General features: G+C 40.2%; 48 protein-coding genes (2 of these 48 running past the window's edge). 30 read left to right on the top strand and 18 right to left on the bottom strand.

All coding sequences use genetic code 11. The features are described 5' to 3' along the window. The 4 genes from OLM34_RS02555 to OLM34_RS02540 form a co-directional block, all read left to right on the top strand. Nucleotides 1–510: the 3' portion of a TrlF family AAA-like ATPase gene (locus OLM34_RS02555; protein WP_006801669.1), read on the top strand. 2,139 nt of this gene lie to the left of the window's left edge; only the last 510 of its 2,649 coding nucleotides appear in the window; the start codon falls outside the window, past its left edge; its stop codon occupies nt 508–510. Between the two features lie 374 nt (nt 511–884). Beyond that, nucleotides 885–1,901 (top strand): IS110 family RNA-guided transposase, encoded by a 1,017-nt coding sequence (locus tag OLM34_RS02550; protein WP_006844350.1) that lies wholly within the window; start codon nt 885–887, stop codon nt 1,899–1,901. A 504-nt stretch (nt 1,902–2,405) separates the two neighbouring features. Continuing rightward, nucleotides 2,406–4,583: a TonB-dependent receptor gene (locus OLM34_RS02545; protein ID WP_006844349.1), complete on the top strand. Its 2,178-nt coding sequence runs from the start codon at nt 2,406–2,408 to the stop codon at nt 4,581–4,583. 1 nt (nt 4,584) lies between these two features. Beyond that, nucleotides 4,585–5,382, top strand: coding sequence for a cation diffusion facilitator family transporter (locus tag OLM34_RS02540; RefSeq protein ID WP_080904110.1), 798 nt, complete (start codon nt 4,585–4,587; stop codon nt 5,380–5,382). An 84-nt stretch (nt 5,383–5,466) separates the two neighbouring features. Here OLM34_RS02540 and OLM34_RS02535 read toward each other — a convergent pair whose 3' ends face one another. The 5 genes from OLM34_RS02535 to OLM34_RS02515 are packed head-to-tail and all read right to left on the bottom strand — an operon-like array spanning nt 5,467 to nt 8,908. Further along, a complete protein-coding gene (locus OLM34_RS02535) occupies nt 5,467–5,634 on the bottom strand; it encodes a hypothetical protein (RefSeq protein ID WP_006801670.1) in 168 nt (55 codons plus the stop codon). A gap of 3 nt (nt 5,635–5,637) precedes the next feature. Continuing rightward, complete coding sequence (locus OLM34_RS02530; RefSeq protein ID WP_006801671.1) at nt 5,638–6,117, bottom strand: DUF7258 domain-containing protein; 480 nt, start codon at nt 6,115–6,117, stop codon at nt 5,638–5,640. A gap of 28 nt (nt 6,118–6,145) precedes the next feature. After that, nucleotides 6,146–7,438 carry a PcfJ domain-containing protein gene (locus OLM34_RS02525; RefSeq protein WP_006801672.1) on the bottom strand — a complete coding sequence of 431 codons (1,293 nt, stop codon included), beginning with the start codon at nt 7,436–7,438 and terminating at the stop codon, nt 6,146–6,148. Nucleotides 7,439–7,441: 3 nt separating this feature from the next. After that, on the bottom strand, nt 7,442–7,870 hold the full coding sequence (locus tag OLM34_RS02520) for a PcfK-like family protein (RefSeq protein WP_006801673.1): 429 nt from the start codon (nt 7,868–7,870) through the stop codon (nt 7,442–7,444). 45 nt (nt 7,871–7,915) lie between these two features. Then, nucleotides 7,916–8,908 carry a hypothetical protein gene (locus OLM34_RS02515; protein WP_044216960.1) on the bottom strand — a complete coding sequence of 331 codons (993 nt, stop codon included), beginning with the start codon at nt 8,906–8,908 and terminating at the stop codon, nt 7,916–7,918. Between the two features lie 721 nt (nt 8,909–9,629). Between OLM34_RS02515 and OLM34_RS02510 the strand changes: the two genes are divergently transcribed. Both OLM34_RS02510 and OLM34_RS02505 read left to right on the top strand, forming a co-directional pair. After that, complete coding sequence (locus OLM34_RS02510) at nt 9,630–9,920, top strand: helix-turn-helix domain-containing protein (RefSeq protein WP_006801675.1); 291 nt, start codon at nt 9,630–9,632, stop codon at nt 9,918–9,920. A 3-nt stretch (nt 9,921–9,923) separates the two neighbouring features. Beyond that, nucleotides 9,924–10,232 (top strand): helix-turn-helix domain-containing protein, encoded by a 309-nt coding sequence (locus OLM34_RS02505; RefSeq protein ID WP_006801676.1) that lies wholly within the window; start codon nt 9,924–9,926, stop codon nt 10,230–10,232. A 50-nt stretch (nt 10,233–10,282) separates the two neighbouring features. On the opposite strand, the gene OLM34_RS02500 is transcribed toward OLM34_RS02505, so the two are convergent. Genes OLM34_RS02500 through OLM34_RS02490 form a run of 3 tightly spaced genes read right to left on the bottom strand, consistent with a single transcriptional unit; the run spans nt 10,283 to nt 13,226 of the window. Further along, the gene (locus tag OLM34_RS02500; RefSeq protein ID WP_264405002.1) at nt 10,283–10,639 is read right to left on the bottom strand and encodes a protein-tyrosine kinase; all 357 of its coding nucleotides are present in this window, start codon (nt 10,637–10,639) and stop codon (nt 10,283–10,285) included. Nucleotide 10,640: 1 nt separating this feature from the next. Further along, entirely contained in the window at nt 10,641–11,984 is a 1,344-nt protein-coding gene (locus OLM34_RS02495; protein ID WP_006801678.1) for a site-specific integrase, read from the bottom strand. 21 nt (nt 11,985–12,005) lie between these two features. Then, on the bottom strand, nt 12,006–13,226 hold the full coding sequence (locus tag OLM34_RS02490; protein ID WP_006801679.1) for a site-specific integrase: 1,221 nt from the start codon (nt 13,224–13,226) through the stop codon (nt 12,006–12,008). Nucleotides 13,227–13,650: 424 nt separating this feature from the next. Here OLM34_RS02490 and OLM34_RS02485 point away from each other — a divergent pair, with 424 nt between their 5' ends. Together OLM34_RS02485 and OLM34_RS02480 are read left to right on the top strand one after the other, a co-directional pair. Next, nucleotides 13,651–15,600: an LptF/LptG family permease gene (locus OLM34_RS02485; protein ID WP_264404998.1), complete on the top strand. Its 1,950-nt coding sequence runs from the start codon at nt 13,651–13,653 to the stop codon at nt 15,598–15,600. 19 nt (nt 15,601–15,619) lie between these two features. Further along, nucleotides 15,620–16,834 carry a bifunctional 3,4-dihydroxy-2-butanone-4-phosphate synthase/GTP cyclohydrolase II gene (locus OLM34_RS02480; protein ID WP_264404997.1) on the top strand — a complete coding sequence of 405 codons (1,215 nt, stop codon included), beginning with the start codon at nt 15,620–15,622 and terminating at the stop codon, nt 16,832–16,834. 237 nt (nt 16,835–17,071) lie between these two features. Here OLM34_RS02480 and OLM34_RS02475 read toward each other — a convergent pair whose 3' ends face one another. After that, complete coding sequence (locus tag OLM34_RS02475) at nt 17,072–18,004, bottom strand: mechanosensitive ion channel family protein (RefSeq protein WP_264404995.1); 933 nt, start codon at nt 18,002–18,004, stop codon at nt 17,072–17,074. Between the two features lie 84 nt (nt 18,005–18,088). Between OLM34_RS02475 and OLM34_RS02470 the strand changes: the two genes are divergently transcribed. After that, complete coding sequence (locus tag OLM34_RS02470) at nt 18,089–18,925, top strand: tetratricopeptide repeat protein (RefSeq protein ID WP_264404994.1); 837 nt, start codon at nt 18,089–18,091, stop codon at nt 18,923–18,925. A 542-nt stretch (nt 18,926–19,467) separates the two neighbouring features. Next, entirely contained in the window at nt 19,468–20,598 is a 1,131-nt protein-coding gene (locus OLM34_RS02465; RefSeq protein ID WP_264404993.1) for a CARDB domain-containing protein, read from the top strand. Nucleotides 20,599–20,622: 24 nt separating this feature from the next. Here the strand turns inward: OLM34_RS02465 and OLM34_RS02460 are convergent, their stop codons facing one another. Genes OLM34_RS02460 through OLM34_RS02450 form a run of 3 tightly spaced genes read right to left on the bottom strand, consistent with a single transcriptional unit; the run spans nt 20,623 to nt 23,730 of the window. Further along, nucleotides 20,623–22,278: an AMP-binding protein gene (locus tag OLM34_RS02460; RefSeq protein WP_264404992.1), complete on the bottom strand. Its 1,656-nt coding sequence runs from the start codon at nt 22,276–22,278 to the stop codon at nt 20,623–20,625. Between the two features lie 54 nt (nt 22,279–22,332). After that, nucleotides 22,333–22,893 (bottom strand): helix-turn-helix domain-containing protein, encoded by a 561-nt coding sequence (locus OLM34_RS02455; RefSeq protein WP_264404990.1) that lies wholly within the window; start codon nt 22,891–22,893, stop codon nt 22,333–22,335. A gap of 48 nt (nt 22,894–22,941) precedes the next feature. Continuing rightward, a complete protein-coding gene (locus OLM34_RS02450) occupies nt 22,942–23,730 on the bottom strand; it encodes an inositol monophosphatase family protein (protein ID WP_264404989.1) in 789 nt (262 codons plus the stop codon). Between the two features lie 270 nt (nt 23,731–24,000). On the opposite strand from OLM34_RS02450, the gene OLM34_RS02445 reads away from it, so the two are divergent. From OLM34_RS02445 to OLM34_RS02425, 5 genes are read left to right on the top strand one after another with little or no spacing between them, the layout of a single operon-like run. Then, nucleotides 24,001–24,588 (top strand): TetR/AcrR family transcriptional regulator, encoded by a 588-nt coding sequence (locus tag OLM34_RS02445; RefSeq protein ID WP_264404988.1) that lies wholly within the window; start codon nt 24,001–24,003, stop codon nt 24,586–24,588. Between the two features lie 13 nt (nt 24,589–24,601). Continuing rightward, entirely contained in the window at nt 24,602–26,131 is a 1,530-nt protein-coding gene (locus tag OLM34_RS02440) for a TolC family protein (protein WP_264404987.1), read from the top strand. Between the two features lie 12 nt (nt 26,132–26,143). Beyond that, complete coding sequence (locus tag OLM34_RS02435) at nt 26,144–27,184, top strand: efflux RND transporter periplasmic adaptor subunit (protein WP_264404986.1); 1,041 nt, start codon at nt 26,144–26,146, stop codon at nt 27,182–27,184. Between the two features lie 18 nt (nt 27,185–27,202). Further along, nucleotides 27,203–30,313 (top strand): efflux RND transporter permease subunit, encoded by a 3,111-nt coding sequence (locus OLM34_RS02430; RefSeq protein WP_264404985.1) that lies wholly within the window; start codon nt 27,203–27,205, stop codon nt 30,311–30,313. A 29-nt stretch (nt 30,314–30,342) separates the two neighbouring features. Beyond that, nucleotides 30,343–30,648, top strand: a complete 306-nt coding sequence (locus tag OLM34_RS02425; RefSeq protein ID WP_264404984.1) for a PG0541 family transporter-associated protein — start codon at nt 30,343–30,345, stop codon at nt 30,646–30,648. On the opposite strand, the gene OLM34_RS02420 is transcribed toward OLM34_RS02425, so the two are convergent. From OLM34_RS02420 to OLM34_RS02400, 5 genes are all read right to left on the bottom strand, one after another. Continuing rightward, the gene (locus tag OLM34_RS02420; RefSeq protein WP_264404983.1) at nt 30,605–31,231 is read right to left on the bottom strand and encodes an aminotransferase class IV; all 627 of its coding nucleotides are present in this window, start codon (nt 31,229–31,231) and stop codon (nt 30,605–30,607) included. The two genes, OLM34_RS02425 and OLM34_RS02420, sit on opposite strands and share 44 nt — an antisense overlap. Beyond that, nucleotides 31,215–32,219 carry an aminodeoxychorismate synthase component I gene (locus tag OLM34_RS02415; protein WP_264404982.1) on the bottom strand — a complete coding sequence of 335 codons (1,005 nt, stop codon included), beginning with the start codon at nt 32,217–32,219 and terminating at the stop codon, nt 31,215–31,217. The genes OLM34_RS02420 and OLM34_RS02415 overlap by 17 nt, the downstream gene beginning before the upstream one ends. A gap of 24 nt (nt 32,220–32,243) precedes the next feature. After that, nucleotides 32,244–34,784: a S9 family peptidase gene (locus OLM34_RS02410; protein ID WP_264404981.1), complete on the bottom strand. Its 2,541-nt coding sequence runs from the start codon at nt 34,782–34,784 to the stop codon at nt 32,244–32,246. 19 nt (nt 34,785–34,803) lie between these two features. Then, on the bottom strand, nt 34,804–35,712 hold the full coding sequence (locus OLM34_RS02405; RefSeq protein ID WP_264404980.1) for a 4-(cytidine 5'-diphospho)-2-C-methyl-D-erythritol kinase: 909 nt from the start codon (nt 35,710–35,712) through the stop codon (nt 34,804–34,806). Nucleotides 35,713–36,001: 289 nt separating this feature from the next. Next, nucleotides 36,002–36,694: a DUF2461 domain-containing protein gene (locus OLM34_RS02400; RefSeq protein ID WP_264404979.1), complete on the bottom strand. Its 693-nt coding sequence runs from the start codon at nt 36,692–36,694 to the stop codon at nt 36,002–36,004. Between the two features lie 273 nt (nt 36,695–36,967). On the opposite strand from OLM34_RS02400, the gene OLM34_RS02395 reads away from it, so the two are divergent. The 11 genes from OLM34_RS02395 (at nt 36,968) to rprY (ending at nt 49,397) form a co-directional block, all read left to right on the top strand. Beyond that, entirely contained in the window at nt 36,968–37,579 is a 612-nt protein-coding gene (locus OLM34_RS02395) for a TetR/AcrR family transcriptional regulator (protein WP_264404978.1), read from the top strand. A gap of 11 nt (nt 37,580–37,590) precedes the next feature. Then, nucleotides 37,591–39,039, top strand: coding sequence for a TolC family protein (locus OLM34_RS02390; protein WP_264404977.1), 1,449 nt, complete (start codon nt 37,591–37,593; stop codon nt 39,037–39,039). A 27-nt stretch (nt 39,040–39,066) separates the two neighbouring features. Next, on the top strand, nt 39,067–40,092 hold the full coding sequence (locus OLM34_RS02385) for an efflux RND transporter periplasmic adaptor subunit (protein WP_264404976.1): 1,026 nt from the start codon (nt 39,067–39,069) through the stop codon (nt 40,090–40,092). 36 nt (nt 40,093–40,128) lie between these two features. After that, the gene (locus OLM34_RS02380; RefSeq protein ID WP_264404975.1) at nt 40,129–43,299 is read left to right on the top strand and encodes an efflux RND transporter permease subunit; all 3,171 of its coding nucleotides are present in this window, start codon (nt 40,129–40,131) and stop codon (nt 43,297–43,299) included. A 14-nt stretch (nt 43,300–43,313) separates the two neighbouring features. Further along, on the top strand, nt 43,314–43,607 hold the full coding sequence (locus tag OLM34_RS02375) for a PG0541 family transporter-associated protein (protein ID WP_264404974.1): 294 nt from the start codon (nt 43,314–43,316) through the stop codon (nt 43,605–43,607). Nucleotides 43,608–43,836: 229 nt separating this feature from the next. Next, entirely contained in the window at nt 43,837–44,427 is a 591-nt protein-coding gene (gene ruvA / locus OLM34_RS02370; protein ID WP_264404973.1) for a Holliday junction branch migration protein RuvA, read from the top strand. Nucleotides 44,428–44,542: 115 nt separating this feature from the next. Continuing rightward, on the top strand, nt 44,543–45,445 hold the full coding sequence (locus tag OLM34_RS02365) for a hypothetical protein (protein ID WP_264404972.1): 903 nt from the start codon (nt 44,543–44,545) through the stop codon (nt 45,443–45,445). Nucleotides 45,446–45,711: 266 nt separating this feature from the next. Continuing rightward, a complete protein-coding gene (locus OLM34_RS02360) occupies nt 45,712–46,437 on the top strand; it encodes a CDP-alcohol phosphatidyltransferase family protein (protein ID WP_264404971.1) in 726 nt (241 codons plus the stop codon). Next, nucleotides 46,430–46,912 carry a GtrA family protein gene (locus OLM34_RS02355; protein WP_264404970.1) on the top strand — a complete coding sequence of 161 codons (483 nt, stop codon included), beginning with the start codon at nt 46,430–46,432 and terminating at the stop codon, nt 46,910–46,912. Before OLM34_RS02360 ends, OLM34_RS02355 begins: the two co-directional genes overlap by 8 nt. 195 nt (nt 46,913–47,107) lie before the next feature. Beyond that, nucleotides 47,108–48,667, top strand: a complete 1,560-nt coding sequence (locus tag OLM34_RS02350) for a sensor histidine kinase (RefSeq protein ID WP_264404968.1) — start codon at nt 47,108–47,110, stop codon at nt 48,665–48,667. A 1-nt stretch (nt 48,668) separates the two neighbouring features. Further along, a complete protein-coding gene (rprY, locus tag OLM34_RS02345) occupies nt 48,669–49,397 on the top strand; it encodes a response regulator transcription factor RprY (protein ID WP_264404966.1) in 729 nt (242 codons plus the stop codon). Nucleotides 49,398–49,448: 51 nt separating this feature from the next. On the opposite strand, the gene OLM34_RS02340 is transcribed toward rprY, so the two are convergent. Beyond that, nucleotides 49,449–50,147 (bottom strand): SIR2 family NAD-dependent protein deacylase, encoded by a 699-nt coding sequence (locus tag OLM34_RS02340; protein ID WP_264404965.1) that lies wholly within the window; start codon nt 50,145–50,147, stop codon nt 49,449–49,451. A gap of 162 nt (nt 50,148–50,309) precedes the next feature. On the opposite strand from OLM34_RS02340, the gene OLM34_RS02335 reads away from it, so the two are divergent. The 4 genes from OLM34_RS02335 to OLM34_RS02320 form a co-directional block, all read left to right on the top strand. Beyond that, the gene (locus tag OLM34_RS02335; RefSeq protein ID WP_264404964.1) at nt 50,310–51,332 is read left to right on the top strand and encodes an FKBP-type peptidyl-prolyl cis-trans isomerase; all 1,023 of its coding nucleotides are present in this window, start codon (nt 50,310–50,312) and stop codon (nt 51,330–51,332) included. Between the two features lie 536 nt (nt 51,333–51,868). Beyond that, nucleotides 51,869–55,051, top strand: a complete 3,183-nt coding sequence (locus tag OLM34_RS02330) for a SusC/RagA family TonB-linked outer membrane protein (protein ID WP_264404963.1) — start codon at nt 51,869–51,871, stop codon at nt 55,049–55,051. Nucleotides 55,052–55,080: 29 nt separating this feature from the next. Then, entirely contained in the window at nt 55,081–56,682 is a 1,602-nt protein-coding gene (locus OLM34_RS02325; protein WP_264404961.1) for a RagB/SusD family nutrient uptake outer membrane protein, read from the top strand. A 47-nt stretch (nt 56,683–56,729) separates the two neighbouring features. Continuing rightward, nucleotides 56,730–57,671 carry the 5' portion of a hypothetical protein gene (locus tag OLM34_RS02320; protein ID WP_264404960.1) on the top strand. Its footprint extends 39 nt past the window's final position, so the window shows 942 of its 981 coding nt (coding positions 1–942); the start codon lies at nt 56,730–56,732; its stop codon lies beyond the right edge, outside the window.

Here is a 57,671-nt window from a genome sequence, read left to right as displayed (position 1 = left end):
ATATGCAGCATAATTGAAAAAGTGATGAAAGATTATGTCTATGAAGAATTTGAAGCTCTTGAGTTTGAAGATAGACCGAGTATAACTGTGACTAAAATGTATGCAGATGAACATGGGACTCAACAAAGGCAAACAAAATCAATCTCACAATTATCATTGGGACAACAGCAGTCTATATTGCTGGGTATTTTGCTGTTATCAAAAAGTGATAAACCTCTAATTATCGACCAGCCTGAAGATAACTTAGATAGCGAGTTCATTTTCAAAACAATCGTAATGAATTTGCGAAAAATTAAAGAAGCCAGGCAAGTGATAATTGTTACTCATAATCCAAACATTGCTGTATTAGGAGATGCCGAACTAATAATCCCATTAAAAAGCACAAGCATAAAGTCCCACGTGATGAGTGCGGGGTCAATTGATAGAAAAGAAACAAGGGAAATGTGTTGTGATATTTTAGAAGGTGGCAAAAATGCGTTTAAACAAAGACAAACCATTTATGGCATTTAATGTGGCTTTTTGTTACTTTTTCTCCCGCTCACTCTCTGGCTCATGGAAAAACCTTAGGTTTGCATTGTAATTATTTTATAAACTATAATGAGTGAACCATATGGAAAAAGAGAAATGTAAAGTCTATGTTACTATTTGGAACTCATTTTATTCATTTAATTTCAAGAACATTTAATGATTTACGTTATTAATTAAAAAGAAAGGAAAATAACAAGTAAATCAACATGGAAAGTAGGAATAACTTATGTTACTATTACGAACTTGTTATTTGTCTTGGATTAGACCTATATAAGAATTTAATCTGAAAGATATTTAAGGTTTTTAGGATATATTCAAGTGCCTTTCCAAATTATAAATCATTAAATCACTTTATCATGAAAGACTCTTATTTTATTGGAATTGATGTGAGTAAGAAAAACTTGGATTGTTGTGTGTTGAAGAATGGCTCTGTGGTCAAACAAGATGTTATTCCAAATCATCAAAAGAGTATCGAAAACTATTTATCTATAATTTGTGTGGAACAAAATATAGATGCGGAACAAATAGTAATATGTGCTGAATTTACAGGATTATATATTTATCCTTTAGCAATCTCTTGTCAAGTTGGAAACTATAAACTTTGGTTAGAAGACCCTACCCAAATAAAATACAGTTCCGGATTACAACGAGGGAAAAATGATCCGGTAGATGCTAAACGAATCGCTTTGTATGCGTATCGTTATGTAGATAAACTTAAAATATATAATCACCCGACAATAAGTATAGAATCAATAAAGCTATTATCAACAGAATTAAATATGCTATGTGTTGATAGAGCCAAATACCAAGCTCAATTATCAGATCAAAAGGAATATATGCCTGATTATGTCTATAAGTTGAAGTTAAAGAGATTATCCCTGCTTATTAAAGAATTGGATAAAGCAATATCTAATATTGAAGCGGAAATTGAGAGTATTGCAGCAAAAGATGCTTTGTTGTCTCATCAGATGAAATTATTATTGAGTATTGAAGGAATAGGAAAAAAGACTTCTTTAAAAATGATATTGGAAACACAAGCCTTTACGCGATTTACCGATAGTCGCAAATTTTGTTGTCATGCGGGTGTTGCGCCATTTAGTTACTCATCAGGAAGTAGTCAGTTCTCTAAAAATCGGGTTTCCCAAAGAGCAAATAAGAGTATAAAATCTCTACTTCATTTAGCTGCCTTATCTGCTATTCAAAATAAAAATAGTGGATTAAGGGCGTACTACGATAGAAAAGTTGGCGAAGGCAAAAATAAAATGTCGGTATTAAATGCTATCAGAGCTAAGCTTGTAGCTCGGATGTTTGCTGTAATAAAGAATGACAATCATTACATATTTAATTATAATAATCAATATTCCAATCAGTAACGTGGTGTCTGATTATAAAAATATTAAATTCCTGACTATTTGTTAATATGATTTTCTTACCTTTGCCACATGAAATATTTATCCCTCATATTATCCATATATGTATTACTGCTATCAGTAATGCCTTGTTGTTTAGAGGATAAATGTTTATCTATATATGCTGAAATAAGCAATGATATAGGCAATAGTTGTGATGATTGCACCGATAATAGTTGCTGTTCTCCTTTTCTACATTGTAATACTTGTTACGGATTCCCGGAAGCTCGTTTTTATAATCCAATAGTTATAACTTTAGGCTCAACATCTGATTGCGAATCAGAATATATATTAAGAAATAATCTTCCTGATTTTAAATCTTCAATCTGGCAACCGCCAAAAGCATAAATCAACTTTTAATTTTACAGGACATTTAGAATATGCCCTGCGTTTTTTGCGATAATACATTATTTGTAGTATCGTAACTCCTATATCATTTCAAATTGAAGATTAAAAAGAAGAATAAAAATGAAAACAAAAATTATACTGATGTTATTTTTAGCATTCAGCTTTTCCAATATTTTCGCACAAAACACACTTAGAGTCAAATTAATAGATTGTGATAGCAAAGAGATATTAATAGGTGCTAATATTGTGCTACAAAACACAACGAACGGTACATCTTCCGATACCGAAGGTTTGGCGGTTCTCTCCAATATTCCTGATGGAAAACATAAGTTTGAAATTACTTATGTGGGATATGAAAAAACCATCAAAGAGTTTACATTCCCTTTGGCTTCGGATGAAGTTATTGTTATCAGGGTTGAAGCGGACGAAGAAACATTGCAGGAAATAGTTGTTTCTTCGACAAGGGGAACACGTACTTTTAAAGATATTCCTACACGCATTGAATTTATAAATGCCGAAGAATTAGGCGAAAAAGGGGTTATGAAACCCGGAGATATCCGTATGCTTCTGAATGAAAGCACGGGTATTATGACGCAACAAACATCTGCCATATCGGGTAATTCATCTATCCGTATTCAGGGCTTGGACGGTAGATACACCCAAATATTAAAAGACGGTTTTCCTGTATTTTCGGGTGCAGCAAGCGGATTAGGCTTATTACAGACACCGCCTCTCGATTTAAAGCAGGTTGAAATTATAAAAGGTTCTTCTTCTACCTTATACGGTGGCGGTGCGATTGCGGGTTTGGTAAACCTTATATCGAAAACACCTGAAAAAGAAAGGGATTTTTCAATACACCTGAACGGGACAACAGGCAAAGGACTTGATGTAAACAGCTTTTTCGGTCAGAAATTCAATAAAGTAGGTACTACCGTATTTGCATCGTATAACCGTAACTGGGCTTATGACCCGTCAGATGTAGGCTTTACAGCAATACCAAAATTCGATAGGTTTGTATTGAATCCAAAACTATTCTTATACCTGTCTGAAAATACAGACTTAAATTTCGGTATAAACTCCATGATAGAAACCCGTTTAGGTGGTGATATGGGATATTTAAAAGATAAAGGGGATGAAGAACATTCTTATTTTGAAAGAAACAAGACACAGAGGCATTCAAGCCAACTTACATTTGAACACCGTTTTGATAAACAAAACAGATTGAATGTAAAAAACAGTGTAACCTATTTCAGCCGTAAGATTGAGATTCCCGATTTTAAATTTGACGGAGAGCAGCTATCGTCTTTCTCGGAAGTATCCTATATACATACGAAAGAAAAGACAGAATGGGTAGCCGGTGCAAATATATGGACGGATAAATTTACCGAAAGGAAACTGACCGATTTTCCTTTGCGAGACTACAATATGACTACTTTAGGCTTATTTGTACAAAACAATACGAAAATAACGGACTGGATGAACCTTGAAACCGGATTGCGTACCGACTATGTTACCGATTACGGTTTTGCAGTACTGCCCCGTATATCGTCACATTTCAAAATAACGGATAAATTTTCATCCCGTGTAGGTGGCGGATTCGGATATAAAGCACCTACCATTTTTTCGGAAGATAGCGAACGCATACAGTTTCAGAATGTCTTGCCGATAGATGATGATAATAACAAACTGGAAAGAAGCTACGGGGCAAATGTGGATTTCACTTATAAAACAGGTTTGTTTGACGACCAAGTATATTTAAGTATAAACCAGTTATTCTTTTATACTTGCCTGAAAAATCCGCTTGAACTGCAAGCTGCGGATAATAACCGTTGGCAGTTTAACAACATAGACGGTCATGTGGACAGCAAAGGGGCTGAAACCAATATGAAAATAAAATATAAGGACTTTGGTTTATTTCTCGGATATACCTATACGGATGCTAAAGTTAAGGAAGACGGCAGAAGCTATCAGAAAACCCTTACACCGAAACATAAAATCAATTCTGTATTAATGTATGAGGTGGAAGATAAATGGAAAATCGGATTAGAAGCCTACTATACAGGAAAACAAAACTTGAATGACGGAAAAAAGGGAAAAGATTACCTTATCTGCGGATTAATGATGCAACGGATTTGGGAAAGATTCTCAATATATGCTAACTTTGAGAACTTTACCGACAGACGGCAGACAAGGTTCGACACCATTCATACAGGTTCGATGACTAAGCCCGAATTCCGGGATATTTACGCACCATTGGACGGTTTTGTTCTGAATGCCGGGATAATATTTAAATTGTAAAATGAATAAATCAATTTTTAAAATTGAACAAATGGATTGTCCGAGTGAGGAAAACCTCATTCGGATGAAACTTCAAAACGTAGAGGGTATTGCCAAACAGGAATTTGACCTGAAAGGCAGGGTATTGACTGTTTACCATACAGGCGACTATCAAATAATCGAACAACAGCTTGCTACCTTGAATCTCGGTTCACGCTTTATTGAAAGTGCTGAAATGACAGGCGAATTTAAGGCAGAGGAAGATAGTAAACAGCGTAAAGTCCTTTGGATTGTGTTGGCTATTAACTTCGGTTTTTTCCTGATTGAAATGTCAACGGGTATCATATCCAAATCAATGGGATTGGTTGCGGATAGTCTTGATATGCTTGCCGATGCTTTTGTATATGGATTAAGCTTGTTTGCGGTAGGTGCAGCCGTAAGCCGTAAAAAGCGGGTTGCCATGATTTGCGGATATTTCCAGATATTTTTGGCTGCAATCGGTTTTATAGAGGTAATCAGGCGGTTTACAGGTGCAGAAGAAATGCCTGTCTTTCAAACGATGATAGGTGTATCCATACTTGCTTTGATTGCCAATGTCATTTGTTTGCTTTTACTTCAAAGGACAAAAAGCAAAGATGCCCATATACAGGCAAGTATCATTTTTTCATCTAATGATGTGATTATAAATGCAGGGGTAATTCTTGCAGGATTCTTGGTATGGCAATTAAATAATCAGATACCAGACCTTATTATCGGTAGTATCGTCTTTCTTATTGTTATCAGAGGGGCAATAAGGATATTAAAACTTGCGAAGAATTAATTCTTCGCAAGTTTTAATATTTTCTTCAAAATAATTTGGAAATCTCATAAGAATAGTAACGGGCGGAAAAACCGCCCGCTTGTGTCATTTCAGATTTATGTCTGATTCGGAAATATACCAACTATCCCTGTAATATCCGTTACCCAGCAGGGTGAAAACCCCTGCTTCTTTCATATCATGGGCGTATTGCTTGGCTTCTGCAATGGTCGGAAATTCGCCCAGTTTCCGAAAGCCGACAAATAGTTTATACATAGTTCAAATGGTATTTTCTATGGATAAAATCGGAGTGTTTTGGCGTAGCCATTCTTCGATATGCTCCGTATTATATTCGGAGGTAATAACCGCCATATCATAGGCAATTTGCGTAAAACGGCTACTTTCATAGCTATCTATCCACTCTTTCAGATTAACAACGCCCCACGTTTTGTAGTCGACTGTAAACATTCGGTCAATCTCGGATATGCTTTTTTGAAACTGCACCCGAATAGTCTGGTATGTGTCGTCGATAATTTCAAGGTGTCGGAGTGATCCGAACTCATCGGACAACCGTCCGAAACTCCAATCGCTTTCGTAGGATACATTACCCCATTGGTGTGGTTGGTCATAACGTACTTTCACTTCGGCTGTATGTTCGCCTATCTTTATTTCCTCGATTACTCCCATAACCATCAATCCCGTAAAGATGCTTTTGCACCGCTTACCGATTAATTCCTCTGTAACGTCTTTTGTTTTCATATCATTATTTTTTGTGATTAATATTCTGTTATGCTGCCAATCGTTGTTCTATGAGTAATATATTCCTGTTTACAAGGTTGATAATCTGACTGTGGTACTGGGTTTGCTTGTTCTGTAACCCCCTGCATTGGATAACCCGTAATTGTGATATGGATAATTCAATGGTTTCAATGCGTTCGCCGTCAATGGTTGCCGAGAGAATAAGGGAATCTTCCTTAGTCGAATAACTACCTACGCAATGGTGCATTGCTTGTCCCTCTGCTATTATCTCTTGTACGCTTTCAAGTACACGGACATTAATTTTACCATCGGAAAATATAAGTCCGAAAAACTTGGCTTTAATCGCCTTAAATTCCGCTTCTTTTTCAAGTTGCTTTTCCAACTCTGCCTGTGCATCGGCTTTAGCTTTCTTCTGCATATAGCGGTCATGTTCGGCTTTGAGGTCTGTCGGGCATACATATTTGGCATTGTAGAGGTCTTTGCCGAAGAAGCGGAGAAAGTCTATATAGTCGCACCAAAGCGTTGCATCTTTGATTTTATAGCCGTTTCGGATGCAGATGCGGACGGACTGCCAATACTTGTCGATGTTTTTCCAACCGCTATCTATGATACGCTTTAGTAGCTTTGTATAGCCTGTTTTCATCAGTGTCTCGGCACGACTGTCGGCAAGTAGGGTACGGAACAGGTCTAAGGGTTTTTGCCCGTAAAAAGCCTTTTTGTAGCCTGTCCTTTTAAGTTCGGGAATGAGTCTCATTCGGGGGTAAATTACTCCCGTAAAGATTTTGTCATATACATTGATATAAAACTTGTTATTGCTGTTCTCGCTACGCAGTTCTAAATCGGTGTGGAATATCCACGCATCATAATAGCAAGTACCCATTGTCTGACGGAGTTTTGCGAACGTACAATGTTTCCCGTTTGGAGCAATCCACCGTTGCATAACTTCTGAATAATCGTATTTGGGCGTTTCTCCAACTTTAACCGAACAGAACAGCATTACAGAGCGCAATACCTGATACCCTTTATGGGCGGTTACGACTGTCATATAGTAACGAGTGTTGAATGTTCGTTTCTTGGTGGTTTCTACCGTTAGCTTGGTATTACAATTCGGACAATGACAATCGGTAAGGGTTTCCACCAAATACCCTGCACCCTGCCATGAATGACCGCATTTTGTACAGGTCATCACCCCTTTTTCGGTGCGGTGTCCGATATGGTCAATAGCATTCTCATAACCCCATTGGGTTTGCTCTTTCGTAAGTTTCGGCAGGGTCTTACTTGCTTCTACTACCTGTGCTTGGAATTTATTTTGCGGTTTCATGGCTTAGAAATTGAATAGGTTGGGTATAGTATTGACTTCAGGTTGCTTGGCTTTCGGCTTGGCATTGCCTTGTTTCATCTTGGCATAGGCTTCGTCCTGTACTTTCTGAATGGCTTTTTGCCGTGCTTGTGCCTTTTCTTCATCGGTCAGAATAATGGTATGGTTTACCACTACATTACAGTTGATTGGCTTGCCGACCTCGATACTATCCTCATCGTAATAATGCAGGGCAAGGGAGTAGATTTCATCATCCGCAAATCCACATATTCCGCTTTGTTGCACGTAATTGAGTATGTAGGTTATACAATCGTCAATGTTCTTGTTTGGCTTGGCATAGATGGGGGCAAACAGTTCATCGGTTTGCGCTCTCTGTTCCAAATAACTCTGTATTGTTATCTTGAAATAATCGGTTGCTTTATTTTCTGCTTTCATTTTCTTGGGTTTTGTGGGGCGGACTGCTCCGCCCCGTGTGAATACTTAGTCCAATCCGAAATAATAAGCTAACTGCCGTTCCTGTGATTTGGAGAATATCCAACCTGCTAACCTCTTTCCGTTGAATGTCAGGTGGCTGTTGAACCGTCCGCCCATTGCTTTGAGTTCGTCTTTGATTGCTTTCGTATCTCCGAAAACGGCTACCGCTTTGGCTGAATACTCGACCAATGTGCAAGCGTTCTTGCCTGTTCCGTTTTCGCTATTCGGTGGCGTTGTGTCGGTCTTTTTGAGGTGTATATTGTCTTCGCTTCCTGCGATGTAGGCAAAGTTCTCTATAGTGCGGTTGCGGTCATATACAGGCTCTTTTTCGATTATCCAACCGCTGTACTTGCTTTCTCCCAAATAGTAGCCGTCGCCCATGCTGTATTTTTCCCTGTGTTCGTAGTCCTCGTTAGGCTCGGCTAAATAGGCTGTTTCCTCAAAGTTGGATGCGTGTTTGCGCATTTCGGAAAAGATGTCCCTTTTGTGTTTTGAAAAGCCGATAATAACCGTTCGCTGTGTACTGTATCCGTAGTAGTCGGTTTGGCTGTCGCTCTCATTTTGCCTTAAACGTGCCACGATTACCGCTTGTGCATCTTCGGGGAGTATCTCGGCAAAGCGTTTGCGCCCGATTTCCTTAACCTGTTCTACTCTGATTTTTTCCTGTTCGGCTTTCTCGTCTTCGGCTTTCTTCTGTCCGTGTGCCTGCTGAAGAAGTATTGCGACCTCAAAAGCGTCCATGAATTGAGGGTTCTCGCTGTCATAGTAATAACCGATACCGAATTTTTCATTCAATGGTCGGATGATGTCGGCAGTATAAAACTCCTTTGTCCGCAGGTTAATCAACTTGTATGCAATGCCCCAATCGTTTGTACGGATTTCATAGACTACATACCTGTCATAGCTGTAACCCTCCATTTGGATAATCTGATTGACCTTTACCACTTGTTTGGCTCTGTCTATCTCCTTGTTTGCTCCTAATAAAAATACTTTGCTCATAACTGTCGGAATTAAAAAATGTGAGTGAATAAAAACCAGAAAAAGCCTATCAGAGCGATAAGAGAGAATAGGCAGGATGCGATACCCTTTAGGATATTCCAACAGAAAACCACGCCCAAAACCACCCAAATAAAGTCCATACCCCACACATAGAAACCTACTGCGGTCGCTACTATCTTTACCACCAATTTTATGCTGGATGGAAGGTTGATAGATTCCTGTTTCCTTTGTATTTTTTCTATTGTTCCCATAACGTCTGACTTTTTTTTTATGCCGTGACGGAGCCGGTATGATGAGTTCTGTTTCAGAAGCCTTAAAAAGGTAGGCGTTAGCACACATCAAGATTTTTGCGGGAAATACGCAACGTCTGAAAGATGTCGGAAGATTTTTTGCAAAACCGCTTGCGGCTCGATCTTGTGGGGGCGTGAACGCCGGAAATACCTTTGCTTCTGCAACAGAACTATCATAATTAGACCGACTCTTGCCAGGCATACATAAAATGAGGAAGACGTTATATCGGGAGAACGGTAGAAAAACTATACGAGTGGTTGGTTATTATGGAAAACAATCACTACAATCGCCGAATTTATTGGCGATTGACCTGCTCTGGCTGCCAGTCTGTTTTAGTTGGTAGCCACTCTATGCCATAGAAAAATAGAGCGGTACATGGATAAATGGGAATATCTATTTTTGTCTTTCCGGGAATACAAGACGTAATAATATGGAGATAATCAGCATAAGTGTAAAGGTCTTCGACACGTTAGCAAAGCGTGTAGAAGATATTGAGGAAAAGGCGGAAAGATTATACCGCCGTCAAGAAGATTTAGGTCTGAAAAAATGGCTGGACAATCAGGACGTTTGCGAGATATTGGATATAACCAAACGTACCTTGCAAAGCTATCGGGAAAAGGGGTTATTACCTTATAGCCGCATAGAGCATAAGATACGTTATAAGCAGGAAGATGTGCAGAAACTATTGCAATCTTCGGCTCATCAATCAAAAAAAATGTAGGCTATGAACAATTTGATTGAAAAAAGCGATCCGCGTGTGGCCAACCTTTTCCGTCGGTTAGAAAAGGCAAATAGCCTGATTGATAAACTGGAAGTACCTTCACGCCGTTCTTTTTACGGGCAACGGTTCATTACCGACCCGGAGCTTTCCGAGAGATTGAGAGTAAGCCGCAGGACATTGCAGGAATACCGTTCCGCCGGGACTATTCCTTATTATCTGATCTGTGGTAAAATCCTTTATAAAGAATCGGAGATTCAGCAATTTTTGGAAGATGCGAGAAAACAGAGCATCAACCAACAGAAATTGATTTAAACAAGAGACGACCCAAAATAGGGTCGTTTCTTGTTTCCAGCATATCGTTATCAATTCAGCATGGCATTCATGCCTGGAATTTTCCAGAGTATTATAGGACTTAATACCTGTGAGGTAATCCATTCACGAAAATATTGTGCTTGCCGGGATTTTAGCTGGAAAGCCAACGCTGTTATCATTTCCAGATTATAGAATGTCAATATTTTACCGTTGCCGTTATCCTTATGACGGCAAACCTTATCTTCCTGTAATATTTCTTTTTTCAATATGGAGCGGATATTACTGTTTATAGCTGATATGAACACACCGAAAGTATCGGCGATTTCGTGCTGGGTAAGCCAAACACCACCTGCTGCCGGGCGGATAGTTACCTGTCCCTTTTCTATTTTGATTGATATTGTATTCATTTTATTGGTTGTTTGATTGTTGAACATTCTTGTTTTTATTCCTTTTTTGGGGATAACGGATAGCCGAACGGAGCGATTCATCTTCATACAAAGTAACTTTATTCGATTTGGATGCCACACGTGTTCTGAGCCGTTTCATATCTTCATCTACTTTCTTGTCGGTTACTTTGGCATATATCTGCGTGGTAGCGATATTTTTATGTCCCATCATCCGGCTTACGGTTTCAATAGGGACACCCTGTGAGAGTGTAATATGCGTCCCGAAATTATGGCGGGCTGTATGGAACGAGATATGCCCGATAGCGCATTTCTTCGCAATCTCACGGAGAAGTTTTCCCATATAACCACGTCCGTAAACCTGAAATATATGTTTATCTTTTTTCTCCGGGCGGTATTTCTCCATAATTTTCAGGGGTATTTCCAACAGTCGCACATTAAATTCCGTCCCGGTTTTCTGTCTTTTCATATGAATCCATAGGCTACCGTCTTCGGTCTGTTCTATATGTTCGTCGGATAGCTTTGTTAGGTCGGCATGACACAATCCGGTGAAAGTAGAAAAAACGAACAGGTCACGGGCACGACACAAATTAGGTTTGTCGAGCTGGCACTGCATCAACTTCTCCAAATCTTCCAGTTTCAAATGGCGGCTCTTTAGCGGCGGCAATTCTGGGAACAGTTTCATATAAGGGTCGCGCCGGAGCGTTCCCTGATTGAATGCCCGTTTGGTTATTTTCTTGAAATTATACAGATGTTGATGTACCGTTTTTTGCTGTAACCCTTTGTCTGTCCTTAAAAAGAGGTCGAAATCTTCGTAGAAACGAAGGTCAAGACTGCGGAGCGTTACGTCATCGGTATCATACTTTTTACGGATAAACGCCAGAAGATGATTGTAAGTTACCCCATACTGAGCGTGCGCCTCTTTTTTGCGGTCTATACCAACCCGTTTTTCAAACTCGTCATTGTGTTCCTTAAAAAGTTGCATCAACGTAAGAGGCTTTTGTGCGATGCCTTTCAGGGCATTCTTTACGAGTTCAGCCGTAACAAAACCCAGACTTTCCTTTATTTCCTTATGATGCTTCTTGATGCGTACTGTAAGCAGGTCAATCGCCTGGTTTACCTGAAAGGCGTTCCGGCTACGTCCTGCGGCACGTCCTGTCGATGAATCCCAAAGGGACGGATCAACAGAAACTTTCGTTCCCACCTGCTGGGATTCGGCATCAATACTGATATTGCACAATAGCTGGCACATACCGTCTTTGCGGATTTTAGTGCGGTTGATATAAAACAGAATAGCAAATGTGCTGCGTCGTTTTTCTTTCTTGTCGTCTTTATTTTTTGTTTCCATAACTGAAATGTATTAACGTGATTAAATAGCAAATTTGAATTTCCCTGCGATACGTTTTTCCAACGCTTTCATATCCTCATCAATCTTATCGTTGGTGATTTTCGCATAAATTTGTGTCGTCGCAATCTGGCTGTGTCCGAGCATCCGGCTTACCGTTTCGATGGGAACACCCTGTGAGAGCGTAATTTCGGTCGCATAGGTATGGCGGCCGCAATGCCAGGTCAGTCGCCGGGTGATACCACAAATGCGGGCGATCTTTTTTAATTCCCTGTTCAACTCTCCGTTTGGATACATCGGCAAGAGCCGTTCATCAGATACCGTTCCCCGATAGCGTTCAAGAATTTGCAAAGGGAGTTCAAGCATGGGTATCTCGTAGTCTATTCCAGTTTTCTCACGGAATGTTTTTATCCAGACTACATCATCTTCGGCAACAGAAACATCTTCATTCGTTAATTTGCACATATCGCAGTACGGGATGCCGGTATAACAGGAAAAGAGGAATAAATCGCGGATAAGGTATTGCTTTGAGGTATTAAGCGGAGTTGTCATTAACTTATTCAGTTCCTTTCGGGTAAGATACTTTTGATACCGCTCAGGGCGTTCCGGCTCATAACCGACAAAAGGATTTTTGGTTATGATTCCCTCGGTTATGGCATCCCCGATAATAGTACCCAATCGGGTGGTATATAATACAATCGTACCCGGTGCAAGCCGGCGGTCAATCTTTAGATAAAGGTCGAATTTATCAATAAACGACCTGTCCAGCGCTGAGAAAGGAATATCTGAAAGTTTATACTTTTCTTTCAGGAACTTCGTGAGGTGATTAAGTGCAAGCCAGTATCCTTTTTCCGAGCCTTCTTTGCGGTTTACACCGATACGCTTGTCGAAATTTTCGTTATGGGTGCGGAAATAGGATAATAGTGTTTCCTGCCCGGATGCCATGCCCAGCAAGAGATTCTTTACATCTTCGGCTGTTACATTCTCCCTTACCGCTGACAACTCACGGTAATGCGACAGGGCAGATGCCCTGATTTCGTCCAGCTGTCGGTTAATCTCGTTTGCCGTATGGCTTTTCCCTGTGGCGCGACCGGATGCCCATAAGTCTGCCGGAACAGCCATTTTTGCACTAAAGATGGTTTCGGAGAATTTTCCAATCGAAAGCCTTGCCATTACAGGGCTTTTGCCGTCCTTTTTTGTTTCATTTCTTTTGAGGTAGAATGACACCTTTACTTCCTTTGTCATAACTCTGTTATTTAAGTGTAAAATTACTTGTAACAGAGTTATTTTAAGTGATATAAAATATGGAGCCAACAGGAAACAAACTCCAATTTTGTATTCAAAACCCGTATTTTCACCGTTAGTGTAAAAAAAGGGTTATTTTTGAAAGACGTTTTAAGAAAAACAAGCGCTCTTTGAGATGATTATCTTTATTCAGGCTGTTTCTGTTCCCTAATCCGACCAATCAAAAAGGCAGTATTTAGGTAGCAAATCTTTCACTTAATTACTCTATATTCTTCCATTTAGCTTATCAGAAGAATATAGAGAAACAACGCTGAATGAACCTTCCTATCAAACACTTACTGTATTCTTCCGAATTTTGCCTATCTTTGCGAGATTCTTAGTATCTTTGCAAAAAAATAGGAAGACGGTCTTTGGTTATCCTTTCATGAGTAAAAAAATCCACATAAAGCGGTTAGATAGCTATCTTCTGCAAATATTCCTGCCCTTGTTTCTGATGACTTTTGCTATATGTCTTTTCCTGGTACTCATGCAGTTTCTTTGGAAATACATTTCAGATATGGTGGGTAAAGGACTGGAATTAAAGATTATTGCCGAAATGTTTTGGTATGCGGCTCTCAATCTTATTCCATTGGCACTCCCTTTGTCTATTTTGTTGGCTTCGCTTATGGTTTTTGGCAATCTTGGTGAAGATCTGGAACTTTTGGCAATAAAAACTTCCGGGATATCTTTGCTGAGAACCATGAGTCCGCTTATTGTTCTCACCGTTTTTATCAGCATCGGTGCCTTTTTTTTTCAAAACAATGCTATGCCTCACATACAGACCAAATTTTACTCGTTGTTGATTTCTATCCGTCAAAAATCTCCCGAGTTGGATATCCCTTCAGGAGTTTTTTACCGTGGGATAGAGGGTTATAATCTTTTTGTGCAGAAGAAAGACCGTAAAACCGGCATGCTGTATGATGTTCTTATTTACGATATATCCAAGAACAATGTCGATGAGATGGCGGTGATTGTTTGCGATTCGGCAAAAATGAGCATGTCGAAAGACAAGCTCTCCATTGTTCTTACCTTGTATCATGGTCAGCAGTTTCAAAATTTCGAAGGAGGAACATCGAGCGATAATCGCGAATTTGTACCCTATTCACGCGAAAACTTCGAAGAAAAGCAAATCCTCATTCCTTTCGATGCCAATTTTAACCGCATAGACGATTCCGCACTCGAAGAAAATGCTGCCAGCAATTATATGGCAAAGAATATTAAGCAGTTAAAAAGTTCGATTGACTCTATGCAATGCGAGATGGACAGCATGAATATCATCGACCGTAAAACGATGAAAAACTATTCTTTTTTTACGTTTAGAAACAGCTATCCGCCTCAACAGAAAGATTCCGTTATACTAAAAGCAAAGAAAGAGATAATCAACATCGTTAGTCCCGACTCGTTGTTCGCTTCAAAAGATCTACAAACCAAATCTTCTATCTTGCAGAGTGCCTACGCAAAAGCCGAAAACAACAGCAACGAATTTTTGTTTCGTTCCATGTCGAAGATATCTACCCAGCGCATCATTAACAGACATTGGATAGAGTGGCATCGAAAATTTACGTTGCCGTTTGCCTGTATCGTGTTCTTTTTTATTGGAGCTCCATTGGGTTCTATTGTTCGAAAAGGCGGATTGGGTATGCCCATTGTTATTTCGGTAATTTTGTTCATTATTTACTATATTTTCGATAATGTAGGCTATAAAATGGTGCGCGACGGTGTATGGGTGCACTGGGTGGGTATGTGGTTCAGCTCCATGATACTGTTGCCAATGGGTGTGTTTTTAACGTATAAAGCCATGAACGATTCTGCCATTTTGAACGGAGATACCTATGCAGCTTTTTTCAGAAAAATATTTTTTATTCGTGAAAAGCGGAATTATCCCGTTAAAGAAGTCGTCATGGATAAACCCGATTATCGAGAAATTGCTCGTTATATTACTCAATTATCGGCCGATATCGATACCTATCTTTCTAAGTATCGTAAGCTGGGATATAAGACTTATTGGACAGACAATCAATATGAAGAAGAGTTGATTGCAATTAAAAATAAAATGGAATTCATGCTCAATATGGTTTCAAATTCAAAAAACTCCTTTATTCTGCAGAAAGCAGAAGCATATCCGGTCCTGATTCAGCATCAACGTCCGTTTAGAGCTAATTCCGTTATGGCACGAATTCTTATGTATCTTTTCCCTATAGGGATAATTTTCAAATTGATCTCTTTTCTTTTTGAAAGAAGAATCGCAAATGATTTAGAGAAGATAAAAAAATTAAATGCAGAGCTTCTTCATTTGGTTGATGAAGCGCTAAAGGCTGAAAACATAGCTGTGTAAATAAAAAATTCAAAAGTATATGGAAGAATATAAACTCAATACAATAGAGGAAGCGATCGAAGAAATAAAAAAAGGAAATTTTGTCATTGTGGTCGATGATGAAGATCGCGAGAACGAAGGTGATTTGGTGATCGCTGCTGAACATATCACTCCCGAAAAAATTAATTTTATGGAAACCCATGCACGTGGGCTCATCTGCGTGCCGCTTACTATAGAACGGTGCGAAGAACTGGATCTGCCCATGATGGTAACTAACAATACTTCCATTCATTCCACACCGTTTACGGTTTCCGTAGATTTGCTCACGAACGGTTGTACCACAGGAATATCGGCATACGATCGTGCTCAAACCATTTTGGCGTTGACACGCGAAGGTACCCGACCGGAAGACTTAGGCCGTCCGGGACATATTTTCCCTCTTCGCGCGCAATCGAAAGGAGTACTTCGCCGTTCCGGTCACACCGAAGCAACTATTGATTTGGCACGTTTGGCCGGATTATATCCTGCCGGAGTATTAGCAGAAATCAAAAAAGAAGATGGTTCAATGGCACGTCTGCCCGAATTGATGGAAATGGCTAAGAAATTCAATCTCAAAATCATTTCGGTAGCCGACCTCATAAAATATCGTCTTCAGACCGAATCGCTTATCGAGCGAGGAGAAGAAGTTCATCTCCCTACGCAGTATGGCGATTTCATGCTGATTCCTTTCCTCCAAAAAGCAACTAAACAAGAACATGTGGCGCTGATAAAAGGTTCATGGAAAAAAGATGAACCCATATTGGTACGTGTTCATTCATCGTGTATCACCGGAGACATTTTCGGTTCGTTGCGTTGCGAATGCGGTGAGCAACTTCACAAGGCTTTGCAGATGATTGAGGAAGAAGGGAAAGGAGTTCTTGTCTATCTCAATCAAGAAGGACGTGGTATTGGGCTAATGGCAAAAGTATCAGCATACAAACTTCAGGAGAAAGGTATGGATACAGTTGATGCCAATTTGCATCTCGGGTATAGAGCCGATGAACGTGATTATGGGGTAGGGGCACAGATTCTGCGCAATCTCGGTGTAACCAAAATGCGTTTGATGACTAATAATCCCGTCAAACGCATAGGATTAGAGTCCTATGGATTGGAGGTTGTGGAAAATGTACCTTTAGAAATTATGCCCAATAAATACAATAAATTTTACATGGAAACCAAAAAGAACAAGATGGGACACAAACTCCGGAACCTCTAATCCGGGGTTTGCTATCATTTACCTTAATAAAAGCTGATGGATTTTTTATTGCTGTCAGCATTCAAGTATATTTCACTCCTTACCGGTACGAGTAAATGTGTTGCTACGAAGGAGTAAAATATCGTTACATTTAAAGGAGCTTTCAGCTCCTTTTCTTTATCGTTGGTTGTTAAAATCCTTCAGTAAAAGGGGCTTCTCAAATGTAAGATCGGCTTGATGTCAGGCATTAAGCTGATATTAGGGTTGCTTGTCGGCTTGGTTTTCTTTTGCAAGGTGAACCGTCAGTTGAGGGAAAGGAATATTTAGGCCATTAAGGGTAAGTTGACGGTAAATTTCTTCGTTCAGATCGAACGTTACCGGCCAGAAATCTTCCGATTTTACCCAAACCCGGAGGACAAAATCGAGAGAACTCTCGTTTATTTTTGTCAGGCGGGCAAAAGGTTCGGGATCGGGCAGAATTTTTGGATGATTGTGGGCAATATCAAGAAGAATTTTTTTCACCATTTCGATATCCGATCCGTAATCTACCGCGGCCGTGATTTCGATTCTTCGGGTTTCTTGTGCACTGTAATTGGTTATGTTACCTGTAGAGAGCGGACCGTTGGGGATATAAACGGTTTTGTTGTCAGCAGTGGTTAGCGTGGTATATAGAATGCCTACGCTTTTTACAGTTCCGGAAAGGTTTTGTGCTTCGATGTAGTCGCCTCCCTTAAACGGTTTGTTCAAGAGGAGCATTACTCCACCGGCAAAGTTGGCTAAGTTGTCTTTCACTGCCAAACCTACGGCTAATCCAACCGATCCGATTAATGCGGCCAACGAAACGGTTTGTTTTCCTACGACATTGACAATGATGATGAACAGGAAGGTATAGAAAAAAATATCGAATACACTTTTCAGAAAACTTCTTAATGCGATATCCATTCCCCGTCGAGTCATGAGTCGGTTGATAGCGAGGCTCATTTTTTTGATCAGCCACCTGCCCACAAAAAAGATGATAAGTGCAAGCAGAATTTTTCCGGCAAAGTCGATACTCCCGGTTACTATCTTATTGAGGAGTTCTTCAAAACGACCCTCCTTGATGAGCTGGGCTGCCGTAGTAAACTCTTCTGCAGGGTTTATCAGCAATGTTTTAATAGAATCGGGCTGGGTAACAGCAGCGTTAATGTCCATTTTTTTGCTTTTTTAAAGGGTTAGGTTGGCAAATGTAGACAAAATTGTGCTAAATTTGTTGCGAATGAAGGTTTAATTCGTAGAATGATGACGAAGTTGTTGGGATATTTTCTTCTTTTTTTTGCCGTTTTTGTGTCGGCTGAGGCTCAGACTTACGAGCAGTGGATAGATAAATCGGCAGATCATCTTGAAAAAAATCGCCTCGACAGCGCCGAGTATACCCTCAAAAAAGCCATGCAGCTTGAGCCGTCGAATAAAAACAATGCTATGCTGCTCATGAGTATGGGGGTTATTCAGCGTGAGCTCGGCCGCTTAAATGATGCTTATATCTCGTTTACGGCGGCATTACCGGGTTATCCTCAACCCAATGTGGTTTTGCATAACCGGGCATCGCTTTTATGCGATATGGATAAGTTTGATGAAGCCATGGCCGATTATAATACCATCTTGAATCGAGATTCTACCGATATAGAAGCTTATTATCGGCGAGGTGTGCTCTATCTGGAACAAAAAAACAGAGAAAAAGCGGAGTCCGATTTCCGGAGGGCTCAACAACTCGATCCTGACAATATGTATTCTCTTCTGAGCAAAGCATTGATTTATAAACTCGACGATAATTGGGAGGCAGCCGAAAAAGTATATACCCGGCTCATCGATGGCGAAGGAAATGCTTCCTCGGCGTTGTATATGAATCGTGCCGAGTGTTACGTGAATACGGAACAGCTTTTTAAAGCGTCGGCCGATTTGCGGATTGCCGAACCTAACGAGAAGCAAAATCCTTATTTTTATTTCCTGCGCGGCAGGGTGAGACTGATGCAATACGATAAAGTAGCTGCCAAAGCCGATTTTTTAAAAGCTAAGGAATTGGGCTACGATGCCCTAATAGCCGATGAGTGGATAAGAAAATCGGAGAAACGTTAAAAAACAAATTTAGCTCGAAAATTTCGATCAAAAAATTTGTTTTTTCAACTATTATCTATTAATTTTACATGCGTATTACAGAAGTAATATTTCGTTTGCTAGAGAGCAGAGAAAGTAATCGAACTTAAAATGATCGTATTTTTTGTCGGGAAGATAAAATAGCGATATAGAATAAAAAACAGGTTCCCTTCTTTTCCGCCTAAAAGCGGAAAGGGGGAACGAGGGTGTTCAACGGAAGATGAAGAGCGTTACCAAAGTGGCCACAAATCACAAATTTGTGTTGCTTGGAAAAAAGACGATAAGTCTTGCGATTCATGATAACTTCTAATGAACACCCTTTCTTTTTTTGAGTATTTTGGCAGGGCGCATTTTCCTACATATATCTCCTCCTTAGTTAGGTAGGCTCTGTTTGACGTGTATGTCGGTTAACGTTGTGTGAATGTAGAGCCGTTGTTTTTTATAAATGCTGCCTTGTTTCGGTTAAAAACAACATGAACCATGAAATAGCCTTGTTTAATTTTATTTGATAGGAGGTAAAAAAAATGAAAAGAAATTTATTAGTTATCGTTGTATCGGTAATCATGTTGGTTACGGTACCGTTTTCTTTGTTGTATGCGCAAGGACAAGTGAGCGACATGAGACTTCGTTTTACGCCTGAAGTGGCAAGAGTTGGAGAAATCATGAAAATTAGTGCGGCATTTACGGTAACGGGTGGTGATGTGAACCTGTCTGCGACAATAGAACAAACCGTTCCCCGGTATAGTGGTCCTCCACCACCACTTATCATTTTGGGCACATTCAACCCGGGAAGTCATGTGGTTGATGTTTACCGATATGATGTTCCAACTAATCCTCCGGAAAGATTGTGCTTCAATATACAATTAACGGGAGGAGAGTTTAGGAACGTTTGTTTGAAGCGTGTGAGAGCCGTCGACGGAGGATGGAATATGCAGGTAGCAAGCAGTGGCCAATGGGTGAGTAGTACGGTGGTTTCTTCACCGGTTCCCTCTACAGAGAAACCCGACCTGAGAATTGTAGGAAATTTGGCTGTTGATGAGGTGGTACGAATCGAAAACATAGGAAGAGGTACGGCCTATGACGTTCGCGCACGTAAAGAATGTTTTGTGGAAGGAAATTGGGTGCGTACCGGTGGCGACTTTGGAGAAACCCGTTCCTTAGGCCCCGGTCAATCTGTTCCTGTGAAGATTGGAAAACTGGGGAGGTCATTAGGGCAATGCCCTTCGGGTACTTCAAAAGTGCGGGTAGTTGTTGACCCGGGAAATTGGATTGCCGAGACAAATGAAAATAATAATGTGTTGGAAGCAAGTACGTTGTCCGATTTGAGAATCGTTCGTTTCGTGGCTACGGCTCGCCGTAATCGTCGTCCGGGACCAATGTATACACCCCAAGTGAAATTTACAATTTCAAATACCGGTGTGGGCGATGCGGGCCCGTTTGCTTGGGAAATAAGCATTCTGAGCGCTGGGGAATGGCGAAGCTTTATGGGAGAACGAATATCCGGATTAGCTTCGGGAAAACAAGTAACTATAGAAAGAGATGCACCAAGTTTGGGCTCCAGACAACAGATTCGATTGCAGATAGATCCTTTCAATACTGTTCCTGAGTCTAATGAGGCGGATAATAGGAGAGAAGCAACCGTCCCGCAGCTGTAATGGAAACATTACATTTATACGTTATTATTTTCCTTTTTCACGAATTTCAACGCGGCGTATTTTACCGCTGATGGTTTTGGGTAATTCATCCACAAATTCGATAATTCGAGGATATTTGTAGGGTGCAGTTACCCTTTTTACATGATCCTGAATCTCTTTAATCAATTCGGGACTTTCTTTCCCTTTATATTCATTTGCCAGAACAATCGTTGCTTTTATTACTTGTCCACGTATTTCGTCGGGAACTCCGGTGACGGCACATTCCACAACGGCCGGATGGGTCATCAGTGCGCTTTCTACCTCAAAGGGACCGATGCGGTATCCCGAACTTTTGATGATATCGTCGGTACGGCCTACAAACCAGTAATAACCGTCTTCGTCGCGCCAGGCTATGTCGCCCGTGTGATAGAGTTGTCCGGAATAGGCTTTGCGAGTGAGTTCTTCGTCGCGGTAATAGCCCATAAACAAGCTCAGGGGGTGCCCCTTGTGTGTGTCGATGCAAATTTCGCCTTCCTCTCCCTCTTCAGCGAGAAGCCCGTCGGGCTTAATCAGTTTCATGTCGTAAAGCGGATTGGGAACTCCCATTGAGCCGGGTTTGGGTTCAATCCAGGGAAAGGTAATAATGATAGGTGCCGTTTCGGTTTGTCCGAAGGCTTCTTTAATCTGAATGCCGGTTTGCCTGTAAAAGATTTCAAAGATCGACGGATTGAGTGCTTCGCCCGCCGTGGTGCAGTATTCCAGTGCCGAAAGATCGTATTTTGTGAGGTCTTCGCGTACCAGGAAACGATAGATGGTGGGAGGTGCACAAAACGAGGTGACGTTGTATTTCGAAATCATCCGGAGCATGTCGGTCGGGATAAACTTGCCATCGTAGTCGTAAATAAACACGCATGCTCCCACTATCCATTGTCCGTAGAGTTTTCCCCAAGTGGCTTTCGCCCATCCGGTTTCGGCAACGGTGAGGTGTATGCTGTTTTCGTGCAGATTGTGCCAATATTTGGCAGTGGTGATATGCCCCAACGGATAGGTGAAATTGTGAATCACCATTTTAGGTTGTCCTGTGGTTCCCGAGGTGAAATACAACAGCATCATGTCGTTGTTTTCGTTGACTTTCTCAGGTTTCACAAAGGGTGCTGCTTTCTCTATCTCCTCGTGCAAACTAAGCCACCCGTCGTAATGATTACTGCTGTTTATGATGAGATGTTTAACGGAGGGCGATTTGGGGAGGGCTTTGTTGATATGGTCGATGAGCTCCGGATCTTCGGATGCTACTATCGCTTTGATGCTCGCTGCATTGGCGCGATAAACGATATCTTTATCGGTAAGCAGATGAGTGGCCGGGATGGCTACCGCTCCTATCTTGTGTAGTGCCAGAATGGTATACCAAAATTCGATGTTTCGTTTAAGGATGAGCATCACCATGTCTCCTTTTTCAATACCCAACGATTGAAAAAAAGAAGCTGTCTTATCAGATAGCTCCTTCAACTCTGCGAATGTCATGTCGCGGTGTTCGCCTCGATCGTTTGTCCAGCAAATGGCTCGTTTGTCGGGATGGGTTTTTGCCCATTCGTCCGTTACATCGTAGGCAAAATTAAAGTTCTCGGGAACTTCGATTTGATAGTTTTCTACAAAATCTTGATGAGATATAAATTCCGTTCGTTTTAAAAATTTTTCGAGCATGATAAATTTTTAATTGTATTTATGTTTATTTTCCAAAAGAGTTTGATGTTTTTCTCACGGGTGGAGAATCACGGCCAGAAATTTGACGGGTTTGTCGTTCAATGCTTTCATACCATGAGGAAGGGTAGAATCGAAATATATACTGTCGCCTTCGTTAAGGATATGGTTTTTCCCGTTGATGTGAATCATCATACTCCCTTCGAGAACCATATTGAACTCCTGTCCGGGATGAGTATTTTTGAAGAAATCTTCATCCATGGGTTTAGGTTCAACCGTGACGATGAATACTTCGGCTATATTGTTGGTAAAACCGGCTGTGAGTGATTGGTATTTATAGGCTGATACCCTTTCAACGCTTAATCCTTTGTCCTTTCTGGTAATGAAATAAGAGCTCATTTTGGGCTCTGTTCCGAACAAGAGAGTGGAAAGATCGATGTTGAATTCCTTCTCAATACGTTGAAGTACCGATATCGAAATGTCTTTAGTTCCTTCTTCGTATGCCAGGTAATCGTCCACTTTCAGTTCCAGAATACTCGCCATTTTTTCAGGGGAATAACCCAGGGCTTCGCGTAACCCTTTTATGCGTTCGCCGATTTGTTTGAGGTCTGTTGTCATAGTTGTTTGCGAAATATTTTTAGCCGCGTAAAGATAATCAATTTATTTTTAGATTCGAATGATATTGTCCATTATTTCTTTGTTGATTCTGCCATTACCTGCTACCAGTTCTTTGCCGAAAAGGTAGTTTCTGCCGCCGGAGAAATCGGTGCATTTGCCGCCTGCGCATTCCAGTATAAATGTACCGGCTGCCACATCCCAAGGCGAGAGTGACGAGTGAAAGTAGGCGTCGCTTCTGCCACAGGCAACATAGCATATTTCCACCGCTGCCGAGCCTTTGATGCGAAAACTGCATTTGCGGAATTGAGCCAGTGTGTTTTGCAGTATTTTTTCGCCTTCCGGTGTGAGGTTGTAGGGTATGCCAAAGGCAATGTATCCGTTTTGGAGTTCTGCGTGAGAACTCACATGAATGGGTTGGCCGTTGAGTTGGGCTTTCCCTGGTTCGATGGCAGAATAGAGCTCGTTGGCTACAGGGTCGTAGACCACACCAAGCACGATTTTTCCTTTCCGCATGAGGGCAATGCTCACCGAAAATGGGTTGTCGCCATGTATATAATTGGTAGTTCCATCCAACGGATCTATAATCCACGTGTATTCTTTTTGTTCGTATTCAACGGTAGCTTCTTCGGTTAAAAATCCTGCTTCGGGAATCCGGTTTTGCAACGCTTCTACAAGTCGGCGTTCGGCTTCCTTATCGATATAGGTTACGTAATTTCTCGGACCCTTTAATTCAATGTCGTCAGGACTGAGTTTTATTTGTTCTTCTTTCAGGTATTTTCCTGTTGCAATAGCGATATTGCATACGGCATTGCATAAAGCTTCTATACTATACTCCATTTTTTGTTATTTTGATGGTTCGTACAAAAGTAGTGAATTAACTTCAATTTTGCTTCCACATTTCGGTCGAAGTATTTGGTTACTATGCTTTCGGCCGGTTTGGTTGCTTATTATTGGTGCTTTCGGATGGTTATATACTGTATTTAACATTAATTATATCGTATTATTAGTTTCATCCTGAAAAAGGGTATAAATTTGCGCCTTGAATTTTCGAACAATTGAACAATTTATTCGAATAGTCAAATATGAATAATTTAAATCCCAGGAAAGATGAATACAGTAAGTGACGAAATGCGAAATACGATTATTCGTAAAGCGGGCGAACTTTTTAGTCGCTATGGGTACAGAAAAACCACAATGGATGATATTGCAGATGCCTTGCAAAAAGGGAAAAGTTCCATCTATTACTATTTTCAAAACAAAGAAGACATTTTTAGAGCGGTTATCGAAAAGGAGGCTATGGAAGCAAAAAGTGCTCTTCAAAAATCCATGGAAAGAGAGCCTACTCCTAAAGATAAGCTAAGGGTGTATTTATTGGAACGGACGAAAGAATTTATGCAAAAAGCAAATTATTACCAAGCTCTGCATTCCGATTATTTAACCAACTTGCCTTTTGTGGAGCATCTTCGCGAAAAGTACGACAAGGATGAGGTCCAAGTGATTCGACAAATTTTGGATGAAGGAGTAAAATTCGAACAATTTGATGTTGATGATACGTATTCCACAGCTTTAATCATCGTTAATACGCTAAAAGGGCTCGAAATCTTTTTCATCCTGGATAAACTGGATATAGCAGAATATTCGGTTCATCTGAATCGGTTGACCGATATCTTGCTTTACGGAATAACAAAACGTTAAATAATCAGTGAATATGAAAGAAATCAATTTTAGAAAGGGTTTAATCAACTTGTTGAGTCTGGTTTTTATTCTTTTTGCTCAAGGAATTGTTGCTCAGGAAGTTTACACATTGGAACAATGTCGGAAATTAGCATTGGAGCAAAACAAAAAAGTTAAGATAGCACAAGAAAAGGCGCAGGCATCCACTGCACTACGGAAATCGGCCTTTACGAAATATTTGCCCGATTTCAAGTTGAATGCGGGTTACCTGCATACCAATAAAGCAATTGAGCTTTTGCAGCACGATATGTTTCTTCCCATTGTTCCCTATAATGCCATAGATCAACAAACGGGAAAATTCAATCCGGGAATTTTTCAGGAAGATCCGGCAACGGCTCTTAAAACATGGGTGATCAATCCCGAAACCGGCAAACCCTTGATCGATGCTTCGGGAAATCCTGTTTTTCAGCAATATGCACTTATTCCGGCCGATCAGATGAAATTGGATTACAAGAATACGTATTATGCGGGTTTATCGGTGATGCAGCCTTTGTTTACAGGATTTAAAATAACGGAAACCTATCGTATTGCGCAATATGCAGAAATTATTGAGAACAGCAACATTACTCTTACCAAAGCCGAATTGGTGAATAAGACGGATGAGGCTTATTGGCGGGTGGTATCGATGAATGAAAAAGTTAAGTTGGCTCAATCTTATTTGGAATTGTTGAATCGGCTGGTGTTCGATTTGGAGAATTTATATGACGAGGGACTAATCATTCGAAACGATTTGTTGAAGGCGCAGGTGAAACAAAATGATGCCAAATTGAAATTGCTGAAAGCCGAAAACGGATTGACTTTATCGAAAATGGTATTGGCTCAGATTATGGGCGTAGAATCGGATAATCTTGTGGTGGCAGATGGAGTGGAATCGGGCCTTGAAAAGGAGTCCTTGCCTTATTTGGCAAGCTCTGAAATGGTTGACAACAGAGTGGAAATAGCGATGCTGAAACAAAAAGTTTCGATTGCCGAATCGGCACAAAAAATTGCGACATCGCGTTTTATGCCCGATATTTTTCTTTCCGGCGGATATACGTACTTAAATCCCAATCCCTATAAAGGTTTTGAAAAGAAATTTGGTGGCGACTGGAATATCGGTGTGGTTTTGTCGATGCCCATTTTTCATTGGGGCGATAGGGTGCATACGTTAAATGCTGCAAAAAAGGATCGTCAAGCCGTGCAATATGAGTTGGATGAAGCAAGAGAATTGATCGATTTGCAGATCCGGCAATCGATAAATGCATATACCGAGTCGTTGGATAAAGTAGCAATTTCCAAATTATCGAAAGAGCAAGCGAAAGAAAGTATGGATATATCGCAAAATCATTTTAATGAAGGGTTGATAAAACTGACGGATCTATTGGAATCGCAATTGGATTGGGAGCAGGCAAGCAACAATTATATCGATGCCGTAATTGAAATGAAAATTGCACGAACGGAATTGGATAAGGCCACCGGTGCCATTTATGATTACCCCGAGATGTATAATCAAGAAAATAATTAATCGATAATGAATATGAAAAAGAATGTATTGTTTGCAGTTTGTCTTGTATTGATGACCACTGCATGCTCAACGCAAAACAAATCCGAAGAAAATGAGGTGAAAGCCGTAAGAGTGACCGTTGCCGAATCGGTTGAAACGGAATATCATCCTATTCTCAATTATTCCGGTACTGCGGAAGCAAACAGAAAAGTCAATTTGGCTTCATCCTTACCCGGAAGAATAGAAAAAATATATTACAAAAAAGGAGATTTTGTGGCTCAAGGTGCAAAAATCGTGGAATTGTCGGACGAAATGCTTATTCAAGCACAAGTGGAAAACGAGACAATCAAAAAAGACTACGAACGATTGAACCGGTTGAAAGAAAAAGGGAGTATCAGTTTGATCGATTTTGATCATATAAAAGCAAAATACGAAGCCTCGGAAGCCAAAGTGAAAATGTTGAAAAAAAATACGACCATTACTGCACCGTTTTCGGGCATTTTGGTGGATATTTATGTAGAAGAAGGCGAAAATTATTCGTTTGTACCTTCCATGAGCGCCGATTTAAAAATTGAAAACGGCATCGTGTCTTTGATGCAATTGAACCCTTTGAAGGTTAAAATAGAAGTGAACGAAAAAGAATTGCCTCTCATACATAAAGGAAATGAGGTGAAGGTGGTTTTTGATGCGTATCCCGAAGAAAAAGTCATCGGAAAAATCCATTACATTTCTCCCGTGTTATCTTCCGTTACACGCACCTCTTCGGTTGAGGTGGAAATTCCCAATACGTCGTTGAAATTCAAACCGGGCATGTTTTGCAGGGCATCGCTTGAATTGCCTGCGGAAAAAGGTGTTTTTGTGCCCGTTAATGCCATTTACAGGCAACCGGGTACCGGTGAAGAATTTATATTTGTTGTAAATGACGACAATACGGTTTCACGCATTCCTGTGAAACGTGGCGAAATGGTAAAAGATCAAGTGCACATTTCCGAAATTGCGGCAGGCGTACGCGTGGTTATCGATGGGAAAAGCAAATTGGATGAAGGTACTCTTGTGGAAATTGTTGAGGAATAAATTAAAAATCAGAATAAAATGAAATTACCTGAAATAGGCGTAAAAAGACCTGTAGCTACGGCGATGTTGTTTGTTGCCATTATCCTTCTTGGTTTAGTGGCAATGAAAATGCTTCCCCTTGATGTGATGCCCGAATTGGAATATCCCTCAATTACCATTATTACGATATATCCGGGTGCATCGGCAAACGAAGTGGAAGAACAAGTGAGCAAACCTCTTGAGGCTGTGCTTTCAGGTGCCGAATATTTGAAAGATATAAAATCGATATCGAAAGAAAATGTATCGTTTATTCAATTGAGTTACAACTGGAATACCGATGTTACGGCTGCGGCAAACAATGCCAGGGACTTAATGGAATTGGTTAAAAGTAGACTTCCGAAAGCTGCCGAAAGTCCGATTATTTTCAAAATCAATTCCTCCATGATGCCTATTCTCGGCTATTCGATCAATGCGACAAGCAATTATAACGGTATCGAAAAAATCATCGAGGACAAAATTGCCACACCGTTGCGCAAAGTGGATGGTGTGGGAACAGTGATTTATTTGGGGCAGCCCGAACGCGAGATTTCAATAAGTGTAGACCCCCGTCAATTAAAGGCCTATAATTTGTCGGTAAGCGAAATATCGACCATTTTGCAGGCCGAGAACATCAATATACCGGCCGGAAACATAAAAGTGGGGGTGTTCGATTTTTCGGTACGTGTACCGGGAAAATTCGAAACGGTGGAGCATATCGAGAACATTGCCTTGAAGGCTTTCAACGGGAAAGTAGTACGATTGAAAGACGTAGCTATCGTGCAAGATACTTTTGCCGAAAAGGAGGCTTATGCGCGTAATCATCTAGGAGAAGGCGTGGCTCTTCTGGTGCAAAAGCAAACGAGTGAAAATACGTTGGAAGTGGTTCAAGCGGTGAGAAAAGAAATGGAAAAAATTGAAAAGACACTTCCCCATGATGTGCAGATCAATGAAATGATCAGTACCGACGAGATGGTGACAGAATCGGTAAAAAATCTTACTTCATCTATCTTTTATGCGTTGATTTTTGTGACGTTGGTGGTGTTGATTTTCTTGAGAGAATGGCGCTCGAGCCTTATCATTTTTGTTACGATGCCGGTATCGTTGATTAGTGCATTTATCGTGATGTACATTATGGATTACACGATCAATATTTTTTCTCTTATGTCGTTGATCATAGCCATCGGTATGGTGGTGGACAATGCCATTGTGGTGCTGGAAAATGTTACACAGCATATAGAAAGAGGCACCAACCCCAAGCAAGCCGCCATTTTCGGAACCTCCGAAATGGGAATGGCCATTGCTGCTTCGGCCGCTACAACATTGGTCGTGTTTCTTCCAATGGTTTTTATGGGGGGTATCGTGGGAATTATGTTCAAACAATTGGCCATCCTGACGTGTGTGTGCATGATTATGTCGTTGTTTACGGCGCTTACGTTAACACCGATGCTTTCGTCGCAGCTATTGAAAAGGGAAGGGGAAGATGGGAATGAAGCGAAACGAAGCAAGTTTTATCGATGGAGCGAAAACGTGTTTAATAAAATCGAATACGGGTATAAAAAATTGCTTGCGTGGACGGTGGTTCATAAGGGGGTGGTTATTGTTTCTGCTGTTGTTGTATTTATAGGAGTAATGCTATTGGGGAAGAAAATAGGTACGGATTATATTCCCGATTTCGACGCCGGGAGTTTTGCCCTTTCGTTTGAAACCGAGGTGGGAACAAGTGTTGAACAAACCGATAGTATAGGGCAACAAATACTGAAAATATTGCACGAAGAAATTCATGAAATGGTTCCGGGTTCTTCCGGAGCTATTGCCGGACAAACGCGCGATGGAGCGCTAACGACGGTAGGGTTTAAAGAAGGGAAAAATATTGGTAGTGTATTGTGCCACCTTACTCTTCCCGATAAACGAAAAAGAACGGCAGAAGAGATCGCCGATGCGGTTCGTAAACGATTGGACGAAATTCCTCAAATAGAAAAATATCAAATTCAGGCGGGGAGTATTTTGTCTGCAGCCGTAACAGGGAACAAACGTCCGGTAGAAATTCATGTGTCGGGCGATGATTTGGATGTCATCAATAAAATGGCCCTCTCTTTTGAAGAAAAATTGAAAGCGAGAGAAGAGTTCAAGGATGTGGAAACTTCGGTCGACAACGGAAAAATCGAGGTGCAAATTGTCATCGATAAAGAAAAAGCATCTCAAATGGCCTTGAATACCGCGCTTATCGGCATGCAGATTCGGCAAAATTTATTTGGCGCCGAATCGGGAGAATTTACCGAGGGCGGAGACGATTATGATATCAAAATACGATATGCTCCGGAATTTCGTAACGACATCGATAAATTGAAGGAGATGCAGTTGACCAATTTATTGGGCAAGCAGGTATCCCTTTCGTCTGTTGCCGAAATCAAGCAGGATGTCGGTTTGTTGGAAATACAGCGCGAATCGCAACAGCGTTTTGTGTTGGCTACGGCCAATCTGAATGATGTTTCGTTGGGAAAAGGTGCCAAGATAGCACAAGCAATCATAGACGATACGGAAATACCCGACGGGGTCAGCGTGTCGCTTGGAGGTCAGGTTGTTGATCAAGGCGAATCATTTGGCGATCTGTATTTGATACTTTTCCTTGGTATTGCATTGGTATATATGGTTATGGCGGCTCAGTTCGAATCGTTTAAAGATCCGTTTATCATTATATTTGCCGTGCCGTTTACGTTGGTAGGTGTTGTTTTGGCGTTCCTCGCAACAGGTCTGACGTTGAGCGTTACTACGTTTATCGGCGTGATTATGTTGATGGGGATTGTGGTGAACAACGGAATCGTATTGGTCGATTATACCAACATGCTTCGCAAACGTGGATATACGCTTTACGATGCAGTAGCAGAAGCCGGTCGCTCGCGTTTGCGTCCCATATTGATGACCACATTGACTACGATATTGGGAATGTTGCCAATGGCATTGAGTAAAGGAATGGGTAAAGAAATGTATTCGCCGCTGGGTGTTACCATCATTGGAGGGTTACTGGTTTCGGCATTGGTTTCTTTGATTCTGATTCCGGCCATTTATACATCCATTAACGAAAAAAGTGAGCTGAAGAGCGCGAATAAATAATATATAAAACAAAAAGATACTATTCAGATATGAAACTAATCTATTGTACTTGCAATGTGAGTATGCTCGAAACACTGGTTGAAGTAATCGAAGAGGAAAAAATTTCGGAATATCAGATCGTCGAACAGGTGTTGGCAAAAAGCAGGCGCAGCGAACCCCGATTGAATACTGCTGTATGGCCGGGATATAATTCTGCGGTTTTTATGCAGGTGAACGATGAAGAGAAAGTAATCAATTTTGTCAACCGTATTAAAAAGGTAAACGGTTCGATATTCAATCCGGCCGAACTGATTACGGTATGTGTATGGAAACTTGATGATTATATTTTCGAATAATGTAGCGGATGAGCTCGCATTCGCCAAATTCCATCATTGCGTTGAATAATCGCAGGGATGAAAAGTTTGCGAGTTCATCTGCTTTTATATCTTTTTCGATGATTTTTCCTTCTGCCAATAATTGGGCTCTGTTCACACCATAAATTAAAGGAATGCGCGGGGTAATCCAAGTATGACCGTCAAAAAGAGCAATATTGCAGAAAGACGTATCGGTCAATAAACCGTTTTTGATCAACAAAACATCGTCGCAGTGTTCTCGTTTTGCAAAGGCATTGTTCAGGTTGCTCCGATCTTCTTTTTTATAAGGCAATGTTTCTATGTCGGTTTCCAACAGACGTAAAGAGCGAATTTTTCGCACTTCGTACGGAATGTATTCAAGCTTACGGATAGCAGAGTCGAAAACGATACGGCATTTATATAATCCTTTTTTCGGGAAAGGCGAAGCATAAATATATTCATTTAGACAGATTTTTTTGTCTTTCTTGAAATGGTCATCGAAAACTTTGTTTATACGATTTTGATGCAGTTCAAGACGATAAAATTTGCCGTTGAGAAGTTTTATGCTTTCAATAAATCGGGGCATATACTTTTTCGATAAGTTCTCGATATTCTTTTTTGTTGTTGCTTTGAGAAGTGATTCCGCCGCCACTTTTAAAAATGAATCGACTCCCTTTTTGTTCGATATAGCGTATCATCACGGCCGAGTCGAGGTTATTGCCATCGAACCAGCCGCAAATGCCGGTATAGAAGCCGCGTTCATAATCTTCTGCCCGACGAATGATTTCCAATGTTTTGTTTTTGGGAGCTCCGCTGATTGAACCTGCCGGAAGCATCGAGAAAACAATATCTCCCAGCCTGTTGTGATAATTTCTGGGTAATATGCCCGTAATCTCTGAACTTACTTGCAACAATTCGTTTTTGTTCGTGCAAAGTTTATCGATGTATCGGTAGCGTTTTACTTCGACATGGGTGGCCATGATGCTCAAATCGTTTCGCAATAAATCGACGATGGTGGCATGCTCGGCTTTTTCTTTTGGGTCATTCAGGATGATGTTTTCGGCATTGGCTACAGTAGCGTCGATGGTACCTTTCATGGGAAAAGTGGAAATTGTGCCGTTGTTTATTTTGATAAAGATCTCGGGAGAAAATACCGTGAACCTGTCCTTCAACCAAAGTTTATATTTGGAATTGCCCAATCGGTATAGATCGAGCAATGATGCATTTGTTTGTATCTCTGTTGGTTGTGTCAGATTAACCAGATATGAGTTTCCTTTGTGGATTTGATCCATTACGAATTGAAATTTCGAATCGTATTCTTCAAAACTTATCGGCATGATTTTCCATTCGATTTTTTCTCCGGTGTGGCGGTCGGTTTTCTTTTTCAACCCTGTTTCTTCCGAAAAATCGAATCTTACATAACGATCGTCCAGCTCATCCGATTTGATGACATAGCCATTTTGTCCTTCAAAATCGATAATAAACAAAAAAGGTATCCGCGATTTGCCCAACGCATTTAAACGGGATATAAGTTCGTTTCGATGAAGAAGTTTATATGGGATTGATGGCGTCATTTTTTTAATTTATAATTTTTCCGATTATTCTGTACCATACATCGATTCCCACCAACGCGAATCGTTTTTCAGCCATTTGGCAAACCAGGCATAGATGGTGTTGTTCCATGCGATGCGTTTGTCGTAATCGTAAATGCCATGATTTTCGCCTTCCACTTGGACAAACTCCACCGTTTTTCCCAATAGTTTCAAGGCCGTGAACATTTGGATACTTTCGCCGATGGGCACATTGGTATCGGCCGTCCCATGCAGCAACAGCAGTGGAGTGTCGATTTTGTCGGCATGAAAGAGCGGACTTTGCTCCACATAGAGTTGGGGATTGTTCCACGGATAGCTTCCTGCACTGGCTCCCGAGCTGTAGGTATATCCCCAATAGCCTTGCCCCCAGTAGCTGGTGATGTTGCTGATACCTGCATGTGAAACAGCTGCCGTAAAGAGGTTGGTGCGGGTAAGCAGGTATTGCGTCATGAAGCCGCCGTAGGAAGCGCCGATGTTCCCGATTTTTGTTCCGTCGACAAACGGGTGGGCGTTCACGAATTTTTCTACCCCTTCGATGATTTCGTCGGCGGTTTGTTTTCCCCATGCATTAACGTGGCGAGCCGAAAATTCCTGACCGTAGCCGGTTGTTCCGCTAGGTTGCAGCGTATAAACCACATAATCTTGAGCAGCATAGACGTGTAGCGGATATGTGCTCTCGAAAATGCGTTGTGTGGGACTTGTGCCACCATAATAATATACGATGAGTGGATATTTCTTGTCGGGATCGAAGTGGGGCGGAAGGTAATACCTGCCTTCGATGGTGTCACCGAAAGTGCTTTTGAAGTTCCATTGCTTCACTTCTCCGAGTTCCGGTTTGGCGAGCCTTTCGGCATAGGGATCGGCAATGAGCGTCGATTTCAACGTTTTTAGATCGAGCAAATAGCTTCGTGTGGAATTGGATGCACTCACGCCGGTGTAGGTTGCACGTCGGGCATCGACGGCAATATCGAACGAACGGATGACTTCTTCGTTGAGTGGGAGTTTCTCGAATTTTTTTGAAGTTGGGGAGAAACGGTACACGTTTTCGCAATCGCCTTCCTGCACTCGGTAATAGATGAAATTGTCGCTGCTACTCCATACCTGAGAATCGATGGTGGGATTGAAATATTTGGTGACCGGTTCGATTTTTTTTGTTGCCAAATCCATGATAAACGATTGGGTGTCGTAGCTGTTGGCTGTCTGCCCTTCTTTAATGTTGAGGCCGATACCGTTGAATGCTTCGGGAGCACCGTGGATGACGATTTGTTTGCCGTCGGGCGAAAAACGTGCCGAATAGGCAAAAGGTTCGTTTTGCCAGAGGGTGTCGATGTGCATGGTTTCCAAATCGATCATGTACATCGAAGTTTTGCTGAAAGGACGTTCGGAAAGGTCTTCTTTGGAAACCGAAAAAAGCAATCGCTTTACGTCGGCTGTCACATCATTCAGCGTGGCAGTTTGTTTTCCGAAGGTGAGTTGTTGCGACAAACCGGTATCGAAAAAATAGCGATAGATGTAATATTTATCTCGGTAGCCCGGTTGTCGGTCTTCGGGTGAAAGCAGGCGTTTCAGTCCTGCCGGATTGTTGAGGGTTTGGGTCTCTTTAACGGAGTAAAACATCGATTTTTCGTCGGGAGCAATAAAGAATCGTTCTTTTGGAAGATTTTCGGCAAGGATGTTAGTTTCGGTTTTTAACGGGTCGAGGGTGAATAGCGTTCTTCCGTTTTCACTGTCGGCAACATAATAGAGGCATTCCGATTTTGGCATCCAACCAAGTTGCATGCGGCTGTCGGGTTCGGAAAGAACAATTTGTTTCTGTTTGCTGTCGTAAACTTCCACATATCGTTTCCTTTCGCCACCCGGTAATGTTTCGGAATAGCGGAGCAACACAAAACGTCCTTGAGGCGAGATTTCGGAAGAGGTTACCCGCTTCCCGTCCAGGATATCGTTTATGGTAATTCTTCGGATAGCGGTATCGGAAAATGCGTATTGGGTAAGGGAGTCTTTTTCGTCGGGCTTAAGCTCTATTTTCACTGCCGGGTCAACGGAATAATCGGATGAAGTGAGCATTTTGATCACAATGCGCGACTTGTTGACAAATCCATTGAGTGTGGCATCGACCGATCCGGAGAGGTGAAGGCTGTCGTTCACTTGTGTTTTAGTGGCTCTTTTCACATCATTGATCCATAGTTCGAGTGGATGGGGTGAGGTAACGGTGAGTTTTGCTTTTCCGTATCGATCGGCGTCGATAAAAAATGAAATCAACTGAAACGCATATCCTTTTTCCGGCTTTTGCAAATGAAAAAAACCGGCTGTGTCGGGCGTGAGTGTGTTTGAAAATTTTTCGTGAGGAGGAGCCGATACGGAATACGAAAGCAGTGTTTCGTCCGAAAAGGGGGTGTTCTTAAGGTCGGTACTGTCTAGGAATACCGGTTTTTGCACAGCAACCGGACCGAATGAGCGAATCCGTTCGGGCAATAGGATTTGTTGACTTACGGCATTGAGCGCAATAAAAAAAAAGGCGATTAAAAACGCATATTTTCTGTACATGATTAGAGAATTATTGATTTCAACAATCGGCATTTGTCCATACAAAACAATCCGGGAAAATATTTTCGAGTCGGGGTGGCTTTTCAAATAAACCGAATATGGTGGATCCCGAGCCCGACATGGAGGCATACACTGCCCCTTGTTCGTATAATTTTTCTTTGATGGTACAAAGTTGGGGATATTTTTTAAAAATCGGAACTTCAAAATCGTTTTTCATTCTGTTTTTCCACACCGAAACGGGCTTTTTGGCAATTTCTTTCAGCGACATTTCGGGTTGACGAGGCGTAATCATCGCATACGCTTCTTTGGTGGATACGTTGAAAGGCGGTTTTACCAGCGCCCAATAGTAGGTATCCAAACAAAGATCGATTTCTTCCAATTTGTTTCCTATACCGAAAGCATAGGCAGGTTTGTTTTTGATGAAAAAAGCACAATCGGCTCCCAATCGGGCTGCGAAATTGCACAGCTGCTCTTCGGAATACCCCAATGTAAAGGCCTCATTCAACAGTTTGAGCATGAAAGCCGCATCAGACGAACCGCCGCCTAAACCTGCGCCGAAAGGGATTTTTTTCAGCAGATAAATAGCGATGGGTGGGATTTGTTTTTCTGTTGCGAGTAGGTTGAATGCTTTGATTACCATGTTGTCGTCGATATCCCCTTCTATTGGCATACCGGAAGGAAAAAATCGAAATCCCCGTTCATTCGAAGAAAGGGTGAAGGGATGAAGGCCATTGAATCCTTTATTGCAGACATGAGACAACCTTTCATTCGAAGAAGGATTAAAGGAACCGGGATCGATGGGAATAATTTCAAGCGCATCTTTTAACCCCATAGGGTAAAAAATGGTCTCGATATCGTGATATCCATCCGATCGTTTAGACACGATATGAAGTCCTAAATTGATTTTCGCGTTCGGGAAGCAAATCATACCCGTTACTTTTTGCTTGCTTTATTTTGAATGAGACACAAATGTACAGGATATTTTTCAATCGGCACACAGCCGAATATAAATTCTATTATTGCTTATTCGGGCTGTTTGATGAAAGTTTATCTATATTTACAGATGAACGACACACAATAAAGATAACTGTTTTCTTCGTATCAAAGCTGTACCTTCCTCGCTCTTTGTTCGCTTATCCTTCGCTTTAAGGTACTTTTTAGCGAAGGATAAGCATCGGCTTAGCATCGTTGAAGCAGCCTTGACCTTATCACAAACACTAACTTTCGGCAATTTCCGCCAAAAAATGATATAAATCGGCCAATTGTGTAAAATCATCGATCAGCAAAAGTGCCAATGCTTCAGAATAAATTCTTTCATCGTCGAGCGGCAGTGTTTTTATTACATAAAAGTTTTTGCGTTGTATCCATTGTTGATACCTCTCTGAAAGTTTACCGGGAAGAGGTCGTTTATATTTTTCTCCTTCGATAATGAAGCCTCGTTGCAATACCTTTTTTTCTATCATTTCTCTGAACGTTTCGGGCTGAAACTCTACCTCTTCTCTAAAACGATCCATTACCTTGCGTTTTGGCATAAAGAGTCCCAATCCGTAACAGCATTCTTCGGTATTGAGCTCCATGAAGTATCCCGGAAAATATTCCCATTGGGTACCCGTACGCTGAAAACTCATCCACATGGAGCTTTTGTACGGATCTTTGTTTTGTGAAAATCGGATATCGCGGTAGATGCGTGAAAGAATTCGGTTGGGACGCATTTCAAAGCGTGGATCGATGGAGTACATGGCAGGCGAAATCATACCGATGAGCGCCCTGAACGGGTGAAGCAGTTCGTTCTCGTATATCGTTCGGTGCTCTTCAAACCATTGTTTGTTATTGTTTTCTTTGAGTTCACGAAGAAAACTGATCGTTTGAGGAGTGAATCCTGCAAATGGTGTTATTCTTTTTTCTTCCATATAAAACGGATCTTACAAACAGCAAAATAAGGTGCTAAAAATAGCTAAAGTTTCCGAATCATGAAAACAAACATCTTTACTAAAGTGTTAAATAATAGATTATCGATTGATTTTCATCAAAAAATGTGCTTCAAAACTTCTTCCTTATTTCTTCCTTAATCCTTTATAGATTGCGATTACAGCGAATTTTGTGTAAAGATTGTTAAACTTGGAAAACTGTTTTTATTTTTTGAGTTTTAATTTCTAATTTTGCCCTGTTTTTTTGAGATAGCAATGAATATAAAAGATCGAATAATTCAGCAAGCCGGCCGTTTGTTTTTTCAATATGGCGTAAAAAGCATATCGATGGACGAAGTGGCTTCGTCGTTGGGTATTTCAAAACGAACCATCTACGAAAATTTCAAAGACAAGGAAGATTTGCTTTTGAGTTATTTGAAACACGAGTTTGAGCAACGCAACCAATTGGTACGTGAATTTATGGAACAATGCGATAATGTGATCGAAGTTTTTTTACATATCATGGAAATACACAAAACCGCATCGTTTGTCAATGTAAAGTTTTACGAAGATATTTATAAGTATTATCCCCGAGTAAATGCTTTCTTGAAAAACGAGCACAATAAAGCCAACGATTTTTTGATCAAGTTTTTGCAAAAAGGGATAGAACAAGGGGTTATTCGTGAGAATTTGAATGTAAAAGTCGTGGCATTTCTTGTGGAGGAAAGCACTTCTGTTTATATCCGTGCATCGTATCTCGAGAAACCTCCTTTTTCATTTTCAGAATTAACATCCACCATGATGATCAATTTCATACGGGGCATTTCTACGGAAAAAGGCATTAAAATAGTGGATGAATATTTAATGAAACACCAAATCGAACAATAATAATGTTTAAAATGATGAAACCGAAATCGATTTTATTTGTAACTGTTGTTTGCGGATTATTTAGGTTATCCACAGCAACAGCACAGCAAAAAGACAGTTTGGCAATTGATTTGAATACGGCGCTGGAAATAGCATTAAACGAAAATCCTACGGTGAAAGTTGCCGATATGGAAATTACCAAAATGCAATATGCCAAAAAGAGCGCTTATGGGGCTTTGTTGCCCGAGATTAATTTGATTGGGCAGTATCAACGAACTATCAAAAAACAGACCATGTATATGGATAATGGGTTCGGACTGGGAGGTGATGTTAACCCCGAAGATTTCGAGCCCGAAGAGTTGGAAATTATCGAGGTGTTGGGTAAATTGATGACCCCATCGGGGGGAGATGGTAACGGTGGATTCCAAGTTGGCAGGTGGAATATGTACACGGGAGGTGTGAACGTAAGTATGCCGTTAGTTGTGCCATCCTTATGGAAAAACATTCAGATGAGCGAAGTGGATATTCAATTAGCTATGGAACAAGCCCGCTCGTCGAAAATCAATTTGGTTAATCAGGTAACCAAATCGTTTTACAGCTTTATGCTGGCGCACGACAGTTATCTGCTTTTTAAACAAACGTATGCTACGGATTCGATCAATTTGGAAAATATTAAAAACAAATATGAACAGGGAATCGCACCGGAGTATGATGTGATCACTGCTGAAGTGCGATTGAAAAGTCTTATTCCGAGCATCCTTCAGGCAGAGAATATGATGAAAATTGCCGAATTGCAGTTGAAAATGCTTATGGGAATTGACGATGATGTACCGTTGAAAGTGGTTGGGACGCTTAGCGATTATGACGAGGTGATGTTTGATGCCATTATTCCTGCAGATACCTCTCTGATGAGCAACAGCGATTTGAAAAAATTTGATCTCCAAACCAATAAAGTTCAGAAGTTGTATGAAATGCAGAAATTGCAATATGCTCCTTCGCTGGTATCGTCATTTCAGTATACGTACATCAGTCAGAACAACGATTTCAAATTCAGCAATTACAAATGGGACCCGTATTCCACGATTGGGGTTACCTTGTCGATACCCATTTTCAACGGAGGACAGCGTCATCATAACCTGAAACAGACCGAAGTTCAACTTTCCCAACTCCGTTATCAACGGGTTGATCTGGAAAGGAACCTCAAATTGGCGGTAAAAAACAACATCGATTTGATCAATAAAAGTGTTAAGCAGATTATGGCTACTCAATCGTCGGTAGAGCAAGCAAAAAAAGGGTACGAAATTACCTTGAAGCGCTATGAAACCGGTCTGGGAACAATTGTGGAACTCAATGCTGCAGCATTGGCGGTTACGAATGCAGAGCTGCAATACAAAAATGCCATTTACGATTATTTGGCTGCTAAAGCCGATTTGGAGAAAGTACTCGGATATAAAATTACCCCTATCGATTCAAAAAATTAATAAGTATAAAAATAAAAAGATTGTCTTATGAAAACCTATAACTTATTTAAGTTTACACCTTTGGTTGCCTTGCTGCTGCTTTCTTCTTGTGGAGGAAAAGGTACTTCACGTGATAGCGAAGAAACTTCGCAGAAAAGAAAAGTTCGTGTAGAAGAAGTACGATTTGTTCCGGTAGATCAGTTGGCGAGCTTTACGGCAACCGTTGAAGCCGATGTTAGAAACAATATTGCTCCGGCTATGGGAGGCCGCATCAGGAATATTTATGTGGATGTGGGTTCATCGGTACGTAAAGGACAAAAGTTGGTCGTGATGGACGAAACCAATTTATCGCAGCAGCAAACTCAGCTTGCTACCTTGAAAAGAGATTATGAGCGTTATCAGGAACTTTACAAGGTGGGAGGTATCTCTAAACAGCAACTCGATCAGCTGGAAAGCCAGATTCAGGTAATGGAAACGTTGATAAACAACCTGATCGAAAACACCACTCTCATAAGTCCCATTGACGGCGTGGTGTCTGCCAGGAATTATGATCCGGGAGATGTTGCGCTTCAATTACCCATACTCGTTGTGGAAAACATTAATCCGGTTAAAGTGTTGATAAACGTTTCGGAATCGTATTTCACCCGGGTGACAAAGAATATGCCGGCCGAAATAAAGGCGGATGCGTTGGGTGATGAGGTTTTTAATGGAAAAGTTTCCGTAATATATCCGACAATCGATCCGATTTCGCATACTTTCCCTGTTGAGATTAAGGTTGGCAACCCCAATCAACTGCTCCGTCCGGGAATGTTTGCTCGTGTCACCCTGAATTTCGGTACTGAAGATCACCCTGTTGTTTCCGATATGGCCGTATTGAAACAGACCGGTACCGACGATCGCTACGTTTTCGTGGAAAAAGACGGAAAAGCCGTATATACAAAAGTAGAACTCGGAGTACGAATTAACGATAAATACGAAATTGTTTCGGGATTAAAAGAAGGTGACAGAGTGATTGTAGAAGGAAGTGCAGGATTGATTGATGGTGCCGAAGTTGAAGTTGAAAGTGTACGATAATATATTGTGTAGTTATTTATCATAAAATCATCAAAAATGAAACCATACGAAACCGCTGTCAAAAAACCTGTTGGAACGTCATTAATATTTATCGGGCTTGTTCTCATTGGGCTTATTTTTTATTTTCAATTACCCATCGACTTGCTTCCTGATATCGAACTGAATGTTGTTTCGGTAATGACATATTATCCGGGAGCAGGAGCCGAAGATGTGGAAACAAACGTAACGCGCCCGTTGGAAGATATTCTTAACTCCACAGAAAATTTAAAACATATCAATTCTCGATCGCGAGACGGAATATCGGTTATTATACTCGAATTCGAATACGGGACCAATACTGACAATGCAATGAATGATGTGAGGGATAAACTGGAATTGTCCTCACAATTGCTCCCCGACGGTTCTACCGATCCGATGCTTTTGAAATTCAGTGCAGATATGATGCCTGTGATGACCCTTTCGGCCACTGCCGATGAAAGTGCGGAGGCGATGTATAAAATATTGGATGATCAGATTGTTAATCCGTTGAACCGTATTTCGGGTGTGGGTACAGTTTCTGTCAGCGGAGCACCTCAACGCGAGATCCAAGTAAATGTTGCTCCGCAAAAGCTGGAAGCCTATCATCTCTCTCTTGAACAAATTGCTCAGATAATTGCTGCTGAAAATGTAAATGTGCCGGCAGGTAATTTCGATATCGGAACGCAAACGTATATGTTGCGTCTGGAAGGAGAAATGGCCGAAAGTCGCGATTTGAACGCTCTTATTGTCGGCAATAGTCAAGGAAAGCCTATTTATCTTCGCGATGTGGCAACTGTAAACGATACGGTAAAAAGTCGTGTTCTCGAAAATTACACGAACGGTCGACGCAGTGCTTCTATCATAGTACAAAAACAAACGGGAGCTAACTCGGTGGCCATTGCCGAAGCGGTGAAAGAGCAACTTCCCCAACTGCAAAGAAATTTGCCTCCCGATATTCAAATCGAAGTGGTGACTGATACGTCTGATTATATTCAAGTCGCCATCAACAGTTTGCTGGAAACCATTTTGCTTGCCCTTATTATAGTGGGAGTTGTTGTATTGTTTTTCTTGGGAAGATGGAGGGCAACGATCATTGTTTTAACGACGATTCCCATATCGTTGATCGGATCGTTTATTTATCTTTATATTACAGGCAACACCATCAATATTATATCGCTTTCGTCGTTGTCTATAGCCATCGGTATGGTGGTGGACGATGCCATTGTGGTATTGGAAAATATAACGACGCATCTCGAAAAAGGAAGTCGTCCGCGACAGGCTGCTGTTTATGGTACGGAAGAAGTTTCGTTGTCTATTGTAGCAGCTACCCTTACCATTGTGGCCGTATTCCTTCCTATGACCATGACAACCGGATTGGCCGGCATTTTGTTTGAGCAATTAGGTTGGATGGTAACCATCATCATCTTGCTGTCATTGATCATTGCCATGACGTTGACACCTATGATGAGTTCTTACATGTTGCGTGCTACGAAAGATATGAATAAGAATAAATTCGATATCTGGTACAGCCAAAAAATCCTTCCTTTGCTGGACAACCTCGACAAGAATTATGCCAAGCTTGTTAATTGGGCAGCCCGCAAAAGATGGCATACCGTAGGTATTATCGCAACTATTTTTATAGGCGGCGTTATTATTTGCGCTCTTACCCTGAAAACGGAGTTCCTCCCGTCATCGGATAATAACCAAATCGGCATGACCATCGAAATGCCAACAGGTACGCGTGTGGAAATAGCTCGGGAAGTAGGATTGAAAATCCAAAAAATGCTTAGCGAGAAGTACCCCGAGATCCAGATTATTTCTTTTTCGGTAGGACAGGCCGATGAAGATAATTTAATTGCATCCATGATGGATAACGGCACCCATTTGATGTCTTTTACCCTTCGACTGGTTGATGCGGCAGAGAGAAAAAGGACTATTTATGAAATTGCCGACGAAATTCGTAAGGATCTTTCCCAATATCCGGAATTGTATCGCTATCAAGTACAACCCGGAGGAGGTAGGATGTCGACGATGGGTGGAAGTTATGTGAATGTGGATATATATGGTTACGACTTGGCTACTACCGATCGTATTGCTGCCGATTTAAAAGCAAAACTTTCCGATATTAAGGGATTGCGTGACGTAACCATATCGCGTAAGGATTACCGTACAGAATATCAGGTTGAATTCGACCGTGAAAAATTGGCATTAAACGGTTTAACGATGAGTACTGCTGCCGGTGCCATCAGAAACCGAATCAATGGTCTCGTTATGACCCAATATCGCGAAGAAGGAGATGAATATGATATAACGGTGCGTTTCGAAGAAAAATACCGTCAATCTCTCGAGGATGTCGAAAACATTCTCGTATATACTCCCACGGGAGTAGGCGTCAGGATACGCGACTTAGGAACCGTAGTAGAAAGTTCCTCGCTTCCGCAGATCGATCGTAAAGACCGTCAGCGTATTGTAACGGTTCAGGCAACTATTTATCGTCGTGCATTGAACGAAGTAGTGCTCGATGTTCAGCAAGCTATCAATACTACCCAAATTCCATCCGAAATCGGCGTGGATATTACCGGTTCGCTCGAAGATCAGCAAGAGTCTTTTGGCGATCTCACCGTCTTACTCATCATCGCTGTGCTATTGGTATATATTGTGATGGCTTCGCAGTTCGAATCGCTTACCTACCCGTTTATCATTATTTTGTCTGTACCTTTTGCTTTTATCGGATCGCTTCTGTTATTGACCATTACGAACATTCCGTTGGGTATTATGGCTTTTATCGGGCTCATTATGTTGATTGGTATGGTGGTGAAGAACGGTATTGTGCTTATCGATTATATCAACTTGAATCGTGAACGAGGCATGTCTATTATCACAGCAGTGGTTCATGGTGGGCGATCGAGACTCCGTCCGGTATTGATGACGGCTTTAACTACTATTTTGGGTATGGTTCCGTTGGCTATCGGCACAGGGCAAGGTTCCGAAATATGGAGGTCGTTGGGTGTATCCATCGTAGGTGGTATGACCTTCTCCACTATTGTTACCCTAGTGCTTGTTCCTGCATTGTATTCCATTTTCGGTAGTTATGGCGTTAATCGCAAACGCAGAATACATCGAAAAAAATTGATCGAAACTGCCGAAGAAAACAACAGTGCGACGGGCGATACGAATACAACAATTTAAAAACAACAGCAATTATGAAAGCAGTAATGATAGTAATAGACCAGGCGCATTATAATGTAATCGTCGATAATCTTTCGAGATTGAATATCCGAGGGTTCACTTCGTGGAAGGAAGTGTACGGGAGAGGAAGCAAGGCAGGAGAACCGCATTATGGAACACATGCTTGGCCATCGATAAACAACGCTATTTTAACCGTTGTTGAAGATAATCGCGTAGCTCCTTTATTGAAATATCTCAAAGAGCTGGATGAGGAAGCCGAAAATTTGGGATTACGTGCTTTTGTGTGGAATATCGAAGAAATGATTTGAGCACCTTGCATTTTTCAATAATTCAGTCGACAAGCCGGACATTACGTTCGGCTTGTTAGTTTTCCCTCCTTCTGTTTTATGTTTCCCATTTTCTTGCTACTTTTGTTATTCTTGTTTTTCTTTTTCAACATTCGGATAATTTAGGTTTTTTTTCTATTTTATTCGTTTTCCATTCGTTTACGTTATATTTACGGAATAAATGCATTGTTCGAATTATTTTTTGTGAAATATGATTGATTATATCCGAGGTGAAATTATTGAGCTTACCCCTGCTTCCATTACGTTGGAATGCAATGGTATGGGGTATCAGGCAAATATCTCGTTGAACACGTATACTGCGCTCAATAGCCGAAAATCGGCAAAAATCTATATTTATGAATCCATTCGCGAAGATGCTTATGTGCTTTATGGTTTTGCAGAACGACACGAACGTGATATTTTTTTGCTTCTCATCAGTGTTTCGGGCGTTGGACCTTCTACAGCTCGAGTCATGCTGTCTTCCCTTAATTCCAAAGAATTGGAAGCGGCAATTGTTACTGAAAATGTAGGCCTGCTTCAATCTGTGAAAGGTATTGGTGTCAAAACGGCACAACGCATCATTGTCGATTTAAAGGACAAAATCCAAACGGCTGAAGATGCCGATATGATATCATTACCAAGGATCTCGACACTCTCGGCTGTGGCAAGAGAAGCTGTATCGGCGTTGGTTATGCTAGGGTTTTCACAGAATAATTCCCAAAAAATTGTTGCAAAGATTGTCAAAGAGTCGCCTGCTTTATCGGTTGAGGCCGTCATTAAGGAAGCATTGAAAAGGTTGTAATGCCGATTTCACTTGAACTTGTTATCTGTTTAAATCAGGATGGAATAATTTCCTATGTAAGGATAAACATATAAAATAATTTACTACTTTTACACTAATAAAGCGGAGATTCAGGATGAAAGTTTTCTATTTTTACCTTATGGTTTTAGCAGGTTTTTTTTTCTGCAGTTTGGGGATGCAAGCTCAAAACGTTGCCACGGGAAAAGATACCGTTAAAGTGGAATCTTCGGGTGAAACACCCATACAGATATTCGATTCCATGAGGATGATGCGTGATATGCCGTTGTCGCCTATTCATATATCGTCAAGTACATTAAATCCGTGGGAATCGTTCAAAATTGATCGGATTTATCCTCCACTCTCTGCTGTTTTTCAGCCCCCCGCTTCTTCACCCATGAGTTTTTTCGGTTGGAGCTCTGAGTTCCGGTATTCCCGGAACACTCTTGCCGGGGTTCTATTCACCCTCACTCCACGTTGGAGTTTATCTTCTTCAACGGCTATTGGATTAACCGATGCACCTTTAACCGGGGGTAAACAAAATTTCTACTGGATCAATGTAGGAGCCTTGTATAGTTTAAATCCAACTACTACATTTTCATCTAATCTCTATTACCATTCCAACTATGGAATCGTACCTTTTTGGAATGTATTATTCGGCATGAATTATTCTCCCGACAAGAGTTTTCTCATCGAAAGCGGGATAAATTATACGACTACGTCTAAAAATACTCTAGGGATCAACCAATCGTCCGTTATATTTAACGTACACAGTCGTTTCATGTTTGACGAGGGACTCTACATGAATCTGTTCGGAGGCGCTCCTCTTTATTGGAATGAGCAGGCACGTAATAAGCCCATGCCCATGATGCCACAGCCGTATGTAGGGGTAACTTCAGAATACTGGTTAATGCCGAAATCGGCAATTGAAGCGGGTGTGGTCTGGTATCGGAGTGTGTTTTCCAAAAAGCTGATTCCCAGGCCTGTTATCAGCATCAAGATTGATACATCTATCGAGTAAGTGCTATAAATTAATAAAATTTAACTATATCTTTTTTTGTAACATTTTCGTAATATCAAATTATTCGGTTACATTTGCACTTAATGCAACCGGGAATATGTGGTTTCTTTTTAAGAAATAGAACAAAAAAGTTCAGAGTTTAAATTTTTCTAACGACGCCTAGTTATACGATTGAGATCTTGTAGCCTGTGGCGTGTGTCAAAAGTTTTTTGTTTTAGGAATATCGTTATTAAGAATGGTAAAGAAAAAGTTTAAATGTTAGGGAAATGGAAGAGAATAATGAAAATATGGCGAAAACGCTGAAGCTGATTGCCAAAGATCGGGAAAGGACCAATATTTTACGCGAGGTGGAGCAAAAAACCATTGCTTACTTGGTACAGCGAATGCCATCGTGGATAAGTTCCGACGGATTAACGGCCATTGGTTTCTTCGGAAACATCTTGGTTGCCTGCAGCTTTATATTGGGCGCTTTTGTGAGCCGCTATTGGTTATTACTTTCGTTAGCCGGATTCCTTATTAATTGGTTTGGCGATTCGTTAGACGGACGGTTGGCATATTATCGAAATAAACCCCGTAAATGGTATGGTTTTTCATTGGATATAACGGTTGATTGGATTGGTACTATCCTTATCGGGTTAGGATATATGATTTATGCTCAGGGGCCTTGGAAATATGTGGGCTTTCTTTTCGTAGTGATGTATGGTTGGGAGATGATTACGGCTCAGCTTCGTTACAAAGTCGGAGGACAATATTCGATCGATTCGGGTATTTTTGGACCAACGGAAGTTCGATTGCTATTGGCAACCATTATTACTTTAGAGGTATTTATTCCCGGTTCCATTAATTATCTTGCAAGTGCAGCTTGTGTATTTTTACTTATTTCTAACCTTACAGAATGTCGCAAATTGCTTCGACTCGCCAATCAACGCGATGCTGAAGAGCGTATAGCAAAAGAAAAAGAATTGCAAAGCAGAAAAAAAGAAAATGCTTAAGCACATTATTGTTTTTACTAAAGCACAATTTTCCGCATTAATTGGGGGAATGGTGGACTATGGAATAATGATCTTCGTTGTTGAGGTGTTTCATATTCACTATACTTTGGGTATTGTTATTGGAGGAATTGTGGGGGCGTTTATTAATTTTATGCTCAATAAGCAATGGACCTTTAACTCCGATGGTGCGGTGTATCACAATTCGTTGTTCAAGCAGTTGTTGAAATTTTCTATCACTGTGATTAACAGTATTATGCTAAAATCTTCAGGAACTTATTTTGTGTCAACATTTTTCTCTATCGATTACAAGATTACTCGTATCATGGTCGATATCGTTGTTTCCACTTGTTTCAATTTCACGCTGCAAAAGGAATGGGTTTTCAAAAAAGTTCAAAAAGATAAGAAGGTTACCACCGGCCAAAGTTTTCAGCCGAATCCCATAAATACATTTATTCGCCAAGACAAAATGAGATAAGGGAAAATTCGAAAAACAGTCTGTTTTTATTGAAACAAATATAAAAAACAAAGCCAAAAAGAGTATTCGTCGTGTAAATATTATTAAATAATATTATACGACGTTAATTTTTTAATTTTAAGATGAAATGTTAAACAAAAAAGTCGTTTATTTGTTAAATAGAAAAGAAAAAGACGATCTTTAAAATAGGAATGTATGAAAAAATCAACCATGTGGTTACTTGCCGTGGTGATGTTTGTTGCTTTTTTTGCACTGCTTTTCTTACAGGTTCATTATATGAAAATAACGATCAGTGCACGAAATGCACAGTTTGACGAAGCAGTGAGAAAGAGTTTGAATAATGTAGTTAAACAGCTCGAAATCGATCAGACCTACCGTTATTTGCAGGAAGATATGATTGAGTCGGAAAACCGATATTATCAATATAGACAACCTCAATACGGTGGTTCGAGCACAATGGGCAAGACGTCGGAATCAACGATTGCCACACCTTCTGAAAGCGGTTCGGATCTGAAGCAAGGTATATCGGGCAGCAACACTCCGATGGATCAATCGACGGGAGTCTTTATTTCTCCCCATCATGGTGCCGGTTCTATTCCGAAGACCTCATACGATATGCAGCAATCGTTATCGAAACGTTATTTACACGAACAGGCGCTCCTGGATGAAGTGATTCTTAAAATTATGTACCGAGCAAGCGAAGAGCCTATTGAAAAACGTATCGATTTCAGACAATTGGATGCGTATATTCGTTCAGAATTGTTGTCAAACGGTATGAATGTACCTTACAGTTTCCAGGTAATCGATTATAACAACAGGGTAGTGTATGTTTCGCCGGGTTTCAATCCTAAAGATGAAAAGGCTATCTATACACAAACTCTTTTTCCAAACGATCCACCGGCAAAATTGAATACGTTGAGGGTGTATTTTCCTTCGAAGCAGGATTATATATCGGCAGAAATGAAGTTTTTTATTCCGTCTCTGCTATTTACGTTTCTTCTGCTGATTACCTTTATATACACCATCGTGACCTTGTTCAGACAAAAGCGTTTGTCTGAAATGAAGAATGATTTTATCAACAACATGACACATGAGTTGAAAACCCCTGTATCAACCATTTCGTTGGCTGCTCAAATGTTGAAAGACCCATCCATCACCAAATCGCCTGAGGTTTTTAAACATGTAACCGGTGTGATAAACGATGAAACCAAGCGCTTGAGCTTTCTGGTGGAAAAGGTGCTTCAAATGTCGCTTTTCGACAAACAACATACCACGCTGAAGATGAAAGAAGTGGATGTCAACGATTTGGTTGTGAATGTGGCGAATACCCATGTGCTGAAAGTGGAGAAATTTGGAGGGAGTCTCGATATTGATCTGCAAGCCGAAGATTCGCTTGTGATGGCCGATGAAATGCATCTTACCAATGTGCTTTTCAATCTGCTCGACAATGCGTTGAAATATCGGCGTGAAGATGTCCCTCTCAAATTGATGATACGAACGTGGAATGAAGGGAACAAACTCTTAATTTCCATCGAGGATAATGGGATTGGTATAAAAAAAGAATACCTGAAAAAGATATTCGACAGGTTTTATCGTATACCCACAGGCAATCTTCACGATGTAAAAGGTTTTGGCCTTGGCTTGGCGTATGTGTATAAAATCGTTACCGATCATAAAGGAACAATACGTGCCGAAAGCGAAGTCGGCAAAGGCACTAAATTTATAATTAGTTTACCCGTAATAACAAGAAAATGATATGGAAGAGAAATTAAAAATTTTTTTATGCGAAGATGATGAGAATCTTGGCATGTTGCTTAGAGAATATCTCCAGGCAAAAGGATATGAAACTGATCTTTTCCCGGATGGGGAAGCCGGTTTTAAAGGATTTGTGAAAACGAAATACGATTTGTGTATTGTGGATATCATGATGCCCAAGAAAGACGGAATAACCCTCGTTAAGGAAATCCGATCTATCAATAGTGAAATTCCCGTTATCTTTTTAACGGCGAAGAATATGAAAGAGGATGTGGTAGAGGGATTCAAAGTTGGAGCAGATGATTACATTACCAAACCGTTCAGTATGGAAGAACTGGTACTTCGTATCGAAGCCATCATTCGTCGTGTGCGAGGCAAAAAGGCCAAAGAACAGCAAGTGTATAAATTCGGCAACATGGTTTTCGATACGCAGAAGCAACTGCTTACCATTGGTGATCAGCAGACCAAGTTGACAACCAAGGAATCGGAATTGCTTGCCCTGCTTTGCGCTCACGCCAACGATATATTGGAACGCAATCACGCGCTGAAGCAGATTTGGGAAGAAGATACCTACTTCAATGCCCGAAGTATGGATGTGTATATTACCAAGTTGCGTAAATTGTTGAAAGCAGATCCGAATATCGAGATAATCAATATTCACGGTAAAGGATACAAGCTTATTGTTCCTACCGAAGAAGAAAGCAGTGAAGCACAGTTGCAACAGCAATAACGGTGATTTTTTTCGGAACATGAAAAAGCTGCCCAGCAGAGGCAGCTTTTTTTACGGTTCGTCTTTCAACAACAGTTTTTTCAATTCTTTTACTCCCTCCGATGCCCCTTTACGAATGTGATGGATATCGCGTCGGTGCATTGCCACGTCTTTGGGATCGATAAGGTAGATCGGCACTGCGTTGGGTACATAATTCAACAAACCTGCGGCAGGATATACTACCATCGATGTGCCGATAATTACAAAAATATCAGCCTGCCGCGTTATTCTTATCGCTTCTTCAATCATGGGTACAGGCTCTCCAAACCACACCACATCCGGACGCAGTTGATAGCCTTTTTCGCATACATCACCCACTTTTATATCGGGATTATCTTCCGAAAGCCGGTAAACCAACGACGGATCGCCTGTGGATCTGGCATTCATCAGTTCGCCATGCAAATGGATTACATGGCTGCTTCCTGCCCGTTCATGCAGGTTGTCGATGTTTTGCGTAATAATGCTCACATCGAAATATTTTTCGAGATCTGCCAAGCCTTTGTGTCCCTCGTTGGGTTTGGCTTTCAGCAATTCCCTTCTCCGGGCATTGTAGAAATTGAGCATTAGTTCAGGATTTCGAGCAAACGCTTCTGGAGTGGCTACTTCTTCAACCGGATATTGTTCCCATAAACCACCCGAATCGCGGAAAGTGGAAATGCCGCTTTCTGCACTCATCCCCGCACCTGTCAGGACTACTAGTTTCTTTTTCATTATCACTTAATCTGTTAAAAATACTTTAGAATACAGCAAATGTAGTTTTTTATTCGTGAAAAAGCGAATTATTTATATTAAAATCGTATTTTTGTCATCAAAGATTTTGAATCTTCATAATACATCGTGTAAATAAATTCATTAACACCAAAAAAGAGAACAATGAAAAGAAAAAGTTTTTATGTGCTTGCTGCTTTCGCTGCATGCAGTATGATGTTTGCTTCCTGTAATGGAAGTTCTACGCCGAAAGCTTCGCTGAAAGACCCCGTTGATACGCTTTCGTATGCTTATGGCGTTAGTTTAGCCGATCAAGGACTTATGCAATTTTTGGAACAAAGTGGAGTAATCGAAAACACATCCAACATCGAGTATGAATACCAGATGAAGATTTCTGCTGCCAAAGATTCGCTTGAAAAACAGAATCTTGAGAAAGAAATGAAAGCAAAAATCGATTCGTTGAATAAGATAAATGCTCCTAAACTGAACGATTTTATCAAAGGATTGAAAGAAGCTCTCACTGCCGGAAAAGAAAAGTCGGCATATATTCAGGGATTGAGCATCGGACATCAGATTTCGCAGCAAATGTTGCCCGAGTTCAACAAGTTTGTATTTGGTGATGATTCCACCAAGCGAATCAAAACGGATCCCTTGTTGGCCGGTTTGGCCGGAGTGATCAAGAATGAAGATTTGGCACTCGGTAAGATGGATGCCAATATGTATATTCAGAAAGAAATTCAAGAAGCCCAAAATCGTCAAATGGCGAAACAGGAAGAACAATTGAAAGAACAATACAAGGATTCTATTGCAGCCGGAGAGAAATTTTTGGCCGAAAATGCCAAGAAAGAAGGCGTGATAACGCTTCCCAGCGGTTTGCAATACGAAATCATTAAACGCGGATCGGGTCCCATTCCCACCGATACCGATCGGGTACGTGTTCTTTATCAGGGAACATTGCTTAACGGAACCGTTTTCGATAGCAGTCTGAATCGCAACGATCCCGCTATTTTTGGAGTAACCCAAGTTATTCCCGGATGGACCGAAGCATTAAAAATGATGCCTGTAGGATCGAAGTGGAGAATTTACGTACCTTATGACCTTGCTTATGGTTCGCAAGACAGAGGAACCATTAAACCGTTCTCTACGCTTGTTTTCGAAGTAGAATTGCTTGGAATAGAGAATAAATAAGATAATCGGTTCGTTTTTAGTTTGACGACAAATAGGGAATTTGCTTGCGGGCAGGTTCCCTTTTCTTGTTTATTTTGTCTTTTTGTTGATCTTTCCTAATAATATAAATTTTAAATATAATATAGGGTATATCTATATCATTCGTTATCTGCTTAGTTTTTAGTCGTTTTTATATAGCCGAGCGGTATTATTATGCCTTTTGTTATTATATCCCGCTTTTTTTCTCATTATGTAAAAATAAATGCTATATCTTTGTCATTGTTTTAGGTATCAAAAGGCTTTGATTGTTTTCGACAAGGAATAAAAATAAAAAATAAGAGAATAGGTATACGATAAATGAAATTATAAAAAAATAGTCCCTTACACTTATAGAATAATAGAAAATTTAGAAAAAAACTTATCAAAATAGTATTTATTTGAAAAATTCGTATATATTTGCCTATTATAATTAAATGTGTAATTGTGTTAATCGGGATTATGAATAAAAATAAGAAAAAGTCATATTTATCATATTTATAATTTAAAAGTAGCGTTTTATGAAAAGAAAACTGATGATGTTTTTAACCCTGTTCATATTGGGAATAGGGTGGGTTTCTGCCCAGGTAAGTTCTATAAGCGGGAAAGTTATATCCGCTGAAGATGGACTACCTGTAATAGGTGCGACAATAATTGTAAAAGGGACCTCAATTGGTACTGTTACCGATATTGATGGTAATTTTACATTGAATTTGCCTTCTGATGCAAATACGCTTGTTATTTCGTATGTAGGAAAAGAAACTGTAGAAGTTACAGCAAAAAATGGAATGATTGTTGAATTATTTGACAGTGTATCTCAGTTGGATGAAGTAATCATCACTGCTTTTGGAACCACAACAAAAAAATCCTTTACAGGATCAGCATCTGTAATTAAAGAAGATGATATTATTAAACGTCAAACTTCCAATATTACCAATGCTTTGGTTGGACAGGTTGCCGGGATACAAGGTTTGTCTTCAAATGGACAACCCGGTACAGGAGCCTCTATTCGAATTCGAGGAATCGGTTCAATTAATGCCAGTAATGCCCCACTTTATATTGTTGATGGGATTCCTTATGATTCGGATATTTCTGCTCTTAATAATGCCGATATCGAGTCGATAACGATTTTAAAAGATGCGGCTTCTAATGCCTTATACGGAGCAAGAGGTGCAAATGGGGTTATTATTATTACAACAAAACGCGGGAAATCAAGGGAAGCTCTTGTTACAGTGGATGCAAAATGGGGAAATAATTCTCGTGCAGTGCCTTCGTATGATGTGATGACTGATGCCGGAATGTATTATGAAACATTTTACCGAGCATTGTATAATAGCAAAATTTCGTCAGGCGTAACAGCTGCTCATGAATATGCCAACAAAAATCTTTTGGATGTTTCACAGGGAGGATTAGGCTATTTGGTTTACACAGTTCCGAAAAATGAACGACTCGTCGGAACAAACTTTAAATTAAATCCTAATGCTAGTTTAGGATATTCTGATGGAAAGTTTACTTATTTACCTGATGATTGGTATGATGAATTGTTTAAAGCCAATAATCTTCGTCAGGAGTATAACGTTAACGTTAGTGGCGCACTTGATAAATTATCTTATTATGCTTCCATAGGAAAGCTCGATGATACCGGAATTATTGAAAATTCCAATTTCTCCAGATTTTCTACAAGAGCAAACATCGATTATCAAATTAAGAATTGGTTGAAAATCGGTTCTAATTTATCATTTGTTCAAACTAAAAGCAAATACCCAAGTGAACAAACAACAACTAATTCTTCCGGAAATTTGTTTTTTTTGAGTTCAAATATTGCTCCAATATATCCGTTGTATATTAGAGATGCAAGTGGGAATATCATGCGTGATAATAATGGCTTTATTATGTATGATTACGGAGATGGGAAGGTGATACCTAGTAAACGTCCTTTTATGAGCCAATCAAATCCGGCTTCAGCAATTGCTTTGAATAAAGAATTTTATTTAACGGATTATTTTATTGGGAAATGGTATGCCATAGCCGATTTGTATGAAGGTTTAAAATTTACAATTAATTACGGATTGACCAATTCGAATCAAAAATATCAATATACATTAAATCCGTTTTATGGGCAATTTGCTGCTATGGGAGGAGCAGCGGGTGTCTCTCAATCTCGCTTTACGAGTACAAATCAGCAATATTTGTTGACTTATCAAAATCGATTTGATTTGAATAATGTCGATTTGCTTTTGGGCTATGAATCTTATGAATTAAAAGACAGTCATTTATCCGGTTACAAACAAAAACTTTTTCAGCCCTTCATTCCTGAAATCAGTAATGCAATTCTTCAACCTAGTACTTCATCTGACACAGATACTTATGCTACTATGGGTGTCCTTTTTCAAGCAAAATATGATTATGATTCAAAATATTTTGGTTCTGCATCATATCGAAGAGATGCATCTTCTTGTTTTGCTCCAGAAAATCGGTGGGGTAATTTTTGGTCGTTAGGGGCAGCATGGGATATAAATAGAGAAGATTTTATGTCTGCTGATTTTATTGATCTGTTAAAATTGAAAGTGAGTTATGGAGCACAGGGTAATGATAAACTCTATTATCCGGATACTGAGGATATAAATTATTATCCTTATATCGATCAATATGACGTAACTGAGACTAATGGAGAATTTGCTACGGCAAGAAGTTACAAAGGGAATAATAATATTACATGGGAAACTTCTTATAATTTCAATATGGGGGTAGATTTTTCAATGTTCAATCAACGTTTCAACGGTACCCTAGAAGCTTTCTCACGTCGTACAGATGATATGTTGTATTATAAACCTATGCCGGGTTCTTCAGGATATACCGAATCCCCCATGAATATTGGATCTGTAAAGAATTCAGGCTTCGAGACCGATTTACATATGGATGTGATTAAATCGCATTCATTGATTTGGAATGTTTATGTAAATGCAACTTTTTTAAGAAACAGAATCATTTCTTTAGATGAATCTTTAAAAGGGCAATGGATAGATGGCAATTATATATACAAAGAGGGATCTTCTATGTACAATTTTTATCTTAGGGAATTTGCCGGAGTAGATCCTGAAACTGGAGCTTCTTTGTGGTATAAAGATATCAAAGATGAAAATGGTAATGTTACGGGTCAGGAAAAAGTAACTAATTGGTCTACGGCTACACAATATGAATTAGGAGACATTCTTCCGGATGTTTATGGAGGATTTGGAACTTCTTTAAATTATTCTGGTTTTGATTTTTCGGTTGCTTTTGCTTATCAATTAGGTGGAAAAATTTATGACGACACCTATGCTAACATAATGCACTCGGGTTATAGTTCAGATGCAGGGAGAAATTGGCATAAAGACATTTTGAAAGCATGGACTCCTGAAAATCCGGATACTGATGTTCCTCGGGTAAATTCCAATGATCAATATACGAATTATATGTCGGATAGATTTATTATTAGTTCGGATTTTTTAAGTTTGCAAAATATTACTTTGGGGTATACTTTTCCGAGTAAGCTATTGAACCATTTCAATATTAATAAGCTTCGAATTTATTGTGTTGCTGACAATGTAGCACTTTTATCTGCGCGCAAAGGATTGGATCCTCGTCAAAGTTTTACTACTTCGAACGCAGAATTGTATACTCCGATCAGATCTATATCCGGAGGAATAAATATAACATTTTGATAAATAATCTGATATAATAAATTTACAATATGAAAATGATTAATAAAATTTTAATTTTCCTTTTGGGTGCAGTAGTCTTAATCAGTTGTGAAGATATACTAGAAACAGCACCAGAAGGAGGAACATTAACTCAAGAACAGAAGAAAGATGCTTTTGAAGCCAATCCGGCTTTATTGGCTTCCGATGTTGCAGCTATGTATGCTAACATGATTGCTTTCGGGGCCATTCTAGGGGAAGATTATCATAACGATTTCGGGTATGCTGCCGCTTGCTTAATGATGGAATCTAATGGTGCAGACATGACTTGCGCCAATGTTGGTTATAATTGGTTCGCTCCTAATGCAAGTTACGCAGATAGGGTTTATACAAACACTCGAACCCTCTTTATGTGGAATCTTTTTTACAAGCAAATTGCTTCGGCTAATTTGGTCATTTCTTCAGTAGATTCTGCAACAACCGATCCTACTTTAAAAGCTTTTAGAGGGCAAGCTTTAGCCGTGCGTGCGTTTGATTATTTGAACTTAGCTCAAACTCATCAGTTTACTTTCATTGGCCACGAAGAAAAGCTTTGTGTTCCGATTGTTACCGAAAAAACAACTGCAGAACAATTGGTAAATAATCCTCGAGCTTCTGTGAAAGCGGTTTATCAATTGATCAAAGATGATTTAGATGAAGCCATTACTTTATTGGAAGGCTACAAAAGGCCCGATAAGGGCTACATAGATCAAGCCGTAGCTTATGGATTAAGAGCACGCGCAAATCTTATAATGGGAGAATATTCAAAAGCAGCGGATGATGCTGAAATGGCTTTAAATTTATCCGGAGCAGGACCATACTCTCGTGATGAAGTATCAGTTCCTGCTTTTTGGAATGCAAATGATAATACTGTGATTTGGGCAAATATTATTACGGAAAATAATGATATTGTCACAAGCGGTATTATAAATATGCCTTCGCATTTATGTTCTTTCTATACCGATGGCTATGTAGGTGTCGGTGCATGGAAAAAAATCAATAAACCTTTATATGATTTAATTTCAAAAACGGATGTTCGTAAAGGATGGTGGTTAAACGAAAATTTAGAATCTCCACTTGTTGCAGATGCTTCTTATGACAAATGGTTTGGAATAGCGTCATCTGATGGAGATTTTGGTCCTTATACCAATGTTAAATTTGGTGCTGATAATAATGATTTAAATACTTTGATACCAGCACAAGATTGGTTTTTGATGCGCGCAGAAGAGATGCTATTTATCAAGGCAGAAGGATTAGCCATGAGTGGACGAGTTGGCGATGCAAAAAATTTACTTGAAAATTTCGTAAAAACGAATAGGGATTCGAATTATAAATGTAATGCGTCTACACTGGAAACACTTAGAGACGAAATATGGTTTCAAAGAAGAATCGAATTATGGGGAGAAGGTTTTTATTACTTTGATATTATGAGATTGAAGAAACCTGTTACCAGAGTTGAAAACGGGGTAACTTCATTCCCTGATGCTTGGCAATTTAATATTCCTTCAGAAGATCCGATATTGTTATGGCTTGTACCAAAGAGTGAAATTGAAGCGAATGAAGGAATATCGGAAGAAGATAATAATCGGAAAGTTGATCCTCCGGTTGCTCAGTAGGAGATCTCGTTTCATTTTTAAATATATGAATCATAAAATTGGATAATATGAAAATTAACAAGATATTTCTTTGCGTTCTAAGTGTTGGATTGCTATCTTTTTTGTCTTGCGAAGACAGCATAGAAAGGGAGCCTTCGCCAATTGTTCCTCCAAATTGTCAAAATGTATTCTTTCCTAATTCAAACACAACTGACATCGAATTGGAGCCTACAGAACTAGCTCAGGTAATAGTAGCGATATCAAGAGAAGATTCGAAAACGGCTGCAACTGTTCCAATCAAGGTCTTCAGCGCAGATGATGTTTTTAATATTCCGGAAACTGTTACTTTTGATGCCGGAGAAGAAACAACGAGTTTTGTAGTGACTTTTCCTGAAGCAGAAGAAGGAATAAAATATAGTTTTGAAATAGGAATTTCAGGTGATGAATATTTTAATCCATACATAAACAATAAAACTTCTATAAAAATTTCCGTAATTCGTATTAAATGGGAAAACATTGGAAAGGGTGTAATGATTGAGGGGCTTATTCCAACTTTCTTTGCAGTACCTGCATTATATCCTTTTTATGTGGATATTCAAAAAGCAACTTTACCCGGTGGAATTACTCGTTACCGTTTGGTTAACCCATTTAAACCGATGGAGTCGGAAGATTTTGATGAGTATGGTATAGCTGATGGTTACCCTTATAATACTCCTGAAGATATGTTGGAGGGAGATTTTTATTTAGTAATTAATGTTGATAGCAAAAATAATGCATCTATCTTGCCTCAACAAATAGGATTTGACTGGGGATATGGTTATTTTTTGACCGGGTCTGCATACATGAATATTTCTGATGATATAAATGAATATCCATTAGGAAGATATGATGAAGAAAATGATGTGATTATTTTTCCGGAAAATTCGTTGTTTATAAGTATGTCGGATTATAATAACGGTGAAAAATATTCATGTGAAACTCCTACTTTTATTTATTTAAATCTCGAAGCT

The organism is Anaerorudis cellulosivorans, from assembly GCF_025943985.1.
GTDB classification, from domain to species: Bacteria; Bacteroidota; Bacteroidia; order Bacteroidales; family Dysgonomonadaceae; genus Anaerorudis; species Anaerorudis cellulosivorans.
The sequence above is the reverse complement of the archived record's forward strand: the minus strand, read 5'-3'. Positions and strand labels throughout refer to the sequence as shown.

Excerpts from the sequence above, each read along its gene's own strand:
- OLM34_RS02325 (WP_264404961.1), top strand. The coding sequence starts at position 55,081 with ATGAAAATGATTAATAAAATTTTAATTTTCCTTTTGGGTGCAGTAGTC.
- OLM34_RS02500 (WP_264405002.1), bottom strand. The coding sequence starts at position 10,639 with ATGAATACAATATCAATCAAAATAGAAAAGGGACAGGTAACTATCCGC.
- OLM34_RS02530 (WP_006801671.1), bottom strand. The coding sequence starts at position 6,117 with ATGAAAACAAAAGACGTTACAGAGGAATTAATCGGTAAGCGGTGCAAA.
- OLM34_RS02425 (WP_264404984.1), top strand. The coding sequence starts at position 30,343 with ATGAAACTAATCTATTGTACTTGCAATGTGAGTATGCTCGAAACACTG.
- OLM34_RS02445 (WP_264404988.1), top strand. The coding sequence starts at position 24,001 with ATGAATACAGTAAGTGACGAAATGCGAAATACGATTATTCGTAAAGCG.
- OLM34_RS02440 (WP_264404987.1), top strand. The coding sequence starts at position 24,602 with ATGAAAGAAATCAATTTTAGAAAGGGTTTAATCAACTTGTTGAGTCTG.
- OLM34_RS02480 (WP_264404997.1), top strand. The coding sequence starts at position 15,620 with ATGGAAGAATATAAACTCAATACAATAGAGGAAGCGATCGAAGAAATA.
- OLM34_RS02330 (WP_264404963.1), top strand. The coding sequence starts at position 51,869 with ATGAAAAGAAAACTGATGATGTTTTTAACCCTGTTCATATTGGGAATA.
- OLM34_RS02355 (WP_264404970.1), top strand. The coding sequence starts at position 46,430 with ATGCTTAAGCACATTATTGTTTTTACTAAAGCACAATTTTCCGCATTA.
- OLM34_RS02400 (WP_264404979.1), bottom strand. The coding sequence starts at position 36,694 with ATGGAAGAAAAAAGAATAACACCATTTGCAGGATTCACTCCTCAAACG.
- ruvA (WP_264404973.1), top strand. The coding sequence starts at position 43,837 with ATGATTGATTATATCCGAGGTGAAATTATTGAGCTTACCCCTGCTTCC.
- OLM34_RS02470 (WP_264404994.1), top strand. The coding sequence starts at position 18,089 with ATGATGACGAAGTTGTTGGGATATTTTCTTCTTTTTTTTGCCGTTTTT.
- OLM34_RS02380 (WP_264404975.1), top strand. The coding sequence starts at position 40,129 with ATGAAACCATACGAAACCGCTGTCAAAAAACCTGTTGGAACGTCATTA.
- rprY (WP_264404966.1), top strand. The coding sequence starts at position 48,669 with ATGGAAGAGAAATTAAAAATTTTTTTATGCGAAGATGATGAGAATCTT.
- OLM34_RS02540 (WP_080904110.1), top strand. The coding sequence starts at position 4,585 with ATGAATAAATCAATTTTTAAAATTGAACAAATGGATTGTCCGAGTGAG.
- OLM34_RS02525 (WP_006801672.1), bottom strand. The coding sequence starts at position 7,438 with ATGAAACCGCAAAATAAATTCCAAGCACAGGTAGTAGAAGCAAGTAAG.
- OLM34_RS02410 (WP_264404981.1), bottom strand. The coding sequence starts at position 34,784 with ATGTACAGAAAATATGCGTTTTTAATCGCCTTTTTTTTTATTGCGCTC.
- OLM34_RS02365 (WP_264404972.1), top strand. The coding sequence starts at position 44,543 with ATGAAAGTTTTCTATTTTTACCTTATGGTTTTAGCAGGTTTTTTTTTC.
- OLM34_RS02495 (WP_006801678.1), bottom strand. The coding sequence starts at position 11,984 with ATGGAAACAAAAAATAAAGACGACAAGAAAGAAAAACGACGCAGCACA.
- OLM34_RS02435 (WP_264404986.1), top strand. The coding sequence starts at position 26,144 with ATGAAAAAGAATGTATTGTTTGCAGTTTGTCTTGTATTGATGACCACT.
- OLM34_RS02465 (WP_264404993.1), top strand. The coding sequence starts at position 19,468 with ATGAAAAGAAATTTATTAGTTATCGTTGTATCGGTAATCATGTTGGTT.
- OLM34_RS02520 (WP_006801673.1), bottom strand. The coding sequence starts at position 7,870 with ATGAAAGCAGAAAATAAAGCAACCGATTATTTCAAGATAACAATACAG.
- OLM34_RS02535 (WP_006801670.1), bottom strand. The coding sequence starts at position 5,634 with ATGTATAAACTATTTGTCGGCTTTCGGAAACTGGGCGAATTTCCGACC.
- OLM34_RS02360 (WP_264404971.1), top strand. The coding sequence starts at position 45,712 with ATGGAAGAGAATAATGAAAATATGGCGAAAACGCTGAAGCTGATTGCC.
- OLM34_RS02475 (WP_264404995.1), bottom strand. The coding sequence starts at position 18,004 with ATGGACATTAACGCTGCTGTTACCCAGCCCGATTCTATTAAAACATTG.
- OLM34_RS02490 (WP_006801679.1), bottom strand. The coding sequence starts at position 13,226 with ATGACAAAGGAAGTAAAGGTGTCATTCTACCTCAAAAGAAATGAAACA.
- OLM34_RS02395 (WP_264404978.1), top strand. The coding sequence starts at position 36,968 with ATGAATATAAAAGATCGAATAATTCAGCAAGCCGGCCGTTTGTTTTTT.
- OLM34_RS02340 (WP_264404965.1), bottom strand. The coding sequence starts at position 50,147 with ATGAAAAAGAAACTAGTAGTCCTGACAGGTGCGGGGATGAGTGCAGAA.
- OLM34_RS02510 (WP_006801675.1), top strand. The coding sequence starts at position 9,630 with ATGGAGATAATCAGCATAAGTGTAAAGGTCTTCGACACGTTAGCAAAG.
- OLM34_RS02430 (WP_264404985.1), top strand. The coding sequence starts at position 27,203 with ATGAAATTACCTGAAATAGGCGTAAAAAGACCTGTAGCTACGGCGATG.
- OLM34_RS02415 (WP_264404982.1), bottom strand. The coding sequence starts at position 32,219 with ATGACGCCATCAATCCCATATAAACTTCTTCATCGAAACGAACTTATA.
- OLM34_RS02515 (WP_044216960.1), bottom strand. The coding sequence starts at position 8,908 with ATGAGCAAAGTATTTTTATTAGGAGCAAACAAGGAGATAGACAGAGCC.
- OLM34_RS02350 (WP_264404968.1), top strand. The coding sequence starts at position 47,108 with ATGAAAAAATCAACCATGTGGTTACTTGCCGTGGTGATGTTTGTTGCT.
- OLM34_RS02335 (WP_264404964.1), top strand. The coding sequence starts at position 50,310 with ATGAAAAGAAAAAGTTTTTATGTGCTTGCTGCTTTCGCTGCATGCAGT.
- OLM34_RS02450 (WP_264404989.1), bottom strand. The coding sequence starts at position 23,730 with ATGGAGTATAGTATAGAAGCTTTATGCAATGCCGTATGCAATATCGCT.
- OLM34_RS02420 (WP_264404983.1), bottom strand. The coding sequence starts at position 31,231 with ATGCCCCGATTTATTGAAAGCATAAAACTTCTCAACGGCAAATTTTAT.
- OLM34_RS02485 (WP_264404998.1), top strand. The coding sequence starts at position 13,651 with ATGAGTAAAAAAATCCACATAAAGCGGTTAGATAGCTATCTTCTGCAA.
- OLM34_RS02460 (WP_264404992.1), bottom strand. The coding sequence starts at position 22,278 with ATGCTCGAAAAATTTTTAAAACGAACGGAATTTATATCTCATCAAGAT.
- OLM34_RS02385 (WP_264404976.1), top strand. The coding sequence starts at position 39,067 with ATGAAAACCTATAACTTATTTAAGTTTACACCTTTGGTTGCCTTGCTG.
- OLM34_RS02505 (WP_006801676.1), top strand. The coding sequence starts at position 9,924 with ATGAACAATTTGATTGAAAAAAGCGATCCGCGTGTGGCCAACCTTTTC.
- OLM34_RS02545 (WP_006844349.1), top strand. The coding sequence starts at position 2,406 with ATGAAAACAAAAATTATACTGATGTTATTTTTAGCATTCAGCTTTTCC.
- OLM34_RS02455 (WP_264404990.1), bottom strand. The coding sequence starts at position 22,893 with ATGACAACAGACCTCAAACAAATCGGCGAACGCATAAAAGGGTTACGC.
- OLM34_RS02550 (WP_006844350.1), top strand. The coding sequence starts at position 885 with ATGAAAGACTCTTATTTTATTGGAATTGATGTGAGTAAGAAAAACTTG.
- OLM34_RS02375 (WP_264404974.1), top strand. The coding sequence starts at position 43,314 with ATGAAAGCAGTAATGATAGTAATAGACCAGGCGCATTATAATGTAATC.
- OLM34_RS02390 (WP_264404977.1), top strand. The coding sequence starts at position 37,591 with ATGATGAAACCGAAATCGATTTTATTTGTAACTGTTGTTTGCGGATTA.
- OLM34_RS02405 (WP_264404980.1), bottom strand. The coding sequence starts at position 35,712 with ATGATTTGCTTCCCGAACGCGAAAATCAATTTAGGACTTCATATCGTG.